This is a genomic window from Bacillus seohaeanensis (assembly GCF_042684945.1).
Lineage (GTDB): Bacteria > Bacillota > Bacilli > Bacillales > Bacillaceae_B > Rossellomorea > Rossellomorea seohaeanensis.
In genome coordinates this window covers 57672-115342 of sequence record NZ_JBHUMF010000009.1, presented here as the reverse complement: position 1 = coordinate 115342, position 57671 = coordinate 57672, and the positions used below count along the sequence as shown (strand labels likewise).

The 57671-nt window shown below is 35.7% G+C and carries 54 protein-coding genes and 1 pseudogene (1 of these 55 only partly in view); 11 read left to right on the top strand and 44 right to left on the bottom strand.

The genetic code is table 11. From position 1 onward, the window contains the following. The 6 genes from ACFSUL_RS04475 to ACFSUL_RS04450 form a co-directional block, all read right to left on the bottom strand. A protein-coding gene (locus tag ACFSUL_RS04475; protein ID WP_377933078.1) for a YqgU-like beta propeller domain-containing protein crosses the window boundary here: on the bottom strand, positions 1–752 show its 5' portion. It extends 364 nt beyond the left edge of the window; only the first 752 of its 1116 coding nucleotides appear in the window; it begins with the start codon at positions 750–752; its stop codon lies beyond the left edge, outside the window. 457 nt (positions 753–1209) lie between these two features. Continuing rightward, the gene (locus ACFSUL_RS04470; RefSeq protein WP_377933076.1) at positions 1210–2400 is read right to left on the bottom strand and encodes a M14 family metallopeptidase; all 1191 of its coding nucleotides are present in this window, start codon (positions 2398–2400) and stop codon (positions 1210–1212) included. A 199-nt stretch (positions 2401–2599) separates the two neighbouring features. Continuing rightward, positions 2600–4483: an LTA synthase family protein gene (locus tag ACFSUL_RS04465; RefSeq protein ID WP_377933074.1), complete on the bottom strand. Its 1884-nt coding sequence runs from the start codon at positions 4481–4483 to the stop codon at positions 2600–2602. Positions 4484–4832: 349 nt separating this feature from the next. Next, complete coding sequence (locus ACFSUL_RS04460; RefSeq protein ID WP_377933072.1) at positions 4833–5798, bottom strand: ROK family glucokinase; 966 nt, start codon at positions 5796–5798, stop codon at positions 4833–4835. A gap of 11 nt (positions 5799–5809) precedes the next feature. After that, on the bottom strand, positions 5810–6016 hold the full coding sequence (locus ACFSUL_RS04455) for a YqgQ family protein (protein ID WP_071411323.1): 207 nt from the start codon (positions 6014–6016) through the stop codon (positions 5810–5812). Between the two features lie 156 nt (positions 6017–6172). Beyond that, positions 6173–7633 (bottom strand): spore germination protein, encoded by a 1461-nt coding sequence (locus ACFSUL_RS04450; protein WP_377933070.1) that lies wholly within the window; start codon positions 7631–7633, stop codon positions 6173–6175. Positions 7634–7947: 314 nt separating this feature from the next. Between ACFSUL_RS04450 and ACFSUL_RS04445 the strand changes: the two genes are divergently transcribed. Then, entirely contained in the window at positions 7948–8826 is an 879-nt protein-coding gene (locus ACFSUL_RS04445) for a hypothetical protein (protein WP_377933068.1), read from the top strand. 3 nt (positions 8827–8829) lie between these two features. Here ACFSUL_RS04445 and ACFSUL_RS04440 read toward each other — a convergent pair whose 3' ends face one another. From ACFSUL_RS04440 to ACFSUL_RS04405, 8 genes are all read right to left on the bottom strand, one after another. Next, positions 8830–10356, bottom strand: a complete 1527-nt coding sequence (locus ACFSUL_RS04440) for a rhomboid family intramembrane serine protease (protein ID WP_377933066.1) — start codon at positions 10354–10356, stop codon at positions 8830–8832. 200 nt (positions 10357–10556) lie between these two features. Further along, the gene (locus ACFSUL_RS04435; RefSeq protein ID WP_071411319.1) at positions 10557–10736 is read right to left on the bottom strand and encodes a hypothetical protein; all 180 of its coding nucleotides are present in this window, start codon (positions 10734–10736) and stop codon (positions 10557–10559) included. A 136-nt stretch (positions 10737–10872) separates the two neighbouring features. Continuing rightward, on the bottom strand, positions 10873–11664 hold the full coding sequence (locus tag ACFSUL_RS04430) for a DUF92 domain-containing protein (RefSeq protein WP_377933063.1): 792 nt from the start codon (positions 11662–11664) through the stop codon (positions 10873–10875). After that, positions 11657–12220: a 5-formyltetrahydrofolate cyclo-ligase gene (locus ACFSUL_RS04425; protein WP_377933061.1), complete on the bottom strand. Its 564-nt coding sequence runs from the start codon at positions 12218–12220 to the stop codon at positions 11657–11659. Before ACFSUL_RS04425 ends, ACFSUL_RS04430 begins: the two co-directional genes overlap by 8 nt. Positions 12221–12395: 175 nt before the next feature. Continuing rightward, entirely contained in the window at positions 12396–12545 is a 150-nt protein-coding gene (gene rpmG / locus ACFSUL_RS04420; protein WP_064091498.1) for a 50S ribosomal protein L33, read from the bottom strand. A 183-nt stretch (positions 12546–12728) separates the two neighbouring features. Further along, positions 12729–13748 (bottom strand): nucleotidyltransferase family protein, encoded by a 1020-nt coding sequence (locus tag ACFSUL_RS04415; RefSeq protein WP_377933059.1) that lies wholly within the window; start codon positions 13746–13748, stop codon positions 12729–12731. Then, positions 13745–16069, bottom strand: a complete 2325-nt coding sequence (locus ACFSUL_RS04410) for a glycosyltransferase (protein WP_377933057.1) — start codon at positions 16067–16069, stop codon at positions 13745–13747. Before ACFSUL_RS04410 ends, ACFSUL_RS04415 begins: the two co-directional genes overlap by 4 nt. 1 nt (position 16070) lies before the next feature. Further along, positions 16071–16739: a DUF4912 domain-containing protein gene (locus ACFSUL_RS04405; protein WP_377933055.1), complete on the bottom strand. Its 669-nt coding sequence runs from the start codon at positions 16737–16739 to the stop codon at positions 16071–16073. A 413-nt stretch (positions 16740–17152) separates the two neighbouring features. On the opposite strand from ACFSUL_RS04405, the gene ACFSUL_RS04400 reads away from it, so the two are divergent. Further along, on the top strand, positions 17153–17497 hold the full coding sequence (locus ACFSUL_RS04400) for a helix-turn-helix domain-containing protein (RefSeq protein WP_377933053.1): 345 nt from the start codon (positions 17153–17155) through the stop codon (positions 17495–17497). A gap of 158 nt (positions 17498–17655) precedes the next feature. Continuing rightward, positions 17656–18120, top strand: coding sequence for a hypothetical protein (locus tag ACFSUL_RS04395; protein WP_377933051.1), 465 nt, complete (start codon positions 17656–17658; stop codon positions 18118–18120). A gap of 48 nt (positions 18121–18168) precedes the next feature. Here ACFSUL_RS04395 and phoU read toward each other — a convergent pair whose 3' ends face one another. The 10 genes from phoU to ACFSUL_RS04345 form a co-directional block, all read right to left on the bottom strand. After that, on the bottom strand, positions 18169–18828 hold the full coding sequence (phoU, locus tag ACFSUL_RS04390; protein WP_377933049.1) for a phosphate signaling complex protein PhoU: 660 nt from the start codon (positions 18826–18828) through the stop codon (positions 18169–18171). Positions 18829–18925: 97 nt separating this feature from the next. Continuing rightward, positions 18926–19744, bottom strand: a complete 819-nt coding sequence (pstB, locus tag ACFSUL_RS04385; protein ID WP_377933047.1) for a phosphate ABC transporter ATP-binding protein PstB — start codon at positions 19742–19744, stop codon at positions 18926–18928. Positions 19745–19779: 35 nt separating this feature from the next. After that, a complete protein-coding gene (gene pstA, locus ACFSUL_RS04380) occupies positions 19780–20658 on the bottom strand; it encodes a phosphate ABC transporter permease PstA (protein WP_377933045.1) in 879 nt (292 codons plus the stop codon). Between the two features lies 1 nt (position 20659). After that, positions 20660–21604: a phosphate ABC transporter permease subunit PstC gene (gene pstC, locus ACFSUL_RS04375; RefSeq protein ID WP_377933043.1), complete on the bottom strand. Its 945-nt coding sequence runs from the start codon at positions 21602–21604 to the stop codon at positions 20660–20662. 78 nt (positions 21605–21682) lie between these two features. After that, positions 21683–22645, bottom strand: a complete 963-nt coding sequence (locus ACFSUL_RS04370; protein WP_377933041.1) for a PstS family phosphate ABC transporter substrate-binding protein — start codon at positions 22643–22645, stop codon at positions 21683–21685. A gap of 263 nt (positions 22646–22908) precedes the next feature. Further along, a complete protein-coding gene (locus ACFSUL_RS04365) occupies positions 22909–25041 on the bottom strand; it encodes a peptidoglycan D,D-transpeptidase FtsI family protein (protein WP_377933098.1) in 2133 nt (710 codons plus the stop codon). A gap of 506 nt (positions 25042–25547) precedes the next feature. Continuing rightward, entirely contained in the window at positions 25548–26768 is a 1221-nt protein-coding gene (locus ACFSUL_RS04360; RefSeq protein WP_377933039.1) for an MFS transporter, read from the bottom strand. 104 nt (positions 26769–26872) lie between these two features. Beyond that, positions 26873–27481, bottom strand: coding sequence for a superoxide dismutase SodA (gene sodA, locus ACFSUL_RS04355; RefSeq protein ID WP_377933037.1), 609 nt, complete (start codon positions 27479–27481; stop codon positions 26873–26875). Between the two features lie 321 nt (positions 27482–27802). Continuing rightward, positions 27803–28282, bottom strand: coding sequence for a DUF456 domain-containing protein (locus ACFSUL_RS04350; RefSeq protein ID WP_377933035.1), 480 nt, complete (start codon positions 28280–28282; stop codon positions 27803–27805). Between the two features lie 140 nt (positions 28283–28422). Next, positions 28423–30054 carry a Na/Pi cotransporter family protein gene (locus tag ACFSUL_RS04345; RefSeq protein ID WP_377933033.1) on the bottom strand — a complete coding sequence of 544 codons (1632 nt, stop codon included), beginning with the start codon at positions 30052–30054 and terminating at the stop codon, positions 28423–28425. Between the two features lie 258 nt (positions 30055–30312). Here ACFSUL_RS04345 and ACFSUL_RS04340 point away from each other — a divergent pair, with 258 nt between their 5' ends. The 3 genes from ACFSUL_RS04340 (at position 30313) to ispG (ending at position 32814) form a co-directional block, all read left to right on the top strand. Next, entirely contained in the window at positions 30313–31083 is a 771-nt protein-coding gene (locus ACFSUL_RS04340) for a DUF1189 domain-containing protein (protein WP_377933031.1), read from the top strand. Between the two features lie 144 nt (positions 31084–31227). Continuing rightward, the gene (locus ACFSUL_RS04335; RefSeq protein ID WP_377933029.1) at positions 31228–31581 is read left to right on the top strand and encodes a hypothetical protein; all 354 of its coding nucleotides are present in this window, start codon (positions 31228–31230) and stop codon (positions 31579–31581) included. Between the two features lie 129 nt (positions 31582–31710). After that, complete coding sequence (gene ispG, locus ACFSUL_RS04330) at positions 31711–32814, top strand: flavodoxin-dependent (E)-4-hydroxy-3-methylbut-2-enyl-diphosphate synthase (protein ID WP_377933096.1); 1104 nt, start codon at positions 31711–31713, stop codon at positions 32812–32814. A gap of 166 nt (positions 32815–32980) precedes the next feature. Here the strand turns inward: ispG and ACFSUL_RS04325 are convergent, their stop codons facing one another. Beyond that, positions 32981–33361: a DUF4190 domain-containing protein gene (locus ACFSUL_RS04325; RefSeq protein ID WP_084778190.1), complete on the bottom strand. Its 381-nt coding sequence runs from the start codon at positions 33359–33361 to the stop codon at positions 32981–32983. Positions 33362–33640: 279 nt separating this feature from the next. Between ACFSUL_RS04325 and ACFSUL_RS04320 the strand changes: the two genes are divergently transcribed. After that, complete coding sequence (locus ACFSUL_RS04320; RefSeq protein ID WP_449237059.1) at positions 33641–34207, top strand: 5' nucleotidase, NT5C type; 567 nt, start codon at positions 33641–33643, stop codon at positions 34205–34207. 115 nt (positions 34208–34322) lie between these two features. On the opposite strand, the gene ACFSUL_RS04315 is transcribed toward ACFSUL_RS04320, so the two are convergent. The 3 genes from ACFSUL_RS04315 to ACFSUL_RS04305 all read right to left on the bottom strand — a co-directional run bounded on the left by ACFSUL_RS04315 (position 34323) and on the right by ACFSUL_RS04305 (position 36463). Beyond that, a complete protein-coding gene (locus ACFSUL_RS04315; RefSeq protein ID WP_377933026.1) occupies positions 34323–34733 on the bottom strand; it encodes a Fur family transcriptional regulator in 411 nt (136 codons plus the stop codon). After that, complete coding sequence (locus ACFSUL_RS04310) at positions 34730–35596, bottom strand: metal ABC transporter permease (protein WP_377933024.1); 867 nt, start codon at positions 35594–35596, stop codon at positions 34730–34732. Before ACFSUL_RS04310 ends, ACFSUL_RS04315 begins: the two co-directional genes overlap by 4 nt. 90 nt (positions 35597–35686) lie before the next feature. Further along, complete coding sequence (locus ACFSUL_RS04305; RefSeq protein ID WP_071411299.1) at positions 35687–36463, bottom strand: metal ABC transporter ATP-binding protein; 777 nt, start codon at positions 36461–36463, stop codon at positions 35687–35689. Between the two features lie 232 nt (positions 36464–36695). Here ACFSUL_RS04305 and ACFSUL_RS04300 point away from each other — a divergent pair, with 232 nt between their 5' ends. Next, on the top strand, positions 36696–36950 hold the full coding sequence (locus ACFSUL_RS04300) for a DUF2624 domain-containing protein (protein ID WP_071411298.1): 255 nt from the start codon (positions 36696–36698) through the stop codon (positions 36948–36950). Positions 36951–37134: 184 nt separating this feature from the next. Here the strand turns inward: ACFSUL_RS04300 and ACFSUL_RS04295 are convergent, their stop codons facing one another. After that, on the bottom strand, positions 37135–38028 hold the full coding sequence (locus ACFSUL_RS04295) for a deoxyribonuclease IV (protein WP_377933021.1): 894 nt from the start codon (positions 38026–38028) through the stop codon (positions 37135–37137). A 235-nt stretch (positions 38029–38263) separates the two neighbouring features. Beyond that, a complete protein-coding gene (locus ACFSUL_RS04290) occupies positions 38264–39571 on the bottom strand; it encodes a DEAD/DEAH box helicase (protein ID WP_377933020.1) in 1308 nt (435 codons plus the stop codon). Between the two features lie 500 nt (positions 39572–40071). On the opposite strand from ACFSUL_RS04290, the gene vrrA reads away from it, so the two are divergent. Together vrrA and ACFSUL_RS04280 are read left to right on the top strand one after the other, a co-directional pair. After that, a complete protein-coding gene (vrrA, locus tag ACFSUL_RS04285) occupies positions 40072–40677 on the top strand; it encodes a VrrA/YqfQ family protein (RefSeq protein ID WP_377933018.1) in 606 nt (201 codons plus the stop codon). Positions 40678–41207: 530 nt separating this feature from the next. After that, entirely contained in the window at positions 41208–42164 is a 957-nt protein-coding gene (locus ACFSUL_RS04280) for a 4-hydroxy-3-methylbut-2-enyl diphosphate reductase (RefSeq protein ID WP_377933016.1), read from the top strand. 133 nt (positions 42165–42297) lie between these two features. Here ACFSUL_RS04280 and ACFSUL_RS04275 read toward each other — a convergent pair whose 3' ends face one another. The 10 genes and pseudogenes from ACFSUL_RS04275 to ACFSUL_RS04230 all read right to left on the bottom strand — a co-directional run bounded on the left by ACFSUL_RS04275 (position 42298) and on the right by ACFSUL_RS04230 (position 53166). Beyond that, entirely contained in the window at positions 42298–43416 is a 1119-nt protein-coding gene (locus tag ACFSUL_RS04275) for a Nif3-like dinuclear metal center hexameric protein (protein ID WP_377933014.1), read from the bottom strand. Continuing rightward, entirely contained in the window at positions 43403–44125 is a 723-nt protein-coding gene (locus tag ACFSUL_RS04270) for a tRNA (adenine(22)-N(1))-methyltransferase (RefSeq protein WP_377933012.1), read from the bottom strand. Before ACFSUL_RS04270 ends, ACFSUL_RS04275 begins: the two co-directional genes overlap by 14 nt. Positions 44126–44354: 229 nt before the next feature. Continuing rightward, positions 44355–44735: a cytochrome c550 gene (cccA, locus tag ACFSUL_RS04265; protein ID WP_071411291.1), complete on the bottom strand. Its 381-nt coding sequence runs from the start codon at positions 44733–44735 to the stop codon at positions 44355–44357. 268 nt (positions 44736–45003) lie between these two features. Continuing rightward, positions 45004–46146, bottom strand: coding sequence for an acyl-CoA dehydrogenase family protein (locus ACFSUL_RS04260; RefSeq protein ID WP_377933009.1), 1143 nt, complete (start codon positions 46144–46146; stop codon positions 45004–45006). A gap of 147 nt (positions 46147–46293) precedes the next feature. Further along, positions 46294–46836, bottom strand: coding sequence for a hypothetical protein (locus ACFSUL_RS04255; RefSeq protein ID WP_377933007.1), 543 nt, complete (start codon positions 46834–46836; stop codon positions 46294–46296). Between the two features lie 427 nt (positions 46837–47263). Further along, positions 47264–48388 (bottom strand): RNA polymerase sigma factor RpoD, encoded by a 1125-nt coding sequence (gene rpoD / locus ACFSUL_RS04250; RefSeq protein WP_071411288.1) that lies wholly within the window; start codon positions 48386–48388, stop codon positions 47264–47266. Positions 48389–48422: 34 nt separating this feature from the next. After that, positions 48423–50240, bottom strand: coding sequence for a DNA primase (gene dnaG / locus ACFSUL_RS04245; protein WP_377933004.1), 1818 nt, complete (start codon positions 50238–50240; stop codon positions 48423–48425). A gap of 53 nt (positions 50241–50293) precedes the next feature. Then, positions 50294–50464: pseudogene (locus ACFSUL_RS04240) on the bottom strand (DUF188 domain-containing protein); the annotation flags it as partial. 1235 nt (positions 50465–51699) lie between these two features. Then, a complete protein-coding gene (locus tag ACFSUL_RS04235) occupies positions 51700–52506 on the bottom strand; it encodes a pyruvate, water dikinase regulatory protein (RefSeq protein WP_377933002.1) in 807 nt (268 codons plus the stop codon). A 24-nt stretch (positions 52507–52530) separates the two neighbouring features. After that, positions 52531–53166, bottom strand: a complete 636-nt coding sequence (locus ACFSUL_RS04230; protein WP_377933092.1) for a helix-turn-helix transcriptional regulator — start codon at positions 53164–53166, stop codon at positions 52531–52533. A gap of 637 nt (positions 53167–53803) precedes the next feature. On the opposite strand from ACFSUL_RS04230, the gene ACFSUL_RS04225 reads away from it, so the two are divergent. After that, positions 53804–55180, top strand: a complete 1377-nt coding sequence (locus ACFSUL_RS04225) for a glycine--tRNA ligase (RefSeq protein ID WP_377933090.1) — start codon at positions 53804–53806, stop codon at positions 55178–55180. A 49-nt stretch (positions 55181–55229) separates the two neighbouring features. On the opposite strand, the gene recO is transcribed toward ACFSUL_RS04225, so the two are convergent. The 4 genes from recO to ACFSUL_RS04205 form a co-directional block, all read right to left on the bottom strand. Next, positions 55230–55982 (bottom strand): DNA repair protein RecO, encoded by a 753-nt coding sequence (gene recO, locus ACFSUL_RS04220; protein ID WP_377933000.1) that lies wholly within the window; start codon positions 55980–55982, stop codon positions 55230–55232. 48 nt (positions 55983–56030) lie between these two features. Continuing rightward, positions 56031–56177, bottom strand: coding sequence for a YqzL family protein (locus tag ACFSUL_RS04215; RefSeq protein ID WP_071411282.1), 147 nt, complete (start codon positions 56175–56177; stop codon positions 56031–56033). A 124-nt stretch (positions 56178–56301) separates the two neighbouring features. Further along, positions 56302–57222 carry a GTPase Era gene (gene era / locus ACFSUL_RS04210; RefSeq protein WP_377932998.1) on the bottom strand — a complete coding sequence of 307 codons (921 nt, stop codon included), beginning with the start codon at positions 57220–57222 and terminating at the stop codon, positions 56302–56304. Continuing rightward, positions 57215–57613, bottom strand: coding sequence for a cytidine deaminase (locus tag ACFSUL_RS04205; RefSeq protein WP_377932996.1), 399 nt, complete (start codon positions 57611–57613; stop codon positions 57215–57217). The genes era and ACFSUL_RS04205 overlap by 8 nt, the downstream gene beginning before the upstream one ends. Positions 57614–57671 lie beyond the last annotated feature (58 nt).

Below are 57671 nucleotides of genomic sequence, written 5' to 3'. Positions count from 1 at the left end.
TTGTCATTTTCATTTTCAATTTCAATGGATAACAAATTACTTCTAAATTGTTTAAAATGCATACTTTCTTCTACTATTGTCTCTTTTTCACCATTAAAAATATTTTGCGCAATTAATGGCGCGGTAAAACTAATATCCATCGTACTCCAACTCTGGTAAATAACAGAATTTTCAGCCTTCCATTGAAGAAAGGGTTCTGCAACATCCATCTTATCCATTTGTTTCTTCTCTATATCTACCGTAAACACTTCAAAACTCCAATCTTCTGCAAAGCTTGCAATAACGAGAAAATTAGAATTAAAACTATTCCAGGAATAATAAAGTTCATAAGATGGTATCTCCTGTTGAAATAACTCATTTCCTTTTAAGTCAATAATGGTTATATCAGCTGAATAGGTTAATGGAGCGGTATGGATGAACACTTTTTCTTTATCTGGAGATAAAACTGCTTGTACGTACGGTGCCGTTACCTCATAAATTCGTTTTTCTTGTTGATTATGTAGATTATGAATATAAATAGCAGTATTACCGTTCTCCTCTCTAACAGTCATAATTTCAGATGTATTTACCCAGCCTATATTTTCTATAAAACCAGTTGAATCTACCGAGTTAGGCTCAATAAATTCCAGTTTCTCTTCTTTTTCTGCTGGCGCCTCGGAAGGAGGAGAAGCATGTTGTTTCTCATTTTGGCAACCAACGAGCAGGTACAAGCAAGCACAAATAAAAAATAACAATAGTTTATTTTTTTTCACATACTCTCCTCCTTTTGTCTAGTTCTAGCGGCTAGGGGATCGAGGTCATTTCCAATAAAACAACTGAGGGAAAGTTCAACCCTTTTCTGTTTTCTCGGAAATGCTTGTCGCCCCTAGGCAAACCGCTTCCACTTTTCGATTTTGTCTAGTTCCAGCGTTTTTTAAAACATTATATACTATTTGTACGTTTAACATCACTTAATGTTTCAGGTTTATTAAAAAAAGATTACAAAATAGTAAAAACGAAGGCACTTTTATTAGACTTAAAAAACAAATATTGCTTTTAACCAATAAAAAACGACTGATTCATGTACTAATCATGAATCAGTCATTGCGTCTTGTCACCACTGTTTATGAATTCTCAGAGTACGTGTCGATTACGTCAATCTCCCCTATCCTTCTTACGGTGTAGTCTTTACAACCTTATCATAAATAGAATGTTATAAATTTACTCTTATTACCATCTGTATAAGCTAACAAGAAATATTCCAAGAACATCCTGATAGATTTGATTAAATTGAGATAATGGAAGTGGATTTATTCCTTTCCCCAATTCAACTGTAAAACCAGCGTTTTGAAACTCTTGAATAAACCAATCCTTGTACCCTGCATAACTATCGACATACCTTACAGAGCGGTAACCACTTACTCGTTCAAAATCCTCAGCTAAAAGAGATGATTCTGGTGGCTCAAGTCCTTCATATCCCCAGTAAAACTCTTGTCCTTGAGTATGGAGAGCTAGCAAGCGATCAAAATTTTCCTCTCTTGCTAACTCTGCCATTACAATCGCTTCTGGCTCAGACAATGGTTTATATCCTGGGAAATCCCTTGGGGCCGGCGCTTTCTCTTCTTTCCTTTCCTTTTCTAATTCCCACTTTGCTGGGTATTGATTATTCAAGTCAACTCCATTTATATTAGCCTTCCAGCCTGTAAAATCACTACTTCCATTATTTATGCTCAATACCTTTTGTCTAACAGAAGAAGGTGGACCCTCAATAACTAAGTCAACACCATCCGGATTTACCATTGGCACAAATGATATCGTAACATCAGAATAAATTGGTAAAGTTTGTACCCCTCTGATTGCAGTTCCATTCGTTAATGATAATACAAATTCATTAAGAAATGTCATTAATATTGGGGATGTAATCCATTCATTCGCATGAAAAGATGCATCAACATGAACTTTTTTCTGCCCATTTCCTATTTTAATTTCATAAATAGGTTTCTCTAACACACTTGCACCAATATTTTTCACTCTTATAAACGGATAAATGCTTTCTAATGACGCAATATCCCTTTTCAACAGATTAGATGAATAGGCTTGCTGCCCTCGAACAATAGGAGAAGTAACTCTTCTCGGAATACGTATTACGTCACCTATTTGAAGCTGTAAAACATTTTTATCTTGATTTAACAAATAAAGAGCATCAACATTTAGGTTTCTAGCCCTAGCAAGCTCCCAAAGAGTATCACCTCTGTTTATACTATAATTTATAGCTTGAAAACCGGGAATTTTAACGGTTGCCCCAATAGATAAACTAGCAGGATTTGTAGAGGGGTTAGAATCGATAATTAACTGCAGTGGAATCATAAATAATTGACTATATTTCCATAGGGAATCTCCATTCCTCACCTTAATATCCAACACATACTCCTCCTAAAAGAAATTCTCTTATTAGATGTATGAAAACTTATTTTTTTCATGACAAAAACAGTAGGGACTATCAACATTTTTTACAAGAGGAAACAATTATTACACTACATTTTTTCTTAAGCTATCTAGAACAAAGATATAATGCCTTATAAGATTGAAAAAGCTTGCGAACACCGCAAGCTTTTTCAATCTATTCTTCTTTTCTCTCTTCATCTCGAAATTTGTTTTTTTCATAGAATCGAAGTAAATCACCGTAGATGACTTTATCAGAGTATTGAAGTTCTTTCTCAGCTCTGTCTTTATACGGCTCACAATAGTTCATATCCGTTGTCTGCTCTGTTTCTTTATCCCAGCATTTGTTATCAGTATAAACATAATCTTTTGTGATAAAACTACCGTCACGGAGAACGATGAAGTCCTCATGTTGCTCAGAGAACATATCAGAGCCAAATTGAATATTCTCCTTCGTCTCTATACCTAATAAATGCATTATTGTCGGTTTAATATCAATTTGACCAGATACTGTTGACAGTGTTTTCCCAACTTGTCCTGGTATATGAATAATCATTGGAACTCTTTGGAGCTGGGTACTAACAAATGGGGTTATTTCTTTACCTAAATACTTACTCATTGCCTTATTATGATTTTCTGAAATTCCATAGTGATCACCATACATAACAATAATGGAATCTTCATAGATGCCAGAATCTTTAAGATCCTGAATAAATTCTTTTATCGCTTCATCCATATAACGAACCGTTTGGAAATAACGATTTACTGTACCATCATTAGATGTATATGGCTCAATAAGTTCATCCTCCTCATCTAAATAGAAAGGATAGTGATTTGTTAAAGTAATTAATTTTGTCATAAAAGGCTGAGGCATTTCTTTCATATGTCGAACAGATTGTTCAAAGAAAGGTATATCTTTCATACCCCAATTAACGGAGTTCTCTTCTGTCACTTCATAGTCAGGCAATGAGTAAAAACGCTCATACCCTAACGAATCATACATAATATCACGATTCCAGAAGCTTTTATTATTCGCATGCATGGCAGCAGTATAATATCCTTTTTCCGCAAGAGTTTCTGTCATAGATTCATACTCATTACCAGCGTGAGTAAAGAAAACTGCACCTCTATTTAACGGATAAAGAGAGTTATCAAAAATAAACTCTGAATCAGACGTTTTTCCTTGCTGTGTTTGATGATAAAAGTTTTCGAAGTAATAACTCTCACCAATAAAATCATTCAAAAATGGGGTAACCTCTTCTCCATTAACGGTGTTATTTATCGGAAAGCTTTGTAATGATTCCAATGATACTACAATCAAGTTTTTACCCTTAGCAATCCCAAACATTTCTTTATTAGGCTGTACATGAGTAGCACGCACATAGTTATCAATATCGGCCAGTTCACTTCCATCCGCTAATGCACGTTGAGCTGATGACTTAGACTGAAGAAAGATATCATAAAGATGATAGTTATATGTACCAATATTCTTTACAAGAATTTCACGATCAAACGTACGTGTTAATAATTGCGGACGTTCTGTTTCAGCCAAACCTAGATTAAAAAACACGAGTGCTATAGCAACAAGAAAGTAAGCTCTTCTATTTGCTTTACTATAACTTTTAAGAGCAAATAGATTAGGTTTAAATTTAATGATTAATGCTAGAATAATTACATCTGCAAAGTAGAACAAATCTTTCCATTCAATAATTTCACCTGCACTTGTTCCTAGATCAGAGAAATTACTCGTTTGAAATAAAACTGGTAATGTTAAAAAGTCGTCAAAAAAACGATAGAACACAACATTTCCATATAAAATGAAGGAGATGATAAAACTTGAACTAAGTATAAATCGAGTTCTTGATCGATCCTTTTTCATAAATAAGCCTAAGCCAAAGATGAATAACAAGAAGCTTAGTGGGTTAATTAGTAAGATAAATTCTTGTATCGTATTATCAATCTCAATATCAAAGCTAGTTTTATAGACAATATACGTTTTAATCCAAAGAAGTATCGTAGCCATAACAATTAGCGAAACTCCTGGCCATTTATTTACTTTCATATCATCAACCTCCTTACTACATTAACTGCAACGCTTATTCATTTGGTATATTTTTCAATAATTTCACAAAATTAGGATTTTATCTTAATCCTTGAATATCTTAATACTTTTTTTACAATACGTCAAACTATAGTTAGCTTCCATTATGCAAACTAATAAACCTTATACTATTCCGACTCTTTATGTATTAGACGTATAAAACAAATAAAAGTTCCACTTGTCTTAAAATTCCATATATTAAATCTATTATTACAAAATCGATTATGGTATACAATTTTTGAACAAAAAAAAAGACAACTCCTTTCTAACAGAAGAAGTTGTACAATATCAAGAATATATAAATTTAACATTAAAGTTTATTTTTAACTAACCAAGCTGCTCCTATTACACCAGCATCATTTCCAAGAGTCGCTATACTAATTTTAGTAGAGGAAGCGACTGTTGGGAAAGCAAAACGTTCAAAATATTTTACCACTGGATCTAACAGTATAGTACCAGCCTTTGAAACTCCGCCGCCAATGACAATCTTTTCGGGGTTAATTGCATTTCCTAGGTTGGCAAGGGAAAGTCCTAAAAAATATGCAAGTTTGTCAACAACCTCAACCGCTACCTGATCTCCCTCTCTTGCACAATCAAAAATATCCTTTGCACTAAAACGATTTTCCTTTTGCAAATCTCTTAACTTTGAAGGTGTATTTACATTTTCTAGTTTTTCTGTTGCTAGTCTAACAACTCCGGTTGCCGATGCCACCGTTTCTAAACAGCCCGATTTTCCACAATTACAAGAGAATCCACCTTCTGGAACTACTGTTATGTGCCCAATTTCACCCGCAGCGCCCTTGGCACCTTGAACAATATCTCCATTAGCAATTACTCCACCTCCAACACCCGTACCTAGGGTGGCACAAACAAGATCCTTAGCACCATCTCCGGCACCTTTCCACATTTCTCCTAGTGCTGCGCAGTTTGCATCATTGTCAATAACTGTCGGTAAATTTGTTTCCATTTCCATTAAATCTTTTAACGGGGTATTTTTCCCCCAGCCTAAATTAACAGTTTCATAGATTACTCCCTTTACCATATCAACAGGACCAGGTGCCCCCATTCCAATACCTTTCAGCTTTTCCTTTGAAATTTCTAATTCTTCCAGTTTGTTATCTATTGCTTTAGCTATATTCACAATAATATTTTTTCCATTCTCTGAATTATCCGTAGGAATTTCCCACTTGTGTAAGAGCTCGCCATATTTATTTAAAAAAGCAATTTTTGTCGTTGTGCCGCCTAAGTCAACTCCAACTAACCATTGTTCTGACATTATTATCACCCTTAATCTATTTGTTTTTCCTTTTCTATTTGAATCTCATGCCTTATTATTAGCAACGCCGTTTGAAATTCCTTTGGGTCTACTAATTGCGATTGATAAAGCTCTTTCAATTCGTCTTCCATTAATTGCAAATCATACAACCGTTTACCTATATAAATGACTGTTCCATATTTTTTTAATAATTGTTGAATATCATAAATAGAATTCACTATTAGCACCACTTTCTACTTCTCTACACCACTAAAGTATAAAATAAAAACGTTTTCTTCACAACTTATCTTTTTTACACAATTCTAGTAGAAACACTATTCGCTTTTCTTTTTTAATAGAAAAAAGAGCTGACAATTTGTCAACTCTTCCATCCATTAACGATCAGGATCTTTCGGATGTAGAAATCTCGGCCGACGATTTTTTAATGGCATTGGGGATCGTAAAAACACATCCCGGAATGCACGGAAATTAAACGGAATAAACGGCCACATGTACGGAATATCAAATGATTTCATTCGTGTAAGCAAGAGAATCCATAACAATACTCCGACTACAAATCCGTAAACACCAAATAGTGCTGTAGCTACTAATAATCCAATTCTAAAGATGCGATTTGCTAAGCTCATTTCGTAGCTTGGTGTGGAAAATGTTCCTATCGCTGCAATCGCTAAATAAAGAACAACTTCGTTAACAAATAACCCTACCTCAACGGCAACCTGACCTATCATCAACGCTGCGACTAACCCTAAGGCTGTTGCCAATGAAGTTGGTGTATGAATAGCAGCCATCCTTAACATATCGATACCAACTTCGATTATCAAAAACTGTAGAAATAGAGGAACTTCTCCAGTCTCATTTGGCCCAATGTATTGTATTTGCTCAGGCAAAAGGTCGGGCTGAATGGCAAATAGATAATATAATGGTAAAAGAAAAATAGAAGCCCATACTGCAATGAACCGAACGAAACGTAAATAGGCTCCTACTGACGGTTTATTACGATATTCTTCTGCATGCTGCAAATGATGCCAAAAGGTAGTAGGCGTAATTAGAACACTTGGCGATCCATCAACGATAATACAAACATGTCCTTCATATAAGTGAGAAGCTGCTGTATCAGGTCTTTCTGTATAGCGAACTAAAGGATAAGGATTCCAATGGCGACCTGCAATAAATTCCTCCAATGTTTTTTCCCCCATCGGTAATCCATCTGTATCTATTTTAGCTAGCGAGTCTTTAATCCTATTAACTAGTTCCGGATCAGCAATATCCTCCAAATAGGTTACGACAATATCTGTTTTGGAACGCCTGCCGACTTGCATATATTCCATGCGCAGAGATCGATCTCTTATTCTCCTTCTCGTTAAAGCAGTGTTAAAGACAATTGTCTCAACATACCCATCACGTGATCCCCTTACTACCCTTTCAATATCTGGTTCTTGCGGTCCCCGAACAGGATATGTTCTTGCGTCAATAATAATAACTTTATCAATGCCATCCACTACTAGCGCAGTCGGGCCTGATAATACAAGGTCGACTACATTATTCAAGTCATCTGCTTGATCAATTTCAATATAGGGAATATGTGTCTTTAATAGCTTTTGTAATGTGTCTCCTTCTAACTGCTCTGGTTCTAAACGGGACAAGAGCTTCATTATATAATGCATAATATCATCTTTGACAAAACCGTCTACCATAAACAATGCCATTTTCCGGTCAGCATACTCTAAATCTAATTGAATGACATCAAAACTTTTATCAACAGCTAAAATATCTTTTAAATAATGCGTATTTTCCTCAATTTTTGTAGAGACAGGCTTTTTATTATTCTCACTCAAATCAGCCTTCACTCCCCTCTATACATAGCATGTTTTTCCATCTTTACCATCCTAGACAAGCTCCTAATAAAAAATACATTTAATCATAAAAAAGCTTGTTTATTCATAAAATCCAATAAACAAGAAAAGTGGAAGCGGATTAGGCAGCCCCGACAAACAAAAGACCTCGAGGGGCTAGCCGCTCGAACTGGATAAAGAGAAGGAAAGCAGTCTAAAAAAGGCCTCTAGGGACTAAGTCAAAAAGTTTAGCTAATAATCAATAATCAGTAAGTGTTTTCTATTGTAAAAATGGACGAACTATTGGAGTGAGCGTGTTGAAAAGTAAATTAAAGGCGTCTTTTCCTTTTTTGTTAATCATTTTTCTTGTTGTTATCTGTATCCAGTTTGTCTATCAACCACCCGCAGAAGAAAGTATAATCTTTTTTCCAATAAATGAAAACGTTGAATACATGTCTGCTAATACATCGCTAACATTAGAGCAAGAAAAGAAAAATAATATGTATGAAATTAACTGGATAGCATCCTCTCAACTTGAATCCTCTGCTTATCTAAGGCAGGATATTAGCTTCTTGTTTTCTAATGGAAAATTAAAAGCAAAGATGAACGAATGGAAACAAGAAACAGATACAATAAAAAAAGAAATGATGGTGAGCGGGAAAGAAAGTAGTCTTCTTCAAGCGGTATCATTTCATTACTCTGAAATTCATGAAACTGAAGACCATTTTACTAGCGCTCAAAAAATGACTAAAGATACATTGTATGTTATCGATTCTAACTTTAGCCCCTTAAGTTCCTTTCACAACCCTAGTACTTCAATGGAGAAGGAATGGAAAAACCTATTAGAAGAGGTGACTCATCAACAGATAACGTATTGGTGGAAAAAGGGTATCAAATCATCAGGTATTAACTCTAATGAATATATAAAGATCCCGCTAACAGAACTACCGAAATACGAAGACAAACCTCTGAATGGTTTTACAAATAAAGAATGGGAAAAAATATTAGGAAATCTATGGGAAGGATTATATAAGAATTATTTTAATGGCATAAAAAAAGAGGATGGCACGGTAGCCGATCCCCTTGGAAGTTCAATACCTCTTATAATGGTCAGTAAAGCGAAAAAAGAAGTATTAGTGTTACTTATTACAAAAGATGGTAATACATCGCTATTAAAACAAAGGGTAGAACCCTAAACTTCAGTTATTTAATTCATTATAAAGGGTTTTATATTTATTTTCTTTTGGCATAAGTTCGTAAGCTTTTTTTGCATGAGTTAGTGCTTCTCGTTTATTCCCTTCGTCTATAAGGATTAATGCTAAATTATAATGTGCTTCATGAAAACTAGATTGTAAATCAAGTGATTTTTGAAGATGGTCTTTTGCAGAAGCAATGTCTCCTTGTTGAATTTCTGCATAGGAAAGCAAAAAGTAGGACTGTGCGTTTGCATTTCCTCCCGTTACAACTTGGTTTAATAATTCACGAGCTTCAGACCAATTTTCATCCTTAATCTTTATCTGTGCAACGCCATTAGCAGTAGAAACATCCCATTTAGACGATTCATTATTAAATCCTGCTTGCCACAAGAAAAAGCCTACAACGATTGTAACTAATAAAATTATTGTTTGCCGAATAGGATGAAACCTTTTCGGCACACTGACAAACCCAGCTGCTAAAAATCCTCCAAGTAAACCACCAAGATGACCAGCATTATCAATACCAGGCATAGAAAAGCCAAAAACTAAATTTAAGAGTATGACAACAATAATATTGGTTCCCATTGTTCTAAAGAAAACTTTCGGATAAAGAACACCAAAATATATCAATGCTCCAAAACAACCAAAAATTGCACCACTTGCTCCGGCTGAAAGATTTGTAGTAAAAACAAAGCTAGCTAGTGAGCCAAAGAAACCAGACACAACATACACTAGTACAAATCGAAGACGACCGAATATTCTCTCTACAGCTGTTCCTAAATAAAAGAGTGCTAAAGTATTCATTAATAAATGAAGGAGGCCTATATGCAGAAAAATAGGGGTGAAAAATCGCCACCATTCTCCTTCTAAAATAAGCGGATTATATTTCGCACCATACTCGATTAATGTTTCTGGATTTTGGCTGCCTCCATTAAATTCAACGATAAAAAACATTATTACTTGAACAGCAATCAATAAGTAAGTAAAAAATGGCTTACCTCTTTGAAATAGCTGCTTTTCCTTTTCTACCTTTTTAACGTTTGACGATAAAGCGAGTTGTTTCATCCATTCTACATGTGTTTCATCTAACTCATCTGGTATCATCCAATCTTCTTCTTGAAATAAACGGGTAGCTTTTAAGTTATCTCTTCCATCCTTTTCATCAATGAGCATTGAATGTACTGTGGTTTTTTCTCCTTTTGGAAAAGCAAAATTTGATGGTAGTAGATCTCCGTATTCATCTACAGGGGGGTACGTGCTGACATATATATTTTGTACGTTAACAGTTTTCTTCTTAAATGTTTTACGTATCTTTTCCCCATTTAATGATGTTAACTCAATGTCACGCCTTACCCAATTTCCCCAATCAAGGTCTTTCCGTACAAGGCGTATAATAGGAGCCTCTTTTATGGAAAAATTCTCAAACCATAATTCTTTTTGAGTTGGAGAAATATTAATAACTCGATACCCTTTGTTCTCGATAAGAAAATGAGCTATCTTCCAAAATAAATAATCTATTTTAAAAGCCACTATACCCTCTACCTTCTATTTTTACTAAAAATCTTTTCATCCAATTGTTTAAACCTTTTATACTTTAACTATACATTTACCATTTTACCAAAGTAAAGCGAAAGCGGCTTGCCCAAAAGCTTGAGTCACTGAAGCTAGACAAATAGAAAAGGCATCACCATGACTATTAAAGGTGAATGCCTTTTATCAATTGTTGTTACTCATGCACGAAACGTGCTTTGAATAAAGCGAGAACGCAAGCTAGGTATACCCATTGCAAAGCGAACAACCAATCTACGAATGAAGAAATTCGCTAACACTAAATTTACTAAGCGGTATCGATTTTGGTAAGTGAAAAAAAGAAGCATTCCTGTAATAATCCATTTCATCCATCCGTTCATCAGCATCATCCCTCCTGATGTTAGTTTGGATAAAAAGGAAAATACTTATCCATCAATTACAGATTTAATTTTTCTTTTACTAGATTAATCGCAGACTTTAACACAATCATAGAAAGTTTAAAAGGTCGCAACAATATTATAAAAGTGTATATATTCCCCAAAGAAAGAAACCTGCAAATAGACTTGCAGAAAGATTAACGAATTCATTATTAACAATTTTGTACCCCTTAATCTTCTTTGCAGGTATTCCACAGTGCTTAGGGGCCTCTGTTTTTAAATGACATTGTTTACATTCATACTCTAGTTGAAAAAAAGCTCCTATTAAAGTATCTACAACATTTCCCAGAAAACCCGAAAGCGCGATTAACAAAACCAAATAAGTGTTTACACTTCCTGAAACAAAGAGAAAAAACATAGAGATAAACAATGCACCCATTATTGCCGCTAATGTTCCAAGTAATGATATTGCACCGGAAGTGCCCCTCGAAACACGTCTAAAAGTTTTCATAGAAATAGGCATCAATCGACTTAGAGGGCCAATTTCTGAAGCCCATGTATCCGAATTAACGGCCGCAACAGATGCACCATAAGCAAGAAACCAAACGGAATCGTTGGTTAGTATATAAAAGAAAGAAAATAAAATACCTGCCCCTCCATTTGCTAACACTTGCTGCCAGTCTCGGACAGAATTTTTAGTAAGTCTTTCTTCTATCGATTGTTTTTCTCTCTTTTTAAAGGTAGACCAACCGCTAGATGATACGAAGAATACTATTAAAATAAATAGTCCTTCCCACCCAAATGAATAACTTATAGTCAAACCAGTAATAATTGCCGCAATAGCACCTGATAAACTTAATAGCCTCTTTTTCCATCCTGCCCACGCACCAAAAATGATAAGAATAATGAGGAAAAAAATTTCATTACTCACAGTTAATAACACCATTCTCTACAATAATTTGTTGAACAGGAATATCAAACGATTCAGCAGGCAAATTATCAACAATTTGTTCCTTGTAAGCTAGTGAAAGCGTTGCTCCTTCATAATCCATTAAAAATCTATCATAGTAGCCTCCTCCAAAACCGAGTCGGAAACCACTTCTATTAAACGCCAGTCCCGGTACGATGACAAGATCTATTTCCTTTTTATGTACAGGCTTACATATAAAAGGGTTGGGTTCATACAAATCATAATAAACCTTTTCAAGCTCTTCGAAATCACCTAACTCATAAAAAATAAGCTCTTTTGTTTTTGGCGTACATTTGGGTACCACCATTTTTTTGCCTTCTAACCACCCTTTTTTAATGATGTCCCATGTATTGATCTCGGGATGCTTTGAAACAGTAATGGCAACCGTTTCACTCCCCCTCCACTGAGGATGCTGAAACAAATAAGTAGAAATTTGATAGCTTTTCTGCTCATGCTGCAGCTTATTCATATCAGTTAATTTTTTCAGTTGCTCATTTCTTAACTGTTTTTTACTCACTTTATTCCCCTCCTTATATAGAAAAGTCGAAGCGGCTTGGGCAGCCTCAGACATAGTATAAGACCGAGCATCCCGGAAAGGTGTTTTCTGTCTGTTTAGGATGCTCGGCTTATGACCTTGAGGGTCTAACCGCTAAAATTTGGACAAAAAAAAGCAGTGGATAAAATCCATCTGCTTACTTAGTTTCACGGTGTAGAGTTACACGTTTTAATTTAGGGCAATACTTTTTCAATTCCAGGCGATCTGGATTGTTACGTTTATTTTTTGTAGTAATATAGTTACGCTCACCAGTTTCAGTGCAAGCTAAAGTAATATTTACACGCATTATGATTTCCCTCCAAACTATCAATGTTCTTCATACGACTTTTCTATAATATCACTTTTCTTAAAAGAATGCTAGTCCGTTTTTCATTGTATCATTTAATTTTAATACTTCCCCTTTGTAACATGCATAAAAACGATGTAGCTGGTTGCTATTTTGAAAACACTATTTTAGTTTGCATGCCCTCTACACCTTTTGCCATTTTTTTATTTTCTTACCATAATACTGCGCCAACTCTTTGGAGAGATTTCTTCTTTCCGCCCTTGAATAAATGATAAACCCATGCTCTGGGTCATTTATAATTTTTGTCCAACCTCCGTTATAGTGATTGATTCGTACTTCTTCTAAAGGCGTAGGAGATTGGTTTCCTTCTGCTTCATTTAATTTAGCAAGAATATGAGGTTTCAATTGATGTGGGCATGCTACCTGCAATCTCGTAATAAATTTGTTGAGTAACTCCTTTTCTAACTCATACCTTTTTGTAAATTGCTTATTTACGGAATCATATCGCCCTTTTAGAAGGTCTTCCCGTGCCTTTTTATACTGATCAGGATTTCCTATATCTCGCCAGTAGGCATCCGTTTTAAAAACATACACATTTTCGTTATTTTCAATAAGTTGTGGGAACAAGTCTTTACTAAAATCAACAACTCCCTCAGAAGGGTATTTATGAAATAGAAGTGGATCGACTATATAAATACCTGTATTTATTTCGTTCCCAATCCACCTCTCTGGTTTCTCGACGAAATCAATTAACTTCCGATTATAATCAGTAAAACATACACCAAATTGCTTGGGATTTTCAACTTCTTTTGAAACCAATGTTAGTAATGATTGACGCTTCAAATGAAATTTGATCACTTTATCAATATCAATATTTGTAAATGTATCTCCACTCAATACAATAAAAGGTTCATTTAAGAGACCCTTCGCTAAAAAAATTCCACCAGCTGTTCCAAGTGGTTCTTTTTCGTCAAGATACGTAATGTTTACCCCAAAATTATTTCCATTTCGGAAATATTTTTTGATAGATTCTCTTTTGTAACAAGTTGTGACAAAGATATCTTTAATGCCATAGGACTTCAATAAATTAATGCTATACTCCATAATTGGCTTGTTCAAAATCGGAACCATTGGTTTAGCAATCGATAGCGTATAGGGTCTTAACCGTTTCCCTTCCCCTCCAGCTAAAATGACTGCTTTCATCCCCTCATTCCTCCAACCTTTTTATTTAATAAAAGATCATCATAAACATGTATCGTTTGTTCCGCTATCCTATCCCAGCCAAACATGGATTTCGCAAGGTGAAATCCCTTTTCACCTAAACGTTTTGAAAGCTCCTCATCTTCTAATAATTGAAGCACTTGCTCTTCTAAACTTCTAGGTTGATTTGGTTTAAATAATAAGCCGGTATATCCATGCTTCACTACAGATTTTAGTCCTCCCGTTTCTGAGGCAACTACCGCTTTTTGAAATGCCATCGCTTCAAGAGCAACGATTCCGAATGGTTCATAAAGACTTGGGAAAATAGCTGCTCTACATTGATTCATATATTCATTTCGCTCTTCATCCGAAATGTAACCAATAAAAGAGACACTGTCATCGAGTTCTTTTTCTTTTACCATTTGGCGATAATACTCTAACATTGGACCCTTTCCAGCAATAATAAATTGAACATCACATAGCTCCTCTCTTAGATTGGCCGCAGCATTAATAATTGTTTCAAACCCTTTCTCATGTACCATTCTTCCAATTGAAAAGAAATAGGGTTTGTTTACATGTTCTATTTCGATTGTTCTAGACTTATGTTCAAGCAGTTTCTCAATCTCCACTCCATTCGGTATTACAATAATAGGAGCACTCGAAATAAAAAGCCGCTCTACTTCTTCTTTCATATGCTCACTGCATACGATTATTTGATCTGAAGCTAATATTAATGATTGTTCTTCATCATGAATCCTTTGTTGAAGTTCTGTATAAATCCCTTGATTCCTTCCATGCTCTGTTGCATGAATAGTAGTAACTAGCGGTACTTGGTAGAAATCCTTCAATGTCTTTGCGGAAATAGAAACAATCCAATCGTGAGCGTGTATTAATGAAATATTTTCATCTTTCATCATTTTATGTACTTTTTGTATATATGCCTGATTCAAATCTAATACCCATTGAAAGAAGTCTTCTTCGTAAGGGTGTAGTGGGTTTACACGGTGCACATGTACACCTTCTAACTTCTCATAAGCCATTGTTTCATTCGTTCTTGTTGTTAATATATGAACTCTTTTTCCTTTTTTCACAAGGGTATTAGCTAGATCATACACATGTCTAGAAAGACCGCCGACAATATTAGGTGGGTACTCCCAAGAAAGAATTAATACACCTTCTTCCCTTTCTTCCACTGTATTGTTTTCATCACTTGGAAAGAAAAGCTTATCTAAAAGGGTATTTTTCGGAAAGGAGGCTTGTTGGCTTCTATGAGAAATATAGTGAGAATCGGACTTCTGTTTCTGTTGTAAATTATTTAAAAACGCAAATGAGTCAAGATATGATGAACCTTCTTCTGGGTCCTGGATAAAATAAATCCATTCTCTTAGTAATTGATAAAATAGATAATTGTCATCTATTCCATCATTCATTATTTTCTCCAGTTTCTCTTCCGTATCATGAATGGTTTTTATTTTCTTAAGAATTGAATCGGGTACAATCGGCTGATGCTCTTCCATACCTAAATATCCGAACCCTACCCTCGATAATGCTGACGATGATTCAATCCATTGTGCTAAATCGTTGTAAGGAACGTTTTTCAAAGATGCAATCTCTTCTAAATTCAGATCTTTTAACACCAATACACAGTTTTCTTTCTCTTGCTCCCATTGATTCCAGCTTGTTTCTTTAACAGGAAGTAGCTTTACACCACGTGGACTCCTAATCGTCGGACAGTCTCCTTCTTCCTTTTCACTATATAAAAATGAAGAGTAGGAAATAAAGGTAAACTGTATTCCTTGTTGTTTTAAAAAGAGATCAATACCAGGAAGATAAGCTGCCTGGGGTAACCAAAATCCAGTCGGTTTTTCATTAAAATAGTGATAAAATAAGTTTACTGATAATCTAATTTGACTCTCTATACCTGTCGAAGTTTTATAATGTGTTAAAGGAAAATCATTTACGGTTGTTGGAATAAATTCCACTTTCTTTTCTTTGAGGTAATGATTAAAAGCATTTAAAAGATTTCCTTCCCATTTTAACCAAAGTGTAAATAGTTTTTGCCATTTCTCTTGTTCGCTATTACTATTTAACTTTCCTTTCATTAAAGTTTCTACTTTCTTTTTAAATTCTTCATCCCTAACGATTTCTAACCACATCGGGTTTAAAACAATCAAAACCCGTGACTTTTGATTAGATTCCACTAGGGACAATAAACTTAGCTGTTCATAAATAATTCCTTCTAGGTAGTCACCTGAATGTGCTAATTGTAATTGACCGTAACTGACCCTATTAAAATGCGGATGGAGAAGCATTGTTTGCTTCATATCATTTCCCCTCCTCTTTTGTTACATAATAAGAATATGTACTAACATGTTCTACCCATTTTGGTTCCTTGATGTCCCCTCGCTCGTAGTCTCTTAATTCCCGCAAACTGTGACACTCTTGGCTAAAAGAAGTTCTCGGAGTATGGATAACATTAGAACGTGAAAGAGCAATAAACTTTCCCGAAGGAAGTTTGATACCGAGGTCAACACAATACGCTCTATTTTCCCTTAAACCTGATAAAAACCATTCTTGTACTGTCTCTGGAATATAACTGTCAAAATAGTGATGCTGATTATGGCCATTGAATGAAATAGAGGTAATATCATATAATCGAAGCACTTTTGGAAGGTTACTTTCCTGATGTAAATCAAAACTTTTCAAAAGCCTTGCATACCAACTTTTATCTATTTCCCAATAACAAAAAACACGTGTTGGACTTGAATAGATTAAAAAAACCTCATTTTTTTGTATCTCTATAGGCGTTTTTGATACTATACTTTTCCCCACCCGTTTCTTCCTCTTTTTCCTTTTTTCTGTCTGCTGTCTATCTAATTCTTTTTGGTATTTCACCCATTGGTATTGAACTTTTCCTACAGTAGTTCCGAGCTGTTTGGCTATTTTTCGAAAAGATAGTCCTTTTTCTCTTAAATCCATGATTTCAGAAATCATCGCTACTCCTCCATGTCTTAAATAGTAAATATATGAATGGAACTATTAGTTTATGACAAATAACCGTTTAATTTATCGTAACATCGCTCCATGAATCCTACAATAAACGCATTTTGTCGGTTATTGTATAACTTCATAAAACCTATAATCATCATAGAAAAAAACTTCCCAAAAAACTTTCCAATCAGATTTATAAAGATAAATCGACCCCCTTCCCCTTATAAAACACCTGCGCTTTCGACAAAGGAACAGGAATAACTACAAAAAATGCTTTTTTCATCATGATGATGTAGAGAATCTAATTTAGGTGTGCTATAAATAAAAATACGGCATTTCTTTAAAAGGTGAGGGAACTTCTAGTTATTATCGTGGAAAATGAAGGAATGAAGTAACGTTAAGAGGTGAACATGTAAATGAATTATATAATTATCGGATTACTTTCTCTCTCTATCTTCCTATTTATCGTTTCTTTCTTCTTGAAGGATAGATATAAATATTTAGAAAAAGAAATTGAGGATGTATCGATGAATTACCTTCAAGAAAATTACCAGTTAAAAAAGAGAATGAAGGTACTCGAAGAAGAATTAATGCTAAATGGGCAACAACCATTTCCTAAAGTGAAGCAAACGGCAAAAATTCATGAAGTAGTGAAAAATCAAGTGATTGCACTTTATAACCAAGGAATTGCAGTCGAACAAATTGCCAAACAATCTGCTCTTTCAAAAAGTGAAGTATTGCAAATCATCTCAAATCTATAAGGTGAAACTTCCATCCGTGGCGACTTCCCCACTGATAGTTAGTTTAACCAATCGGGCTCTTACTGACGGTGTCCGCAAAATGAGGACTTACCGTCAGTAAGGGCGGGATAAAGTGAAACTTCCATAATCCAGAGAGTTACAAAAAGGAGCAGTCGTTCATGAATAAACAAACAATAAGAGCCTTCTCAGCAGGAATTTTGTTTAGTGTGATTGTCACCTTGATTTTTATTATTTTATTTCAAGAAAACGTGAAATTGACGGAAATAGTAAAAGAAGACTTTATCATTATTCAAAAAGATGAGCTGAAGCAGAAGGAAGAGAAAATCAACTCGTTAGAAAAGGAAATAACTCGGCAAAGTAATGCTAAGAATAATGCAGTAAAAAAGAAGACTAAACAACAAGAGGCAAAAGCAACTCTGGAAATAACTCTAGAAGTCGAACCAGGAATGAAGTCACAAGATATTTCCGAAAAACTCACCAACACAAATATTATTAAAAACAAAAATGAATTTGAAAACTTTTTAATGCAAGAGGGATATGCAGATAAAATTCAAGTTGGTCAATATGTAATCAATTCTACAATGAATTTCAAAGAAATAGCAGATATTATTACAGAAAAATAAATGAAAGGCCCCGAGTTCGGGCCTTTCATTTTATATAGACTAATAAAGTTACGTATTTAAATCGTACCGTCGGCCTTTTACTAGATAGAAAATACCTTCAGCAACATTCGTTGTGTGATCAGCTGCTCTTTCTAAATAACGACAAATAAAAGATAACTGCGTAATTTGAGATGTGAATTCTGGCTTTTCTTTATTTAACTCTAACAATTCTACAATTGTTTCTCCATAAAGATCGTCAACCTGATCATCAATAGCAGCTATTTGTTTAGCTTTTACAATATCTTCTTCTACATAGGACTCCAATGTAATCTTAATCATTTCAGCGGTTAGGCCGTACATTTTTTTAATGTGGTGAATGGGTTTTATAAGTGGTTCATCACCGATTCGAATTGTGGATTTTGCTACATTCACAGCAAAATCAGCTATTCGTTCTAGATCAGATGCTACTTTTATTGCAACAATTATTCTTCTTAGATCGGTCGCAACTGGTTGTTGTTTAGCAATAAGAAGGATTGCGAGATCATTAATTTCTTCTTCTAAGATATCCGCCTGTTGATCATCTTCCATTATTTCTAAACATGTATCAATATCTTTCTCTTCCAAGGCCTTAATACTCATCTCAAGTGCATTTACAGCAAAATTACCAAGGTCCATTAATTTAGCTTGTAACTCATTTAAATTTGTATCAAATTGACCTCTTACTGACATACAAATACCCCTTTCTGCGATTACGCAAATTATCAATTCGTATCTAAAAAGGAGGATTCAGCACACCAAACAACCGAACCCTCACTTACAGTGATATTTATCCAAACCGGCCAGAAATATAATCTTCCGTACGCTTGTCTTCTGGTGTTGAGAAGATCCTATTTGTCTCATCAAATTCGATTACTTCCCCATTTAGAAAGAATGCAGTACGATCAGAAATACGAGCTGCTTGCTGCATGTTGTGCGTTACAATAATGATGCTATAATCAGACTTCAATTCTTGAACAAGCTCTTCTACTTTAAGGGTTGAAATAGGATCTAATGCAGATGTTGGTTCATCCATAAGGATTACATCCGGTTCAATTGCAAGACAACGTGCAATACAAATACGTTGTTGCTGCCCTCCAGACAGTCCATAAGCATTTTCATTTAAACGATCCTTTACCTCATCCCAAATTGCAGCACCACGCAAACTTTTTTCTACAATTTCATCAAGGATTTTCTTATTTTTAATTCCGTGGATTCTTGGACCATACGCAATATTGTCGTAAATTGATTTAGGAAAAGGATTCGGTTTTTGGAACACCATTCCTACTTTTGTACGCAATTCTTCAACACGATAATTTTTATTGAAAATGTTTCGGTCACGGTAAATGATTTCACCAGAAGTTTTTACACTCGGAACTAATTCAATCATTCTATTGAGCGTCTTAATGTAAGTGGATTTTCCACATCCTGAAGGACCAATAATCGCCGTAACCTCGTTTTCCATAATGTTCAGGTCAATATTTTTTAATGCATGGTTTGTTCCATACCATAAATTTAATTGTTTGGTTTGATAAACAGGTTGTTTATTAACAATCTTCTTGTTAGCCTGCTGTTTCAATTCTGCTTCTTTTATAAGTGTTGTTTGCATTTTAAAATCCTCCTTCATCTAGTAAAAGATGATGACTAATAACGTTTTGAAAATTTATTACGAATTAGCACTGCAATAGAGTTCATCACTAGTAGAAATACTAATAAAACAAGTATTCCAGAGGCTGCAATATCATGGAATGCCTCTTGAGGACGTTTTGTCCAATCATATATTTGCATTGGTAGGGCTGTAAATGTATCCATGAACGATTGCGGCGTAAACAATAGTATAGTAGGAACCCCGACTACTACAAGCGGAGCTGTTTCTCCAATAGCTCTAGAAAAAGCTAAAATACTACCTGTGATGATCCCAGGTATAGCCGCAGGAAGGACAACACGCACAATTGTCTGCCATTTTGTTGCCCCCATTCCATAAGAAGCGTCGCGAAGCTCTTTTGGAACAGAACGAATTGCTTCCTGTGCTGCAACAATGATGACTGGTAGGATTAATAAGCTCATCGTTAAACCTGCCGCCAACACACTTGTACCAAGGGCAAAAACACGAACGAATATCGTCAAACCTAAAAGACCAAAAACAACAGATGGAACCCCTGCAAGGTTTGAAATATTAATTTTAATAAAGGTATTAATTTTATTTTGACTGGCATACTCTTCTAAATAAATTGCAGTTCCAACTGCAAGAATAAAGGAAACGGGAATAACAACAAGCATTAACCAAATGGAACCGATAAAGGCTGCATTAATTCCAGCCTTTTCGGGGAACCTTGACCCCATGTTTTGTAGAAACTGCCAATCGAGATAGCCAATTCCTTGAGTGATTATCCGATAAAGAAGTACCGCTAACACTACTAGACCAAATAAGGTGGCTGCAAAAAAGATTCCTTTAAAAATACTATTTTTAACTAGTCTAGCTCCCATTTTCTTTTTCACCTGATCATGATTTACATAGTGCATCTTAATACTCCTCTCTAAAGCGTTTGGAGATAAATTGTGCAAGGAGATTCATCGTTAAAGTAAATAAAAACAGTGTAAACCCTACCGCATATATACTATAGTAGATTGGTGTTCCGAAACCTGCATCTCCAGTAGTTACTTGCACAATGTACGCTGTCATTGTTTGGATTGACTCAGTGACATTCCACCCTAAATTAGGTGTTGCACCTGCTGCCACTGTAACAATCATTGTTTCACCAATGGCACGCGATACAGCCAATACAACGGATGCTACAATGCCGGACACTGCTGCAGGAAGTACTACCTTCATAGATACTTCAAACTTAGTAGCTCCCATTGCAAGTGCCCCTTCACGGATAGAGTTTGGGACCGAGACAAGAGCGTCTTCAGATAAAGAAGCAATCATAGGAATAATCATGATACCAACTACAATACCTGGGCTAAGTGCATTAAATATTTGCAGTGAAGGAATAAACTCCCTCAGTACAGGTGTCACAAATGTTATGGCAAAGAATCCATAAACGATTGTAGGAATACCTGCTAATACTTCTAATATCGGCTTAATAATTCTTCTTGAGCGGTCTGTCGCATACTCACTCAAATAAATGGCTGCTGCGATACCAAGAGGAACAGAGACAACTATAGCTATCCCGGTAATTTTTAATGTTCCAGATATTAAAGGCAGTATCCCAAAGGTCGGATTATTACTTGAGAATGGAAACCATTCAGTACCTGTAAGGAACTTCCACAATGAAACTTCTGAGAAAAATGTAAATGTTTCAAATATCAGTGTAAATACAATTCCAAGTGTTGTCAGAACTGAAACCCCTGCAATACCAAATAGAATCCTTGGCATTACCTTTTCAATCGAATGAGATAACCCTTTTTTTGACCTATGTTCAATCATTTCCTGAACAGAATAGGACTTTGTTGAACTTGAAGCCATAAAATAAACCCCCTTCATCAGCATAACAGTTGAGACGCACTCAGCTTCTCAACTGTTATGTTTTCAAAGACTCACAACTTACTTAAGTTCTTCTAATGTTTTCATTTGTTCTTCATATTTTTCTTCTGGAAGACTTACATACCCCACAGCCTCAGCCATTTCTCCAGCATTTTCAAGCGTGAATTTCATGTAGTCATATACTGCTTCGTCTTCTTTTAATGCTGAATTTTTTGCATATACGTATAGCGGACGAGATAATGGAGTATATTCTCCGCTCTCAATCGTTTCATTAGTTGGCTCTACACCACCAATTTTCACTACTTTTAACTCATCTTTATTAGCAAGGTAATAAGCATAACCAAAGAATCCAATAGCATTTTTATCTCCTGTAACACCTTGAACAAGAACATTGTCATCCTCAGACATCGTGATGTTTTCTTTTACAATATCCGCTTCTTCAAGAATAACTTCATTAAAATAATCGTACGTACCAGAATCCGTACCTGGAGAATAAAATTTCACTTCTTCCTCTGGCCATTCTGGGTTAATATCAGACCATTTTTTAACGGAGCCATTTTCCACCCATAATTTCTTAAGGTCTTCAACTGTCATATCTTCTGCCCAGTCGTTTTCTTTGTTAACAACAATGGAAAGACCGTCTTTAGCTACTTCAAACTCAGTAAAATCAATATCCGCATCTTCTAAAGCAGTTATTTCTTCTTCTTTAATTGGACGAGATGCATTGGAAAGATCTGTTTCTCCTGCGATGAATTTTTCAAATCCTCCGCCCGATCCAGATACACCTATTGAAACTTGTACATCACGCTGAGTTGCAGCATATTCTTCGTTAATAGCTTCAGCAATTGGTGCTACAGTCGAAGAACCATCAATTTTTACATCGCCTTCTAATTGTGCAGCTTCTTCTGCATTACCACCGTTATTATTTTCTGCTGATTCGTTTGCACTATCAGAACCACACGCACCTAACATAAGTGCTGATCCAATCATTGCTGACATTGCTAAAAACTTAAAGCTTTTCATTCCTGAACTCCCCCTAAGAAATTTGGTTGTTTTGTCCTACGAGTAATAGATTAAGGGGTAAGTGTTAATATGGTATTAACTAGGTGTTAATTGTTTGTAAATAGTTTGTAAATTCGACATATTTTTTGTAGAAATGGTTACTGCCGCCGGAGCTAATAGACATAGTCTTTTTTCATAAAGATGCTTCCTAGACGCAAGTATTTTATAAATTGCTAAGCCAATAAAAAAACGCCTATTCTTCTCGAAATAGGCGTTTTTGCATACTATTGATTCTCTTGTCTGACTTCCTCTTGCTGCGCTTGTGCATCTTCAGCGTTTTCAACTTTTTTCGTTACATCTGACTTATCTAATCCTTCTTTAGCACGCTTCTTCTTCAATTCAAAGTACATGTCCATCGCTCGTCTCGAAATAGATTCGTTTAAGGCAGGATCAATCGTTTGATGTGACCATGGTACGACAGTAGAAAATGCGACTTCTGGATTATTGTATGGCGCATACCCTATTAACGTAGTGTTATATGTTTCCGCTGCTTTTTCCATGTTAGGACCTTTATAAAATGCCTCCGCCGTTCCTGATTTACCTGCAGCATTATACGGTGCGTTTGCAAATGCATCTGCAGCAGTTCCATCACTGCCATGGAAGACGCGGTAAAATCCCTCTTGAACATGCTCAATTTGCTCAGGAGTAGCATTAATTCTGTTTAAGACATTTGTTCTTTTTTCATAAATAATCGGTCCAAGATTCTCATTATCATTAACAGGATCTCTTATTTCTTTCATAATATGCGGCTGTACTCTATAGCCACCATTCGCTACTGTTGATACGTACTGCACTAACTGTAAAGGCGTATACGTATCATATTGTCCAATTGCTAAGTCAAGCAATAAACCCGGACGAACATCTTTACCTTGGTATCCAGAAAATTCACCCGGTAAGTCGATTCCCGTTTTAACCCCTAACCCAAATTGTGCAAAATGATTTCTAAAGGTTGTGAATGCTTCTGGATCATAGCTTATTGACTCATGCGGAACATAATGGCTATTTGCTATCCTTAAAGCAACCTTCCACATATAAGAGTTAGAAGACTTTTCAAGTGCAAATTGGTCTGTTATTGGCATGGCGCCACCTTTATTAAACCATGAGCTCTTCCTTGGTGTTCCTTTAATATATAAAGGCTCGTCCACTAGTACTTCTCCAGGTGACAAGTTTCCCGTCATATATCCTGTTAAGATAGTCGCACCCTTTGCTGCAGATCCCACTTCATAAGAGGTAGTAAAAGTTCCTAAAGCATAATCTTGAATTTCATACTTCCCTGTCTCACTATTTTTACCATATTTCTTCCCGACTAGTGCTTTAATCTCTCCAGTGTGTGGATCCATCATAATGAAGAAAGCACGGTCTAGGTAAGGGGATTCTGATTTAACTATTTGTTTAGCAAGTTCTTCTTCTACAATTTTTTCTACTGCTTTTTGTAATTCCATATCGATGGTCAAGACAACATCTTTTCCGCGCTGACCTTCTTGAATTAATTGAGACTCAAGAACACTACCATTTTTTGTAATGTTTTTTATTTTCTCTTTATGTCCTTGCAAAATATCTTCATATTGATATTCAACATAACTTGTCCCTACACGATCATTACGACTATAGTCCTTTGCAAGGTATTCATCTACCATTCCTTTAGGAAGTCCTTCTCGTGAGGAAGAAACACTTCCTAAAATAGTTCGTAATGTATCATCAAACACATAGGCTCTTTCCCAATCTGTTGTTGTATTGACACCTGGAAGTTCATCTAAATGCTCACTTACAACCGCAAATTCTTTTGCAGTTACTCCTTCATTCTTTACTATTTGAGGTGTTAATGCATAGCCACTTGAAAATTCACGATAAATCGCTAATACTTCAAGTTGTTGCTTAGTTAACGAATTTAGTTCTTCTTTCGTAATTCGCTCCAGTTGTAATTTATAAATTTCAGCATTCGCTTCATCTTCGGAAAGCTCTTCGTTACTTTGAATTTTCTTTGCTTCTTTTTCCGAAACTTTTTCTTTCGCCTTTTCTGGATTTTTCAAAATCCAGAAGTCCTTTTTATCCCGTTCCGTAACCGACTTTGTATCTTTTTCAATAAGTTTCGCAAGCTTTGTAGCTACATCAATCATTTCTTCTGTTTTTGTTGACTGTGTCCTTGTATAAGTAATCGCGTTTAACGGAACATTATCTACAATCACGTTTCCGTAACGATCATAAATCTTTCCTCTTGGAACACCTGTATCGACCACAACATCTTCCGTTCTTTCTACCTCTTTCTGATAACTTTGCCCATTAACAATTTGGACAACTCCTAACCTTAAAACAAGTAGAGAAAACAATAGGAAGACGGCAAAAAACAACAAGTTCATTCGAATGGGCACATGCGTTTTTTTCTTTTTCTTTTTTTTATTCAATTACTACAACCCTTCCTAGTGTATAATCATCTAAGCTTATAGTCTTTAGCCACTATCCTTTATTTTATCGAAATTTCTCTTCTTTTTCTACAATGACAAAGGGCATTTTCTTGAAGGAATATATTACTATTTTATCTCCCATTAACGGGCAGTACACCACCGCCTTAAGACTTAGAGAAATTGAAAAAGTGTAGGTGGAGGGATAACTGCCCGTAAACGCCCGATTGAGGAGATAAAGTAAAACTTACCAATGCGTTAGCAAAGATTTAGTTGAACTAATCGAGTTCGTGCTGTCGGTTAAGCACCCACTGACAAAGTAGGGCTTTACCTACAATAGAACAGGACTAACAATCAATAGGAGAAGAACCTTCCATTGATTAAAGTTTCACTTTATAGACTAAAAAGGGCTAGTTTATTTTTTACAATAAACTAGCCCTACGAATTGAAGAACATCTATCCTTTCAAGAAAGCGGTAGTTCGACCTTTCTAATAAAAAAGTAGATTAACGTATGACCCGCACCTATAATTAACAAAAGTATCGGTATACTGTTTTCCTCATTAAATAAAGTGATGCTTGCAATAAAAAGTAGAATTGATACGATTCTTCCAAAGTTCAAAAATAATTCTTTTACAACAATATACTCAATCCTCATTTCAGCAGCTTTCCACCCTTTACCAATCACATCGTATGTCATAGAACTGTAGGGGACCAACATTAGAGGGTATGCCACTGCAATCGTCGCAGCATAAATTAACAACTTCGTGTAAGTTACATCAAACACGAGTAACAAAATAGCTGCATATAGTAGTAACCCACCTATAAGAATAGCTCTTTTTCGATATTTCTTTTTAATTACTCTTGAGGCAAGAGTATACCCTATAAACGCTATACCAGAGTTAACCAAACCAAATGTACCAATGGCAAGTTCACTACCTTCAGTACTGATAAAAACAAGGACGGAGATAACAAATACAAATGTACCTTCACGCAGCCCTTGAAAGAAATGAGCATCTGTTATATACCGCCAATTAGCATTATTCTTTCTCTCTTTAACTATTCTTATAAACCAGTACCGCCCTGAAGCAGGTCGCCTTTTCAAAAAAAAGCTCATCACAACAGCTAGTGAAAAAAGTGTTAAGGAAATACCAAATACAATTGAATAACCTTTGAAAGAGGTAAACCTAGAGATAATAAAACCTGCTAAAATTGGACCAATCATTCCACCGGCTGATGTTAACGTTCCTAAAAATCCATTAAAAAAATCTCTTGTTTCAGGTTCGGTTATTTCAAATGTAAGAACGTTGAATGCTAGCCAATAAAATCCATAACCAATTCCCAACAATGCTCCTAGTACAATTAGGAAACTTTCCGCAGATTCCCCAAAGCTTAAGACAGAAATATAAAATAAGGCCAAAAAAATAACACCGATTCGGAGTACAATTACTCGGTCCACTTTTTTTGCCCATCTGCCCGCTAAAATAAATGTGAGTGGCTGAAAAACAACTACTGTCAAATTGTAAATCGCTAAATCTAAAAACTCTCCTGATTGCTTCCACAAATAGATATTAACAAATGTATTGGACAGTGCGACACTTAATGAATATAAGCCGCCAATTAGAAGCAGAAATGTTAAATCTCTCGTTAGATCAATATCTCCTAAAATCTTTTTAAAGGTGCTCATATATAACTCCCCTTTTACCGTACTCCTATTTTTTGAAAAGAGTAGGGAAGTTATACAGAAAAGAGAGGTCTTTTTAAAAAAGACCTCTCTTTAGAGAAACAAAATTATTTTGCAGCAGAAAAACGTTTTGAAACTTCATCCCAGTTTACAACATTCCAGAATGCGTTGATGTAGTCTGGACGACGATTTTGATAGTTTAAGTAGTATGCATGTTCCCAAACATCTAATCCTAGAACTGGAGTTTTGCCTTCCATTAATGGATTGTCTTGGTTTGGTGTGCTTGTTACTTCAAGCTCTCCATTGTTCACAACTAGCCAAGCCCAACCTGAACCGAAACGACCTGCTGCAGCTGCTGCAAACTCTTCTTTGAACTTATCAAGACTTCCAAACTTGCTGTTAATTGCTTCAGCTAGCTCACCAGTTGGCTCACCGCCACCGTTTGGAGAAAGGATTGTCCAGAATAAGGAGTGGTTAGCATGTCCGCCACCATTATTGCGTACTGCAGTACGTGCAGCTTCTGGAACTGCGTCTAGATTAGAAACTAAATCTTCAATTGATTTTGATAGTAAATCATTGTTTCCTTCAAGTGCTGCGTTTAATTTTGTTACATACGTATTATGATGTTTTGTGTGATGGATATTCATTGTTTCTTTGTCAATATGTGGTGCTAATGCATCATACTCGTAAGGTAATTTTGGTAATTCGTAAGCCATTAAAAATTCCTCCCTATGTAAAATAAATTTGAATCGTTTTACCGACTCATGTTCAGTTTAAGAATACCAAAACTGCAATAATCGTTCAAATATTTTGCCTATTAGGTACCCGTTTTTTTCTACTTTATTTAGAATACCCACTTTTATCGTAGGTAATCAATAGCTAGACTATTTTCCCTTTACAGAGGTTTACACTGAAAAGAAAACTTTTCACAGTTTCCTTTTCAGACACATGTATTGTATCATCTACTTTTCATTTATGTCGATTATTCCCTCTCTTGCATTTACACTAGCTTCACTCCACCTATCGAAAGTTTCATTTTAAATAACAAGGAAAAAGTAAACAATCATTACCAGCTGAATAATTCCTTTCGTAAACACACTCGAAATAAACCCAATAACGGAACCTAGGCCAACTTTCAGAGTGCTTTTAAAATCTTTCTTATGGACAATCCACTCTCCGGCTACAGCTCCTAAAAAGGGGCCGATTAAAATCCCAAAAATCGGTATAATAAATGGACCTACTAGTAAACCAATTGTACTTCCCCAGATGCCCGCCTTCGTTCCTCCGTATTTCTTTACACCGATTAAGTTCGTTATATAATCAGCTCCAAAAAGTAGTAGTACGAACAACCCTTGAATCGTCCAAAACAACCACCCGAAAGGAGCAAAGCTGAAAAATACTCCATATAAAATAAATGCTGCGAGCAAAAATAATACACTAGGTATAATTGGATAGATTAGTCCAATAAAAGCAATGACCATAAGGGCGATGACTATTGTCCAATAAACAATTTCCATTTTCATTCCTCCATACATACAATAAGGGCATTCAATGACCTAGTTTTCATTCTTCTCTTTTCCTATTTTTCGCAAAAAAAATAGGAATAGAATTCCTCTATTCCTATTTTATATGAAATTATCAGGAAAAGGAAAGTGTTTTACCCTTCTACATCTAATACTGCTTCAGCGATATTAACAGCATGATCCCCAATTCTCTCAAGATTACTAATAATATCAACAAATACAATTCCTGCTTGTCCTGAACATCTTCCTTCGTTTATACGAAGAATATGTTTTTTACGGAACTGTCTTTCCATTTTATCAATTAAATCTTCTTTTTCTGCTACTTCTCTTGCAAGGTCTTTATCATTATTATCTAATGATTGAACAGCTTTCTCTACTGTTTCAATTGTTAACAAAAACATTTCTTGCAAGTCTTGCATTGCATCTTCTGTTATTTTTACTTTGTTTGCTTGTTGGTACTCGACTAATTCGAGAATATTTTCAAAATGATCTCCAACTCTTTCAATATCACGAACGGTATCCATGAGGACAGAATGTCGTTCTGATTCAAATTCCGAAAGTGATGTTGCAGAGATATCCACTAAATAACCGGTAATTTTTTTATCCAAATTATTTATGGCGTCTTCTATTTGATAAGCAGTCTCCGCGTTCTTTGAGCTTTTTGTTTGTAAAAACTCATTTGTTTCTTGCAGCCCTTTAACCGCAAACTGTCCCATCCGCAAAACTTCTTCTTTTGCCTGTCCTAATGCAATGGATGGTGATTGCTCAATAAACATAGGATCTAGATTTTTCGTTTTATAGTCTACAATCGCGTCTTCACCAGGAATAAGCTTTGTCACGACTACAGCAAGTAGTGCTATAAATGGAAATTGAATAATTGTATTCGTTAAGTTAAAGGTTCCATGTGCAAAAGCAATCGTCATTTCTGGATTCAAATCCAAAGAATCCTTTAAAAATAAAACAAACTTTTCATATAAAGGTAAAATAATTAAGAATATTGTTGTTCCAATTAAATTGAATAAGACGTGAGTTGCAGCCGCTCTTCTTGCAGCAACAGAAGCCCCAATAGCTGCTAAAACTGCAGTAATCGTCGTTCCGATATTATCACCGAAAAGAACAGGCAATGCAGCATTTATATCCATCAAACCGTCAGCATAAAGACTTTGAAGAATACCAATTGTCGCAGACGAACTTTGAACAATTACTGTAAGAACCGTTCCGATAACGACTCCTAAAATTGGATTCTCACTCATATTTGCTGTTAAATCATAAAAAGCCTGTAATTCACGAAGGGGTTTCATCCCACTACTCATTAGTTCTAACCCAAAGAATAAAGTCCCCAAACCAAATGCAATTTGTCCAAAATTTTGAAGCTTTTTGTTTTTAAAAAAGAAAATAAGTACCGCACCAATAAAGATAACTGGTAATGCATACTCACCAATATCAATACCAATGATGAATGCTGTAATCGTAGTACCGATATTAGCCCCCATAATAATTCCAATAGCTTGACGCAGATTCATAAACCCTGCACTTACTAGTCCTACAGTCAACACAGTAGTACCACTACTAGATTGAATTAACACTGTGACAATAATACCGGCGAGTACACCCATAAATGGATTGGTAGTAAATTTATCTAAGATTTCCCGCAAGCGGTCTCCGGCAGACTTTTGAAGGCCATCACCCATATACTTTATTCCAAAAAGAAATATTCCAAGGCCTCCAAAAAACTCAAATAACATCGTTTGCCAATTTAATTCCATTCTTTCAACCCCTAATACATTTTTTCGACATGTATCAACAAAACCCTCTACAATTAAAATATAACTTTCAGATTAAGTAAACAGCTTTTCTTCAAAATTTACATTTGGTTAATAAAAGTGCATTAATGTTACAATATTATTACAAATTATCATTATTATAATTTGTTTTCACTTGAAAACCATATGATTAGAAGCATAAAATGATAGAGTAGATAAGACACTCAAAATAATTTTCACGAAAACAAAAGGAGATAGCATATGAATATCTTTCAACAACTTTTTAAAAGTATGTATTCACCCAAAGACATTTCAAGATTTCGCTTTCAGGGAATTGGCAAGACAATTTTATTTTTATTCTTTTTAGCGCTTATTTCTATTATACCCGCATCGTATTATTTAACTTCCTTTACTAATAATGCAATAGAGGGTGTAACAAAATCACTGAAAGAAGACTTACCTTCTTTCACTATTCAAAACGGCGAGTTATCCTCTGATAACAAAGAACCGATTGAAATTGAAAAAGATCAATATACATTCCTATTTGATAGTACTGGTACTGTGACAGAAGGAGATCTTGATAGTAACGAAAACATGATTGCCCTCTTAAAGGACAGATTTGTAATTGTAAATGCGGGAAGCGTACAATCCTCCCCTTACTCTATGGTTTCCGGTCTTAACGTAACGAATGAAGATATTTTGGACTTTGTTAACTCAGCAGAATCCTTAAAATATATCTTCATTCCTGTAATGATTGTCGTGCTTTACCTTACCACATCCGCTTCACTGTTCCTAAAAGTAACGATATTCGCATTAATCGGCCTTCTATTAGCCAATATGCTAAATCGAAAACTACCATATCGACAAAGCTGGAGAATTACTGCGTATAGCATTACATTATCCACCATTTTCTTGATGCTAATGGGACTATTTCAAATTGGTATTCCAGGCTCATTTCTATTAGACTGGTTTGTGATTTGCATTATGTTGTATTTATCAATTAAAGAAATACCAAAAAGAAAAGCAGCGTAAATTAAAAAACGGACTGATCTCCTTTGAAGATTGGTCCGTTTTTTGTTTAGTAGCATTTAAAAGTATTTTAAAAATTGTAGGAAAAAAAGAATAAATGCCGAATAGAGTAAATAACCTAGTTCCATAATCATAGAGGAGGAAACGATGAAAAGGTTGGTAATATTTATCTCTATTATTATTCTTCTTTATAGTGTCTATTATGATTTAAGTACAGGAACATTGGAGATGATTACTCCAAAACAATCGGTAACAGCGGCAAGTGAAACGGTTGCCGAAGTCGATTCCACCCCAGAAAAGCAAGAGGATACTCAAATTCCTTATAAAGTGATGGAGGTAAAGCCGGGTGATACGGTACTTAGTATGGTAGAAGATTTAACGGATGGAACACTGCCTGTCACAATAGAACAAGTTATTTCAGATTTTGAAACCCTCAATAAAAAGCGTTCACCTCACGAGATACAAATTGGGCAACGTTACAAAATCCCTTTATATAAGTAGTTTTACAAATGGAAACAATCTATTTCTTGTCAATCTAATCCAAACACTGTTACAATAATTTCGGAGCAATAAAAAAACATTATAAAAAAAGAACAACCTTTTTAAAGGAGCGAATTACACTTGAGTGAAATTATACATCGTTCTAAAACACGTCCTGTTAAAGTCGGTAACTTAACAATCGGTGGTAGCAATGAACTTTTTATTCAAAGTATGACAACAACGAAAACACATGACGTTGAAGCTACTGTAAAAGAAATTCACCGTTTAGAAGAGGCAGGATGCCAAATTGTTCGTGTTGCTTGTCCAGACGAAAGAGCGGCCGATGCAATTGCAGATATAAAAAAACAAATTAACATTCCACTTGTCGTGGATATCCATTTTGACTATAAGTTAGCTCTTAAAGCCATTGAAGGTGGAGCGGATAAAATTCGTATTAACCCAGGTAACATTGGGCGACGCGAAAAGGTAGAAGCTGTTGTAAAAGCGGCAAAAGAACGTGGAATTCCAATTCGAATTGGTGTTAATGCAGGAAGTCTTGAACGTAAAATTTTAGAAAAATATGGTTATCCTACCGCTGATGGTATGGTCGAAAGTGCACTACATCATATTAAAATTCTTGAGGATTTAGATTTCCATGACATAATTGTTTCCATGAAAGCTTCTGATGTCAACCTAGCAATCGAAGCTTATACAAAAGCTTCAAAAGCCTTTGACTATCCACTTCACTTAGGTATTACAGAATCAGGTACACTTTTCGCAGGTACTGTAAAAAGTGCTGCTGGACTAGGGGCTATATTAAGTCTCGGTATTGGAAACACCTTGCGTATTTCTTTAAGCGCTGATCCTGTAGAGGAAGTAAAAGTTGCACGCGAGCTTCTAAAATCTTTTGGCCTATCTTCCAATGCTGCAACACTTATTTCCTGCCCTACATGTGGACGTATTGAAATTGACTTGATAAGCATTGCCAATGAAGTCGAAGAATATATCCAAACGATTAAAGCACCTATTAAAGTCGCTGTACTTGGTTGTGCTGTTAACGGGCCTGGTGAAGCACGTGAAGCTGATATCGGAATCGCGGGAGCACGCGGTGAAGGATTATTATTCCGTAAAGGAAAAACAGTAAGAAAAGTGCCTGAAGAAACAATGGTAGACGAGTTAAAAAAAGAAATCGATTTAATCGCAGAAGAGTATTATAAAAAGCAAGAGGAAGAAAAAGTAAATCAAAATGCATAATTTAAGTAAATTTCTAAAAGGTCACCATCATTTCTGGAAAACACGGAAGATGAACTGACTCTGACCTTTAGTCATTACTATGAGAAAAAGGACTGACCGAGTAAAACGTGTCAGTCCTTTTCATTACTCTCTTAAAATGCTCCCAATTTTAAGAAAGGTTATTTATTTAAAAGAACGGCAAGACAAACATGCCGATAATAATTGATACTGCCCCGATTCCAATTGCCCATGCTCCTAACATTTCAGCTCCACGTCGCCTTGCCACAAAACCAAGTACGATTCCTGCGGCCCCCATAATAACTGGCAAGAAAAATAGTGAAATTATAGACAATGCAAGTGAAGCGTACCCCAAAAAGCTACCAGAGGTTGTTGTTTCTTCCCTTGCATCTTTTTCATAATCTCCAGTTAAGTTCATGGGAGCAGCAATTTCTGCGGCTGTTTCTTCATTATATTTTTCTCGAACCACATCCGTATCTGGATTGTCGTAATATACATCAACATTTTGAAGATCATCCATATTTGTACCTTTGCGACTTTCTTCATTCATACAGCAATCCCTCACTTTCTGTGTTCGGGAGCATTCTTATTGTTTGCCGCTTTTAAAAAAATACCCTATCTAATCTTTGTCATTTTTGACACAACTTTTATGAAGGAAAATAAATATGTTAAAATTGAAGAAGTTTTTTTAAAAACATCCTTCCCAAGTAATCTTAATTAGCGGAATTGATTGATTTCACAACGGGTAGGAAAATCCTACTGATTGAAGTTTCACTCTATAACGAATATAGCAACCTAAAAACTAACGATGAAAAGGAGCACGATAATAATGAAGCGGTTTGGTATAGATATTGACGGAACTGTTACATCACCTGATTCACTAGTCCCTTACATAAATGAATTTTTTAATTTAGAGTTAACGCTTAACGATATAACTCGTTATGAATTAACGGAAGTACTTAATATTACCCCGAAGGAATTTGCGGATTGGTTTAATAAGGCTGAACCAACCATCTATAAAAAGTCTCCCCTTGCAAAAGGGGCAAAGCCAGTATTAGATCAATGGAAAGAAATACATGAATTATATTTTATTTCAGCTAGAAAAAAGGATTTAATCGAAGTAACAAAAGAATGGTTTAATACTCAAGAACTTATGTATCACCATATAGAATTAATTGGGTCCCATGACAAAGTTTCAACAGCTAAAAAATATAATGTAGACATCTTCTTTGAAGATAAGCATGATAATGCTGTTGCAATTCATGAACAATTAAACATACCTGTTATCTTATTCAATACCCCTTATAACCAAGATCCAATTCCGAAGGGAGTAATAAGAGTTAACAACTGGAAAGAAGCAAACCAGTGGGTTTCAGACTGGCTAAAAGAGAGCTAAAGCTGAACTTTAACATACAGCAACCACTTTGAAGGTTAGACAAGTACTTATATATTATAATATGCTACATATCAAAAAAGCTGAAGATGGTCAAAAACCACCCTCAGCTTTTTAATTATTGACACTCAGGGCATTTCCCGTAAATTTCAAACTTATGTCCTGAAACATCATATCCAGCCAAATTTTCTTCCAACTCTATCATTGGGCAAGTATGAATTGCTTTTGTTTTTCCACAATCCATACAGATAAAATGATGATGGTGATGATGCCTAGCACAAGTAAACCGAAAGTGCTTTTCACCAGAAAGTTCCGTTTCTTCTAGTATTTCTAACGTAACAAAAAGAGAAAGATTTCGATAAATGGTATCAAAGCTTAACCCAGGATAATCAGGTTTCATAGCTTTTAAAACATCTCTAGCTGTTAAATATTTGTTAGAGTCGGAAAAAAGCTCCAACAACTGTTCCCTCTTTCTTGTTTGCTTATATCCTTTCGTCTTTAATAATTCTATTGCCTCTGTAATATTCATGATTCTTCCACCTCACTTCGTTGAACCTTCCCTGATGAGCTTATTTTCTTAAACAAAATAGTAAACAATAAAATAAGAATGGCCGTAACTACAATGGTACCTCCTGGTGCTAAATCCAAATAAAAAGCACTTACAAGCCCTACCAAAACAGAAATTTCTCCAAATAATACTGAAAATCCAACTGTTTGTTTAAACCCATTGGCGATGCGGATACTTGCCGCTACAGGCAATGTCATTAAAGAAGATACGAGTAGTATACCGACAATTCGCATGGAAGCAGCAATAACAAGAGCAATCATGATCATAAAAATAAAATGTATCGCTTTCGAGGGCAGACCGGAGGCTTTTGCATGTTCTTCATCAAATGACAATAAGAAAAGTTCCTTATACAGAGTAAAGATAACTCCTATTACTAATACACTGATAAAGGCAATCAAATATAAATCCGCTCTGCTAACAGCACTAACGCTGCCAAATAAATAGCTAAATAAATCAGTATTAAATCCTTCCGCTAAAGAAATAAAAATAACACCTATTCCGATTCCACCTGAAAGAATAATCGGAATTGCCAACTCCTGATAATGCTTATATAGCGTTCTTAACCTTTCAATAAACAATGAGCCAGTTACAGAAAAAGCCATTCCTAAATAGAGAGGGCTTAAATTTGCAAAAACAGGCATGGTTTTACTTAAATACAAACTTGCTGCAATCCCAGAAAGGGTTACGTGACTTAATGCATCCGCAATTAAAGACAGTCTTCGAACAACAATAAACGCTCCTAATAAAGGTGCAATAATACCGATAAGTATTCCAGTTATAAAAGCGTTTTGTAAAAACTCATAATGTAATAATGCTTGAATCATCTTTTTTCCTCATTTCATAAACTTCCATCAGTAGTAAGTTTCCCACTGATCATTATTTGAACAAATTGGGCAATTATGGACAATGCCTGATTAATGGTGATGATGTTCGTGCTCATGACTTAGTAAATGAACATCGTGACCATAAATAGCTGACATATCATGTTCCTTTAAGTGTTCAAACTCTTCCGTATTACCATGAAAATGAAGATTCTTATTTAAACAAGCTACATGTGTAACTTTATTAGAAATAGTGCCAATATCATGTGTAACGAGGAGTAGTGTAATTCCCAATTCCTTATTTAAGTAGTCCAGCATTTCATAAAATGTTTGAACATTTTTACTATCCACACCAACAGTAGGTTCATCTAAAATTAACACATCGGGTTTACTTACTAAAGCCCTTGCAATAAAGACCCTTTGCTGTTGTCCCCCAGAAAGCTCCCCAATATTCCGCTTCGCAAATTCACCCATTCCCACTGAATCAATTGCTTTAATTATTTCTTGACGGTGCTGAACACCGATTCTTCTGAATAGCCCTATTTTAGAAGTAAGACCACTTGCAACTACTTCACTAACAGTTGCCGGAAACCCTGTATTAAAAGAGTTTGCTTTTTGAGAAACATATCCAATCCTATCCCATTCTTTAAACTTAGTGACAGGAACACCAAATAATTCTATGTTTCCCTGCTTTAGTTTAAGTAGTCCAAGTACCAATTTTAACAACGTTGACTTTCCAGAACCATTTGGTCCAACGATTCCTAAAAAAGAACCTTTTGGAATACTGATATTGATATTTTCAAGCACATCGTCTCGATCATACCGATACCCCACATTTTTTATATTGATAACAGGTAGCTGTTCTGTCATATTCATTGCTCCTTTTAAGAATCATTACGATTTAAAACATACAGGAAAGTATACATCATCATTATTTCTTTGTAAACTTTTTAATTTCTTCCTCAAAATAAAGTCTTGCTACTGAAAAATAAAAACGAGAATAACATATCAATTCAACCTCATATGTTTCAGCTAAAAAAAGAAGTTTTTTAGTCACAATTTGCATTTAATTAACATATGTATCTTTTGAGGAGTGATTTAGATGAAGTTGTTGCAAAACGTAATAAACCATAAAATTAACAACGCTACAACAGATGAGCTGCTAAAATATGCAGGTCAGTATGGGATTTCTCTAACAAGAGAGCAGGCCGACAAAATCGTAGCAAACGTTAAAGGGAAAAACATCAATATTTTTGATGATAAACAGCGTAGTAAAGTCGTAAAGGATTTAGCTAAAATTATTGGTGCTCAACCGGCAAAAGAATTAAATGAACTATTTGTACAGCTAATCAAATAGTGTTACAAACAAAAATGAAAGCTTGTCATCTCTAGCCGCCGGTGCTAGACGTAAACTGTTCCGGTAGAACTGTTACCTATATACGAATATTTTTATTGTTCGCTGCCGATGAACATAGATCAAGCAACGATGAATGAAGGCAGTTAATCCTAGGGATAACTGCCTTCATTCATCGCTCTTAACCTTAAGCATTAACGATTTTTGTTAAAACATCTTCATCAAATTTCTGTTGTCTTAACATGTCAATTTCAAAACGGTATGGCGGCTTTTTATTCTTTTTATCTTCACCGACAAAAGGTGTTTCAAGAATTTTTGGTACATCCTTCAACTGGGGGTGATGAATGACATGATTTAATGCTTTAAAACCGATATGGCCAAAGCCAATATTTTCATGACGGTCTTTTCTCGCACCTCGTTCATTTTTGCTATCGTTGATATGAAGTACTTTAATTCGATCAACGCCAACGATTCTATCAAATTCATTTAATACCCCATCAAAATCATTAACTATATCATATCCGGCATCATGCGTGTGACAAGTATCAAAACAAACAGATAGGCGATCATTATGGGTAACACCAGCAATAATTTCAGCTAATTCCTCGAAAGATCTTCCACACTCTGACCCTTTTCCAGCCATCGTTTCTAGCGCAATCTGTACTTTTTGATCTTTTTCTAATACCTCATTTAAGCCCTCAATGATCTTTGCAATTCCTTTATCCGCCCCTGCTCCAACATGTGCACCAGGGTGGAGAACTATTTGATTTGCTCCAATTGCTTCTGTCCTTTCTATCTCAGAACGAAGAAAGTTGACTCCTAGCTCAAAAGTAGAAGGATTCGTTGTATTACCTATATTAATAATATATGGAGCATGCACAACAATATCTTCAATTCCATTTTCTTTCATATGTTGCAGACCAGCTTCTATGTTTAAATCCTCAATTTTTTTACGTCTCGTATTTTGAGGAGCACCCGTGTAGATCATGAAAGTATTAGCACCGTAAGAGACAGCTTCCTCACTAGAAGCTAACAACATTTTTTTCCCACTCATGGAAACATGCGAACCTAACTTTAACATCTTATTCATCTCCCTAACAAAATTCTGTTTTTATTGTAAAATAAAAACTTTAAGTAGTAGGGAACCTCCCTCTCCCTACTGCTTATTAGTTGAACCAATTCAGGTATGTACGGGCAGGTTTGTCCCTCCCTACGCTTCCAATATTTCTTCAAATCCTAAGGTGAGATTCTACTGCCCGTTAATGCGGAGTACATTATTGATTGAAATTACATTGAACGTCCTACTCCCAACAATCTTACTTTGAATTACGGCTTTTCCTTCTTCTTTCCTTTTTCTTAATTTGATCCATTTTATATTTCATTTTCTTTTTATAACCAGGTTTCACTTTTTTCGGCTTTCTTACCATCGTTTTTGCTTTTGCATCAATGTCATTCTCTGATTTTTGACGATTTTTACGCTTATTCCTCTCAGGAAGCTCAATCCATTCACCCTTGCGTATATCCCTATGACTAAAGGAAATACCGATTTTCTCCAATTTATTTAGTGCATCCTCGTCAGAAGGTTCATAAATAGTAAAAGCTATACCTGAGTTTCCTGCTCTTGCTGTCCGACCTGACCGGTGGATATAAAAGTCCAAATCCTGTGGTATTTCAAAGTTAATAATATGAGAAATTCCTTCTATATCAATCCCTCTTGCCGCTAGATCTGTCGCCACAATGTATTGATACTCAAGACCACGAATCTGTTTCATCATTTTCTTGCGTTCTCTCGGAGACAGATCCCCATGTATTCTTCCAACTTTTAATCCTTTTTCAAGAAGACGGTCTGCAACCTCATCTGCTTTTGATTTAGTATTTGTAAAGACAATTGCTAGATAAGGATTTAAGTTAGTAAGAACCTCATATAGTACATTTACTTTTTCACGGCTTTTTCTAGGAATAATAATATGTTCAATATTTCTTGCAGAGATTTGCTGAGGTTCTACATGTGCATATTGAGGGTTTTCCATATATTTTTTTAAGAATGGTTTTAGTTTTTCAGGAATCGTAGCAGAAAACACAAGAATCTGAAGTTTTTCAGGCATCTTTGCTGCAATTTGGTCAACATCTTCAATAAAACCCATATCAAGCATTAAATCTGCTTCATCAACTACAAGCATAGCTGCAGTATGAACAAATAACGCCTGCTCCTTCACTAAATCATTTATTCTTCCTGGTGTTCCTACTACAATATGCGGTTGGACCTTAAGCTTATCTATCGTTCTTTGCTTATCAGTCCCCCCGATAAAAACGCGAGAAGTAATAGCTGTTTTTTCTGTTAACTTTCCGATCTCTTGATATATTTGTTGAGCAAGCTCACGAGTAGGTGCTGTAATGACAGCTTGTACCTGTTCTACTGAAGGATCAACCTTTTCGATAATGGGCAAAAGATAGGCATGCGTTTTCCCTGTCCCAGTCTGGGATTGCCCTATTGCACTCTGCCCTTTCAATATAATTGGAATCATTTTTTTCTGGATTTCAGTTGGCTCATGAAATCCTAAGTCCTTCACAGCCTCCTGTAAAAAAGGTTGTAAATTAAAGTTTTCAAACAAGTTATTCTTCATACTTTTACATCTCCTGTTCTCATGCGGATATAATTTCTCAACTATTCCACTGTTTTTATTCTATTTATCCCACATTAACGGACAGCAATCCCCCTACCTCAAGACTTAGAGAAACCAAAGAAGTTATGTAGGTGGAGATTACTGCTCGTACCTAGCTCCGGCTCCTGGCACCGACAAGCATAAGCTGGACAGTCGTCTCCATTCGTCTCTACTTTTAGATGCAAACGCCTGATTGGTTCAACTAACAATCAGCGGAAGTCCCATCACTGATTGAAGTTTCACTCTATCTCTAAAGACCTCTAAAACGAGCCTCTACCTATTCGGTAATATTAAATTAGTAGCGAATCACATAAGACCATCTCATTATTATAATAAACTTTTACTGAAACTTCTAGTTACTCCTTGCTACTACCTACAGGATTTTCAAAATTGACAGACCTTTTCCTTAATACCTGCATATCCTATTTATGAGAAGACTAGCGCAAGAAAGGAGGTTAATTATGCCGCCAAGAGGAAGAAATCCATTCCAGCAACCATTCGGAATAGGGCAACAAAACCATCCTTCTCCCTTTCAATTTGCCCCTCCAAACAGAGGCGGAGGTTTCCAGCAACACAGAGGACTCGGTCACCAAGGGCAACGGGGCGGTGGTGGAATCCTATCCAAACTGCTCCAAGGGCAGAAAGCCACTCAAGCTTCTAGGGGAATACAAGGATTTGAAAGAGTTGCTCAAGGAGGAACAGGTACCGGATCAATGTTGCAAAATGTACTCAATCCTGGTTCCATAAATTCCTTTTTGAATAATACCCAGCAAGTATTAAAAACTGCTCAGCAGGTGGGACCAATGGTTCAACAATACGGTCCCATGGTAAAAAACCTTCCAGCAATGTGGAAATTATATCGAGGCTTTAAAGACGCCACTGCTGATGATAATACAAATGAACCTAAAAAAGAATCTAATGAAGAATCTTCTGATAGTGATACCCTATTATCTGAAGAACCCCCAAAAAACAAAAAACGTAAAAAGATAAAGAAAACGACTGTTTCCTCTTCACCAAAATCGACAACTGAACACTATGGCTCTTCAAAACCGAAGCTCTATATTTAATGCTATTCTCTAATAGGTGAACTTTTATAAAGGCTGTGTTCGTAAAGATTGTTGCTTTTCAGCTGAAAACTAAGTTGTATCCACTGATTTGATTGGAGCGGAGGGCACTTGACTCCTGCGGGAAGAGAGGAAAGCGGGAAGACCCCACAGGTGAAGCCGATGTCTAGCTCCAACGGCTAGCTCGCGGTGAAAAAGATAAAATTCCCAAAAGGCAAAAAAACGCCTTTAGGGAATTTTTCTATTTTCTTCACGAGCAGGGCAAGCCGCTTCCGCTTGCCCTGGAGTCTCCCATTCCTCCCCGAGGGGTCTAGTGTCCGTAGCGGAAATCAACGGGCAAAATTTATAAGTAAAAACAACAATCGATGAGAAAAGACCCTTCATAGCTTACGGCTCTATATAAGGTAAGGTTAGCCTAATTTAATTTAACAAATACCACCAGTACTATACGACAGTTTCTTTTTGTCAATAACCTCATTCTCCTTTATAATGAGGTTGTATAAACCTTTACTTATGTGGGAGGACTATCTTTAATGGATGTTAAAAAAATTACTCCGAGAGGTTATTGTTACGGTGTAGTTGATGCAATGGTTATTGCGCGAAATGCTGCACTGGATAAATCACTTCCTCGTCCTATTTATATTTTAGGCATGATTGTGCACAACAAACATGTCACCGATGCTTTTGAAGAAGAAGGGATTATTACCCTTGATGGCAATAACCGAAAAGAAATTTTAGAGCAAGTGAACGAAGGAACAGTCATTTTTACTGCTCATGGCGTATCACCTGAAGTAAAACAATTGGCAAAAGAAAAGGGATTAGTAACACTTGACGCTACATGCCCTGATGTTACCAGGACACATGATCTTATTAGGCAAAAAAAAGCAGAGGGCTTTGATGTCATTTATATAGGAAAAAAAGGGCATCCTGAACCAGAAGGTGCTCTCGGAGTTGCTCCTGATATTGTCCATTTAGTTGGAAATGTTAAAGATGTAGAAGCATTGGATGTACAAAACAGCAAAGTTATTGTGACAAATCAGACAACAATGAGCCAATGGGATGTTGCTGACGTAATGGAAAAAGTAAAAGAAAAGTATCCGCATGTCGAGGTTCATAAGGAAATTTGTTTAGCGACGCAAGTTCGTCAAGAGGCAGTTGCGGAACAAGCAGGAGATACAGATGTTCTAATTGTCGTTGGCGACCCAAAAAGTAATAATTCAAACCGTCTTGCCCAAGTTTCTGAGCAAATCGCCGGAACACGAGCTTATCGTATTTCCGATATTTCCGAATTAAAACTTGAATGGATCAAAGATGCTAATGTTGTAGGTGTTACTGCAGGAGCCTCCACACCAACACCAATAGTTAAAGAGGTTATTAAATTTCTTAATGACTATAATCCCCAAGACGAATCAACTTGGAATCTAGAAAAAACTGTTCCATTAAATAAAATTCTTCCAAAGGTGAAGAAGCCAAAAATACCATCAAAATAAACCGGAAAGTTAAGTCACCAAATTTTATAAATTTAAAACCAAAAGCTCCCCAAGATGTTTAACATCTTGGGGAGCTTTTGTGTTTAGTTTTAGCGACTAAGAGCTTGGGCCGCTCCCATTTTCAACTCTCTACTCATAAAAAGGTGAATGGATTTGTCTTCGCTTTAGATGTGAATATATTTACAATATATCCCTTCTCCGAGCATCTTTTTTCAAGATATGAGGCCACCCCTTCTTTCATGACCCCTTCAATAGTGTGACCTGCGTCAACGATTGGAAGCCCCATCATCATCGCATCATGTGCTGTATGATAATAAATATCGCCTGTTACAAGCACATCTGCACCGTTTCTTTTTGCTTTTGAAATGAATTTGTTACCATCTCCCCCTAAAACGGCGACTTTCCTTACAGTGGAGTTCTCCTCACCTATCATTCTTACTCCATCCAATTTTAATTTCTCTTTTACATAAATCGATAAGTCTTTTAAGCTCATTTCTTTTTCTAAATAACCTATTCTCCCCAATCCAAGAGACTCTCCCTTGTTTTGTAGAGAGTAAACATCGTAAGCAACTTCTTCATATGGATGAGAAGCGAACATCGCTTTTAATACTTTACTTTCAATAGAGACAGGAAATATTGTCTCTATTTTTACTTCTTCCACTTCTTCTAGCTTGCCTTTTTCACCAATATGGGGGTTACTCTCTTCACCTGGTAGGAATCTACCTGTTCCTTGACTAGTAAATGAACAGTGACTGTATTCTCCTATCGCACCACTACCAGCGTTACCTAAAGCACTTTGGACCTTCTCTGCATCCTTTACAGGTACAAATACCGCCAATTTCCTTAACTCTTCTGAAAAGGTAGGAATAAGCACCTCTGTATTGTGCAGTTGAAGCTTTTCTGCTAAGAGATCATTAACTCCGCCCTGTGCTACATCAAGGTTTGTATGGGCAGCATAGACTGCTATATCATGCTTAATTAGCTTTTCAATCATTCTTCCTTGAGCGTTATCAGTTTGAATCGATTTTAATGGCCTAAAGAGAGGTGGATGATGTGCAATAATGAGGTTTACATTATTTTCTATTGCCTCATCTACCACATTTTCTAAAACATCCAATGTTATCATTACATTTTCTATCTTTTGATTTAATTTCCCTAACTGAAGACCAATAGGATCACCTGATTCTGCAAGATACTTAGGTGAAAATTCTTCAAAAAGCTGAATGATTTCATGTCCGTTAATGGTTTTCATCCCCAATTACCTCCTCTACTATGTTAACTTTCCGATTAATCTGTTCTTTTCTTTCCACCAGCTCTGTTGTAGCCTCTGCCTTGTTCATATTCTCCAAAATTTTATTCCATTGGTTAAGCTCTTGCTTCCATTTCTTTATAAATGCAGTATTTCTTTCTTTTATTAAAAAAGGGCCTAACAGTAATTCCTTTTCCTTTCCCTGTTCACTATATGGAGATATAGGGTTTCCTCTCTCTGCAACAAGAATCTCATATATTTTCCCATCTTCTTCTACTATCTCTTCACTTATAAGCTCCCAGTTATTTTCCAACAACCAGCATCTAATAGTCTTCGCACTAACATTCGGCTGAAGAATAAGTCGCTTTACACCTTCGAGTTTCTCGTTTCCTTCTTCAAGAATGGAAGCAATAAGCGTCCCACCCATTCCAGCAATTGTTATACAATCTACTTCATTAGGAGTTAAAATTGCAAGGCCGTTCCCCATTCGTACTTCTACACTGTCTTCCAAACTAGCTTCTTTCACTTGTTGCTTCGCGGATAAATATGGTCCCTTAACTACTTCCCCTGCAATTGCAGAGCTAGCAATTCCCTTTCCTATTGCATAGCATGGCAAATAAGCATGATCTGAACCAATATCTGCTATTTTTGAATCCTTTGGTATGTAGGACACAACTGTTTCCAATCTTTTTGAAAGTTGATCAATATTCATTTTTTCACCTAAATCGTATAAGTATTTTCTTGCATGTCTAGTTATAATACTTCGCCTATTATCCATTTTAAACAACATTGTTTCATAAGAAAAGTGGAAGCGGCTCGATTAGCCCGAACTAGATAATATCACTCTAATAATATAATTATCCGCATATAGATATTTTATAAATTCCTTAACAACGAAAAAAGCCCCTTGCCATAAAGACAAAGGAACCTTTTTATCACTATTATTTTAAACTCTTAATCCAGTCTGCCATTGCATCAAGATTTTCTTCTGCAACAAGACCAGGTGGCATCATGCCTTTACCATTTGCAATGGTTTCTTTAATTTCATCTTTTGACAGAGCAGTACCTTTTAAAGCAGGACCTGCACCACCCTCGTAGTTTCCACCATGACAAGAAACACAAGATTCTTGGTATTTTGCTTCTGGATCAAAGGCACCACCTTCAGCAGCTTCTCCACCGCCTTCTCCACCAGCACCTTCTTCTTGCTTATGCTCTTCCGCCTTTTCATCAGCATTGTTAAGCCCTTCCATAGATAAGAAGAAAACGAGACCGATACCAAACGCAAAAATTAAGATGAATGGAATAATTGGATTACGATTCATGATTAAACCTCCCTTATGTATATCATCCATATATTGTGCTTTAAACATCTTATATTTTACTGTAAAAAGCGACAAAGGAAAAGTACTAACCATTAACTTTTCCATCTTTGTCGCAAATTAGACACAAAAAGGGAAATCTTTCTTACTATTATCAAATAAAATAAAGGAAAAAGTGAAAATCAATACTTTTTCCTTTTACTATTAAAAGACATATGATTTTTTCATAATCGACAATATCTTTTATTATTACTCCAAAATTCCTCTAGCGTCATTGACAGCCTATTAACCTAGAAATAACCATTCGTTGAACTTCCGATGTACCTTCTCCAATTTCTAGCAGTTTGGCGTCGCGTAAGTACCTTTCAACATGGTACTCTTTCATATAACCGTATCCACCATGAATTTGAATTGCTTCATCTGCAACTTCCATCGCAATTTCTGAAGCATATAGCTTGCACATGGACGCTTCTTTAGAAAATGGTCTTCCTTGATCTTTCAGCCATGCTGCTTTCCATACCATATTTCTTGCTAGCTCAATTTTCATGGCCATATCGGCTAACTTAAATTGTGTTACCTGAAACTGAGACAATGTCTTTCCAAACTGTTTTCTTTCTTTAGAATACTGTAAAGCTTTCTCAAACGCAGCTTGTGCAATACCAACTGCCATAGCTCCAATACCAATTCTTCCCCCATCCAGTGTTACTAAAAACTGTTTAAATCCATTTCCTCTTTTACCAAGCAGGTTTTCCTTTGGTACCTCAACACCTTCTAATACAAGTTCAGTCGTATTAGATGCATGCAGCCCCATTTTTTCGTAGTTATCAATTACGGTAAATCCTTTTACATCAGTCGGTACAATGATAGCACTGATTTCCTTCTTTCCACCACTTTTACCGGTAATTGCTGTAAGAGCAAGATGGTTGGCATAACTTGCATTTGTTATGTAACATTTATTGCCGTTAATTACCCAACTGTCATCTGTTTCTACCGCTGTTGTTTGAGTACCGCCAGCATCAGAACCTGCATTCGGCTCTGTTAATCCGAACGCACCGAATGATTCACCAGTACAAATCGGAGTTAAATATTTTTGTTTCTGCTCCTCTGTACCAAATAAATAAAGCGGTGCTCCACCTAATGATATATGGGCAGAATAAGTAATTCCTGTCGAAGCACATGCTTTACTAAGTTCTTCCGTAACGATAGCAAAACTTATTGTATCTGCACCGGCACCACCATATTCCTCAGAAAATGGAATTCCCATCATTCCTAATCCAGCTAGCTTTTTGAAAACTTCTAAAGGAAACTCCTTCGTTCGATCTCTTTCCAATGCACCAGGTTCAACTTCTTCACGAGCAAACTCCCTAATTGTTTTACGTATCATTTCCTGCTCTTGTGTTAAGTCAAAATTCATCCCGCATCCCCCTTTTATTTAAATGTATCCCTTCCTGCTAATTATGTTTTTAAACATAATTATTCTAGCTGAATACGCTTTCATATACCATTATAAAAGGAGGAGTGTAGTTTTCTCAACTTTTAAAAAGTTTTAAAAATTAAGTAATTATAGTAATATAAAGATAAAAATAGTTATCAACCCAAGAATCCCGGAAATAGTAAAATAAACCTTTTTCAATTTCCTTCCAGCAAATATCCATAGAAAACAGTTTAAAACGATTGATAAATAAATATAAAGTGCTTGTCCTTCAAAAATAAATTCAGCAATTTCAATTGATAGTATTAACAAAATAAAAGCTGAAACAAGATAAATAATGACAGGTGATATTTGTTTTTTAGAATAATAAAATCCTGCCAAAAGTAAAAAAACGACAAAACTTGCCAAAATCGCCGTTTGCAAAACGATTGACAATTCAGTAAAATAAATGACAAATAATGAAATTAAGCTTAGTAATAAAATAAAAATATAGACAATCGGATGAATAGTGGTATTTTTAGACTTTTTACTTTTGTCAGCAGAATCACTAGCTATATTATCTCCTTCGGTATAAAGAGCAAGTAGATAGTCACAGTAATGTTCTGGAAGCATGTTGTTTTGCTTCCAAAACTGAATTTCTTGAATGATTGTAGATTTGCGATTTTGGTTCATATTCTATACACTTCCTGTAGTTAATCACTATTGATATAGGTTCGCTAAAAAATAGACAAAATCCTCTATTTTTTATAATTGAATGCATTAATTAATAAACAAACACATGAACACTTTGATCGATTCTAAATAACAAGTATCAGTCTCAAAAGAATAGTTGCTATTTAAGCTCCTTGAAAAGTGAAGACGGCTTGCCCAGAGACGACAAGTTTTTTGAGAATATAAAGATGGGCTGTCTTTACCCTCAGCTATTTTTTGAAGAAACCTTTAAACGCTGAGGTTAGATATATTTTGACAGTTGCTTTCAAAAGAGCTAGTTGTAAACGGTATCTGTAAATAATATCCATATGTGAATAGTTTATAAATTCCTAGACAGTAAAAAAGGTTACCCCCACGTAGGAAGTAACCGATTAAAAAAACAGTTATTTTATTCCAAGAAATCTTTTAAACGTTTGCTTCTGCTTGGGTGACGCAGTTTTCTAAGGGCTTTAGCTTCGATTTGGCGAATACGCTCTCTTGTAACACCAAAAACTTTTCCTACTTCTTCAAGTGTACGTGTTCTGCCATCATCCAAACCAAAACGCAAGCGCAATACATTTTCTTCTCTATCTGTTAGCGTATCAAGGACATCTTCAAGTTGCTCTTTTAAAAGCTCATAAGCTGCATGTTCTGACGGAGATTGTGCTTCTGAATCTTCAATAAAGTCACCTAGGTGAGAATCATCTTCTTCACCAATCGGTGTTTCTAATGAAACTGGTTCTTGGGCAATCTTCAATATTTCCCTTACTTTCTCTGGAGTAAGATCCATTTCTTCAGCAATCTCTTCTGGGCTCGGTTCACGCCCTAAATCTTGAAGCAATTGCCTTTGGACACGAATAAGCTTATTTATCGTTTCTACCATATGAACAGGTATACGGATAGTTCTAGCTTGGTCTGCGATTGCACGTGTTATCGCTTGACGAATCCACCATGTTGCATATGTGCTGAACTTGAACCCTTTACGATAATCGAATTTCTCAACTGCTTTTATTAGACCCATGTTACCTTCTTGAATTAAATCAAGGAAAAGCATTCCACGTCCGACATAGCGTTTTGCAATACTTACAACTAATCGAAGGTTTGCTTCAGCCAGACGACGTTTAGCTTCTTCATCGCCATCTTCAATCTTATTCGCTAAAGCAATTTCTTCCTTAGCTGAAAGTAGATCGACTCTACCTATTTCTTTTAAGTACATGCGAACTGGATCATTTATTTTAACTCCAGGAGGAACACTTAGGTCGTTTAAATCAAATTCCTCATTCTCTTCTTTGTTAAGATCTCTATCATTAGGATCTTGCTCATTTTCATGAACTAGTTCAACGCCTTGCTCACCAAGATGTTCATAGAACTCATCCATTTGTTCTGAATCCAATTCAAATGAAGATAACTTTTCAGCAATGTCTTCATATGTTAAAACAGTTCTTTTTTTACCTAACTCCACCAATTGTTCTTTTACTTGATCAACTGTTAGTTCTGATTCTACTTCTTTGGAACGTGCTGACTTTTCAGCCATTTGTTCCCCTCCTTCCAACTTGCTTACAAAACTGTTATAGAGACTTACGCAGTTGTAAGATTTCCATTGCAATTAAAGCAGCTTTCTTATAATCATTTTGTCTTTCTGCTTCTTTTTCTTCTACCTCTTTTTCTTTTATCTTCAACATCTTTTGATGTTTTAACACTTGATTAACGTAATCCAATAGCTCTTGTTCACTATATTCTACGTTCACTGACATCATTTCTATTTCTGTTGTTATTCTTTGAAGTTTTGAATCAGGAAGAAATTGAATAAACGCACTAGTGTTAGGGGAAAAACCTTCTTCATAATAACCTAATAAATAAGTTATGATTGCTTGGTGTTCATCAATATTTAACGAAGTACCTGATAACCAACCTTGTACTTTGTAAGCTATATCTGCATCCCTTAGCATATGTGCAATTAATAGTTTTTCTGCTTTCTGATATGCAGGAACTAAACGGTTAGAAGTTCCTTGGATAACAGGTGTTTGTTCTTTGAAACCTGTATTTAGAGGCTTCTTTTTCTTACGCTGATCCTTTGCTTCTAACTGTTTTTGTTGCTGTTGCAAAGCTTCTAAAGATAGTTCAAACTCATCTGCAAGTTGCCTCAAGTAGTAATCTTTTTCTACTGCTTTTTCTAAACTTGTTATTTCTTTCAGTATTTCTTCGATATATTGGAGGCGATCTCCTTCATTTTGAAGGTTTTTTCCTTGCCTATAGTATCGAAGCTTAAAAGCCATTTGCGTTAAGCTTGCCCCTATTACATCATTTAAAAACTTCTCTGATCCATATTTTTTAATGTAGTCATCAGGGTCAAGCCTTTCTGGAATTAGTGCTACCTTTATATTTAATTGGTGATTTGCAAGCATTTCTCCTGCTTTAAATGCAGCTTCAACCCCTGCTTTATCACCGTCAAAGCAAATAACAACAGAATCTGTAAGACGCTTTATCATCGAAATATGCTTTTCTGTTAAAGAGGTACCCATGGTAGCAACACCATTTTCTACTTGTGCACCATCAGCAGAAATCACGTCTGCAAACCCTTCAAAGAGAATGAGTTGAGATTTTCGTCTTACTAACGCTCTTGCTCTTTGGTAATTGTAAAGAATAGAACTTTTATTAAATACTTTTGTTTCTGGACTGTTTAAGTACTTTGGTTCATTATCAGAGGTTAATGCTCTCCCCGAAAAGGCTACTGTCTTTCCTTTACCATTTTCAATAGGGAACATAATCCTTCCTCTGAACCGGTCAAGAAATGAACCATCCTTTTCTCTCCGTACGAGCAATCCACCTTGCTCCATAACCTGTAAATCGAATCCTCTTTTTTGCAGAAACTTAACAGTAAAATCCCAACTTGGTAGTGACCAGCCAATTTGGAACTTCTTAATTTGCTCTGTTGTAAATCCCCTGCCTAAAAGATATTCTAACGCCTCTTGACCTTCCTTTGTATTTAGAAGAAGATGATGATAAAATTTACGTAAGAGCTCATGAGCAGAAATCATTTGCTCTTCATCTTTCTTTGGACCACTTGCTTCAATTTCATCTGGGATTTCGACTGCTACTTCTATTCCAGCTTTTTCACCTAACAATTTCACGGCTTCCTGAAAGGATATACCGTCAATATCCATAAGAAATGTAAAGCTATTACCTCCAGCTCCGCAGCCAAAACAATGAAATATTTGTTTATCTGGTGCTACTGAGAATGAAGGAGTATTTTCTCCGTGAAAAGGACAGAGACCAAAGTAATTTCTCCCATGCTTTTTCAGTTGAACATATTCACTAATTACATCAACTATGTCAATGGCTTCTCTTATTTCATTTACCTTTTCTTCAGGAATTCTTTCAGACACGCTGACATCACCTATTTTTTTGATTGCTTCTCCTTATATCCATTCGTTAATAATCAAGAAAATCCTGCAACCTTCGACAAAGTTTCTTTAAAATTACGAATAAAAGCTTCGCAACCTTCATTGGTATAAGGTTTTGGCCCTTTTCCACATTTATCTTTCCGTCTTTCCACAGCAGCTACATATCGGAATTCTAATGCTGTTACAATAATTTCTTCTCTAAATACTTTTCCCCTAGGTCAAATGACATAAACCCTTTTCACAATGCTAAACCTATATCTTGATTCACTAGAATATTTTTTTATATGTGATTCATGATATATAAACCTGCCGAATCTTTTGATTAGTTTACATAAACCTATTGAACTTTTTATGGGCATTTTTTCGATGCACAATGTGAAGGCTCAAATACTACCTCAACATTATATCCTTCGGCAATATGTGTAATCTCTTTTTACCAGGCGTGTATCTAAATCAATAAAAACCATAGGGTTGTGATCGTTAATATTAACTATTCTACATCACTCCGTATTATCCTTCTCCTAGCGACAACTTTCAGCAAATAATATAGGTGAAAAATACCACTTTGAAAGATTTGTTTTTATAACCACCTAGAATTTGTACAAACCTTTAAAAAAAGCACTCATTTGTTCAACGAAATTATTTTCTTTTAGGTAGGTTAAGGTATTTGTCGAAAATTTATTGCACCTAGACTTGACATATCACAATAATTAGTTTATTCCTTAAGGGTTGAGTCTAAACCTATTTTGAATATTTTTATCACAATTTTTTATTATAGTATAATCGGACGAGCTTGACTACTATAAAAGCTTAATTTTTTTGTCATCATTATATTTGTAGTAATACTTCACTTTTTTCATAATTAATATGCTTTTTATCGCACCTTGACGGGCAGTAAAATCCCGATCCCAAGAATTGGAGAGAATTAAAGACGAATGGGTGAAGATGAAAGCTCTCACTAATTGAGAATTCACTTTATAATTTTTTGAAAATAAATAACGGGGTTGGGACATAACTAAAATACTATCCCCTAAAGAAGAATAATATCAGATTAAATTATTTCGTAATCGCTGTTACACACCGCTGTTGATTTCCGTGTCAAGATTTCGCTTTCCGCGGGCGGTCGGTGAGCCGGAAAAGCGGAAGCGGCTTGACCAGCTCGTGAAGAAAATAGGGAAATACCCAAAAGGCGCTTTTTGCCTTTAGGGGATTTCATCTTTTTCACAGCGAGCTAGCCGCTGGAGCTAGACATACGCTGCGCTCTTACGGGGTCTCACCTGTTCCGCTTTTTCCGTAGGAGTCTTCGTCTTGCACTCCAATCAACAGCTAGAACAAGTTTTATAAAGACTTATAAAAAAATCCGAACTAATTTACCTTCAAATGAAAGGATTAGTCCGGATTTTTATTTACCTAGAATACATTTGTCCCAGCCTCGAATTAATTATTGATATTTTTGATAAATATTCGTAATAATATTTGCTGTTTCTTCCACTGCTTTGTTAGTAACATCAACAACATGGCAACCAATTTTCTCTGCAACTTTCTCAAAATACGCTAATTCTTCTTCGATTCTTTTAAGATTTGCATAGCTTGCCTGATCGTTTAACCCTAAAGACTTTAAACGTTCTCGTCGGATGCTGTTCAATTTTTCCGAACCTATCTTTAACCCAAAACATTTTTGTGGTGACACCGTAAATAATTCCTCCGGTGGATCAACCTCTGGAACAAGCGGGACGTTCGCAACCTTCAAACGTTTAAGTGCAAGATATTGCGACAATGGCGTTTTCGAAGTTCTTGAAACACCCACAAGAATAATATCTGCTTTTAATAGACCTCTCGGATCTCGACCATCGTCGTATTTCACAGCAAACTCAATTGCTTCTACCTTTTTAAAATAGTCATCATCAAGTTTTCTAACTACTCCTGGTTCAAAGAGTGGCTTCTTTTCATAAAAACTTTCAAATTTATCAATTAAAGGGCCGATCACATCAAATGCATATAACTCTTCTTTCATTGCTTGCTCTTTTATATACGCTCTCATTTCTGGTTTCACTAATGTGTAAACAATCAAGCCTTGATTCAACTTCGCCAAAGATATTACTTCATCAATATTTGAAAAATCCTCAATATAAGGAAACCTTTTCATGACTGTGTTAGAACCATTAAATTGACTAATGGCAGCCTTTGTCACTAATTCTGCTGTTTCTCCTACTGAATCGGAAACGACATAGATGATTGGTTCACTCACGATAGGTCACCGCCTTTATAAAACTCAATTATTTTCTGCTAATGATACAAATGCTTTCGTAATATTTGTTTTAGTAATTCTTCCTAATACTTCTAAATCTCCATTTTCAGTTGGCTTCACAACTGGTACTGCATCAATTTGCTTGTCGATTAAATCTTTTGCTACATTGATTAAAAGATCCTCTTTTTCGCAAGTAGTTATATTCGGCATTCTTGTCATAATAATATTCACAGGAAGCGTACTTAGTTCTTGTTTTCCAATACTTGCACGAAGCAAGTCTTTTCTTGATAATACACCAACAAGGCAAGATTTGCTATCCACAACAAAAAGAGTTCCTACATCTTCTAAAAACATTGTAACAATCGCATCATAAACTGAAACATTCTCACTCACCACAACTGGAATGGATTGATACTCCTTAACATAAATCTTATTTAGATTTTCTGTCAATAGCTGGGTGCCTGTTTTTCCTGTGTAGAAATAACCGACTCTCGGTCTGGCATCTAAAAATCCCGCCATTGTTAATATTGCTAAATCCGGACGTAGCGTTGCCCTTGTCAAATGAAGGCGATCTGCAATTTGTTCCCCAGTTATCGGCCCATTATCTTTTACAATTTCCAATATATGCTCTTGACGTTTATTAAGTTCGATTGTCCTCACCACCTAACGAACAACTATTAATGTTATACTTTATAATAAATATTATATACTAATTACCAAAAATGAAAAGGTTGTATTCCATTTCCTTCTTCAATAACAAAAGTGGAAATCCTCGGTCAGCCTTGACAAGTATAAGACGAGCGTACTAGAAAAGCTTTTTTCTCTTTTGGGAATACTTAACCTATGACCCTAAAGGGCTAGGCATTGGAGCTAGACAAAGATAATCCAATAATGTCGTTATCTAAATACGAATTTTTTATAACTTCTTAAACAACGAAAAACATTATTTCCATTAGAATAGATTATCCCTTTTTACATAAAACATCAATTAATACGCATGTTATAGAAACGTAGTTGTTATTTTTATTATTGCATGATAAAATTATTTTCATCATTGTAACTAATTACATATTTTATAGCTATGAAGGATAAATAAGTACTTGTAGACAAAGCGACCAGGGATGGTGAAAGCCTGGAGACAAGGAAAAGGCGATCTGGAGCTTTTTTGTATGAAAGTGGATATACAAATTCGTATATCAACTAGGGTGGAACCGCGAGTAAAGCTCGTCCCTAGGCATGTCGCCTAGGGACGAGCTTTTTTTGTTCTATTAATCGCTAAAAATGAAGAGGAGTGTTTATTATGTCAATGGAGCAAATTGTTAACCTTGCAAAACATCGTGGATTTGTTTTTCCTGGATCTGAGATTTACGGTGGTTTAGCAAACACTTGGGACTATGGTCCTCTAGGAGTAGAACTAAAAAATAATATTAAAAAAGCTTGGTGGAAAAAGTTTATTCAAGAGTCCCCTTATAATGTTGGGTTAGATGCTAGTATTCTAATGAATCCACAAACATGGGTAGCATCTGGTCATGTCGGAAACTTTAATGATCCTATGATTGATTGCAAAAAGTGTAAGACACGTCATCGTGCAGATAAATTAATTGAAGAAGCACTAGGTAAAAAAGGTATGGAAATCATTGTAGATGGACTTCCGTTTGAAAAAATGGAAGAAATTATGAAAGAACATGAAATCGCTTGTCCTGATTGCGGAAGTACAGATTTTACAGAAATTCGCCAGTTCAACCTAATGTTTAAAACACATCAAGGTGTAACGGAATCCTCTACTAACGAAATCTTTTTGCGACCTGAAACAGCTCAAGGTATATTTGTTAATTTCAAAAATGTTCAACGTTCTATGAGAAAGAAAATGCCATTTGGAATTGGACAAATCGGTAAAAGCTTCCGTAACGAAATTACACCTGGAAACTTTACTTTCCGTACGAGAGAATTTGAACAAATGGAAGTAGAATTTTTCTGCAAACCAGGTGAAGACCTTGAATGGTTTTCTTATTGGAGAGAATTCTGTAAAAATTGGCTTCTATCCCTTGGCATGGGAGAAGACAATATGCGTTTACGCGACCATGATGATGAAGAACTTTCTCATTATAGTAATGCAACTACAGATATTGAATATAAATTTCCATTTGGTTGGGGAGAACTTTGGGGAATCGCTGATCGTACAGACTTTGACTTAAAACGCCATATGGAACATTCTAAAGAAGATTTCCATTACATGGATCCTCAAACGAATGAAAAATATGTTCCTTACTGCATCGAGCCATCACTAGGTGCAGATCGCGTAACACTTGCATTCCTTTGTGACGCGTATGAAGAAGAAGAGCTAGAAAATGATTCTCGTACAGTTTTACGCTTTCACCCTGCTCTAGCACCTTTTAAAGCAGCAGTATTGCCACTATCTAAAAAATTATCAGATGAAGCTTTTAAAGTCTACGAAGAACTGTCAAATGATTTTATGATTGATTTTGACGAAACAGCTTCCATCGGAAAACGTTACCGCCGTCAAGATGAAATTGGTACGCCGTTTTGTATCACTTTTGATTTTGACTCAACCGAAGACGGACAAGTAACAGTTCGCGACCGAGACACAATGGATCAAGTTCGCATGCCTATTGATAAGGTAAAAGATTTCCTTGCTGAAAAAATCAGTTTCTAATAAATAATATAAAGGACCGAGCATTAATGCTCGGTCCTTTACTACTTCATTAAAAAAGATCCTTCATATTCTCCATTTGATCTAAAAACCTTCTAGATTTCAATATTAGTCCGGAATTTTCATCATAGTATATACGGATGACTTGTTTTAACTGATTTTTCGTTTCTTCCTTAACGGAAATGTTTCCAAGTCGATTAATATCAAAGTAGTAAAACAACCTTAATAACTTTATGGTACTTTGTGAGGCAGGGAAATGATGAGGGTCTTTATCAATACATCTATGGCAGATAAGTCCATTTTCACGGAACGAAAAAGCAAACCGCCCATCAGTCTCACCACAAACAGCACAATTATTTAATATCGGATGTAGCCCTAACACCGGAAGCATTTTCATTTCAAATATGTGCATAATGATATCGGAGTCATACCCCTCATTAAGATACTCTAAAGATTTATAGAGAAGTTCAAAAAGAAAAGGGTTTGACTTACGTTCCTCTGTACCTTTATCTAAGAGATCAACAATATACGCTGCATAGGCTGTTTGAAATAAGTCTTCCCGTATATGCCTTAAAGATTGCACTATTTCACCTTGCTGCAACGTCCCAAGCCCATTACCTTTAATAAAAAGAAAATGACCATATGTAAATAACTGTGAAATAGAAGAAAGACGGCTATTGGGTTTTTTAGCCCCTCTAGCCATCAATCCTATCTTACCGAATTCTCGAGTAAATACCGTTATTATTTTATTTGATTCACCATAGTCATTTGTTCTGATAACTATTCCTTCACACTTTTGCAGCATAGAGCCACCTCCCGTATCAACTAAAACTACGGATGATGACAGAATTCATTACGTAATAGGAAAATCTAATTCATTCACTTCTTCTTCATAAAGAAAGGAATCGTCTTGTTTATTATCCTGTTCAAGCTCTTTAAATAGCAGGTATGTGTCAATACATCCAGTTTGAGAAAACACTTTCCAGGTTAAGTCTAACATTAGAAACCCCACCTTTCTGGAATTTAACTACCAAAACTTAAAAGCTTTCTTAAGATTAGATTGACCTTCTTATAAAAAAACATGTGATATAAAATTTGTTAATCAAAGAAATTTTTTGATTAACTTAATATTCATCTTCTCTAAAACCGAAATCACGCAAATTTGAGAGCTTATTACGCCAATCTTTCTGTACTTTCACCCATAACTCCAGGTAAACCTTTGAACCAAGTAAATTCTCAATATCCTGTCTTGCTCTCTGTCCTATTTCCTTTAACATTTTTCCTTGTTTACCGATGATAATGCCTTTTTGTGAAGTCCGCTCAACAATAATAGTTGCCATAACATCAATTAACTCTTTGTCTGATTTACGTTCCATTTTTTCCATCACAACTGCAATGGAATGAGGTATCTCTTCTCTTGTTAAATGAAGAACTTTTTCCCGTATTAACTCTGTAACGATAAAACGTTCTGGATGATCTGTTACTTGGTCTGCCGGGTAGAACTGCGGACCTTCAGGAAGCTTATCTTTTATTAAATCAAGTAGGTTTTCCACATTGTTTCCTTCAAGAGCTGAAATAGGAACAGTAGCATCGAAGTCACATAAAGAGTTATATTCTTCGATAATCGGTAATAACTCATCTGGTTGAACTTGATCAATTTTATTAAGAATTAAAAATACAGGAGTTTTAATGTTTTTTAACTTTTCAATGATAAATTGATCACCTTTCCCAATTCCCTCTTCCACATTAACCATGAAAAGAATTAGATCTACTTCCTTTAAAGTATTTTGGGCGATCTTCATCATAAAATTACCAAGCTGATGTTTTGGTTTATGGATTCCAGGTGTATCAATAAAAATCATTTGAGAATCGTTTTGGGTATACACTCCTTGAATTTTATTACGAGTCGTTTGTGGCTTATCGCTCATTATCGCAATTTTTTGTCCAATGACACGGTTTAGAAAAGTTGATTTACCTACATTGGGACGTCCAATAATAGAGATAAAACCTGATTTATATTCTTGATTTGTATTAATATTATTCATTTAAATCCTCCGGTGAAAATGCTCCAGGTAGCAGTTCATTTACTGTTAATTCTTGTATATCCCCATTAAGATTGGTTAAAACCACTTTCATATCTTGATCACATAGCTCTGAGATTACTTGGCGGCAAGCACCACAAGGAGACACAGGCCGACTTGTATCAGCGACTACTGCTAACATCTTAAACTGCTTATCACCTTCTGATATAGCTTTAAATAAAGCGGTTCTTTCTGCACAATTTGTCATGCTGTAACCAGCGTTTTCAATATTACATCCATGATAGACCTTTCCATCTACCGTTAAAAGGGCTGCTCCAACTGGAAATTTTGAATAAGGTACATATGCTCTATCTCTTGCTACCCTTGCTTCTTGAATTAATTGTTCAACATTCATTTAGCCTAAACTCTCCTTTATATCCTTACATATTTATTTTACTACACTTTACACAAAA

Bases quoted from the DNA above. Each gene is read 5' to 3' on its own strand.
- ACFSUL_RS04465 (WP_377933074.1), bottom strand. From the start codon at position 4,483: ATGAAAGTAAATAAATGGCCAGGAGTTTCGCTAATTGTTATGGCTACG.
- ACFSUL_RS04460 (WP_377933072.1), bottom strand. From the start codon at position 5,798: ATGTCAGAACAATGGTTAGTTGGAGTTGACTTAGGCGGCACAACGACA.
- ACFSUL_RS04435 (WP_071411319.1), bottom strand. From the start codon at position 10,736: ATGAACGGATGGATGAAATGGATTATTACAGGAATGCTTCTTTTTTTC.
- rpmG (WP_064091498.1), bottom strand. From the start codon at position 12,545: ATGCGTGTAAATATTACTTTAGCTTGCACTGAAACTGGTGAGCGTAAC.
- ACFSUL_RS04415 (WP_377933059.1), bottom strand. From the start codon at position 13,748: ATGAAAGCAGTCATTTTAGCTGGAGGGGAAGGGAAACGGTTAAGACCC.
- ACFSUL_RS04410 (WP_377933057.1), bottom strand. From the start codon at position 16,069: ATGAAGCAAACAATGCTTCTCCATCCGCATTTTAATAGGGTCAGTTAC.
- ACFSUL_RS04405 (WP_377933055.1), bottom strand. From the start codon at position 16,739: ATGATTTCTGAAATCATGGATTTAAGAGAAAAAGGACTATCTTTTCGA.
- ACFSUL_RS04400 (WP_377933053.1), top strand. From the start codon at position 17,153: ATGAATTATATAATTATCGGATTACTTTCTCTCTCTATCTTCCTATTT.
- ACFSUL_RS04395 (WP_377933051.1), top strand. From the start codon at position 17,656: ATGAATAAACAAACAATAAGAGCCTTCTCAGCAGGAATTTTGTTTAGT.
- phoU (WP_377933049.1), bottom strand. From the start codon at position 18,828: ATGTCAGTAAGAGGTCAATTTGATACAAATTTAAATGAGTTACAAGCT.
- pstB (WP_377933047.1), bottom strand. From the start codon at position 19,744: ATGCAAACAACACTTATAAAAGAAGCAGAATTGAAACAGCAGGCTAAC.
- pstA (WP_377933045.1), bottom strand. From the start codon at position 20,658: ATGCACTATGTAAATCATGATCAGGTGAAAAAGAAAATGGGAGCTAGA.
- pstC (WP_377933043.1), bottom strand. From the start codon at position 21,604: ATGGCTTCAAGTTCAACAAAGTCCTATTCTGTTCAGGAAATGATTGAA.
- ACFSUL_RS04370 (WP_377933041.1), bottom strand. From the start codon at position 22,645: ATGAAAAGCTTTAAGTTTTTAGCAATGTCAGCAATGATTGGATCAGCA.
- ACFSUL_RS04365 (WP_377933098.1), bottom strand. From the start codon at position 25,041: ATGAACTTGTTGTTTTTTGCCGTCTTCCTATTGTTTTCTCTACTTGTT.
- ACFSUL_RS04360 (WP_377933039.1), bottom strand. From the start codon at position 26,768: ATGAGCACCTTTAAAAAGATTTTAGGAGATATTGATCTAACGAGAGAT.
- sodA (WP_377933037.1), bottom strand. From the start codon at position 27,481: ATGGCTTACGAATTACCAAAATTACCTTACGAGTATGATGCATTAGCA.
- ACFSUL_RS04350 (WP_377933035.1), bottom strand. From the start codon at position 28,282: ATGGAAATTGTTTATTGGACAATAGTCATCGCCCTTATGGTCATTGCT.
- ACFSUL_RS04345 (WP_377933033.1), bottom strand. From the start codon at position 30,054: ATGGAATTAAATTGGCAAACGATGTTATTTGAGTTTTTTGGAGGCCTT.
- ACFSUL_RS04340 (WP_377933031.1), top strand. From the start codon at position 30,313: ATGAATATCTTTCAACAACTTTTTAAAAGTATGTATTCACCCAAAGAC.
- ACFSUL_RS04335 (WP_377933029.1), top strand. From the start codon at position 31,228: ATGAAAAGGTTGGTAATATTTATCTCTATTATTATTCTTCTTTATAGT.
- ACFSUL_RS04325 (WP_084778190.1), bottom strand. From the start codon at position 33,361: ATGAATGAAGAAAGTCGCAAAGGTACAAATATGGATGATCTTCAAAAT.
- ACFSUL_RS04320 (WP_449237059.1), top strand. From the start codon at position 33,641: ATGAAGCGGTTTGGTATAGATATTGACGGAACTGTTACATCACCTGAT.
- ACFSUL_RS04315 (WP_377933026.1), bottom strand. From the start codon at position 34,733: ATGAATATTACAGAGGCAATAGAATTATTAAAGACGAAAGGATATAAG.
- ACFSUL_RS04310 (WP_377933024.1), bottom strand. From the start codon at position 35,596: ATGATTCAAGCATTATTACATTATGAGTTTTTACAAAACGCTTTTATA.
- ACFSUL_RS04305 (WP_071411299.1), bottom strand. From the start codon at position 36,463: ATGACAGAACAGCTACCTGTTATCAATATAAAAAATGTGGGGTATCGG.
- ACFSUL_RS04300 (WP_071411298.1), top strand. From the start codon at position 36,696: ATGAAGTTGTTGCAAAACGTAATAAACCATAAAATTAACAACGCTACA.
- ACFSUL_RS04295 (WP_377933021.1), bottom strand. From the start codon at position 38,028: ATGTTAAAGTTAGGTTCGCATGTTTCCATGAGTGGGAAAAAAATGTTG.
- ACFSUL_RS04290 (WP_377933020.1), bottom strand. From the start codon at position 39,571: ATGAAGAATAACTTGTTTGAAAACTTTAATTTACAACCTTTTTTACAG.
- vrrA (WP_377933018.1), top strand. From the start codon at position 40,072: ATGCCGCCAAGAGGAAGAAATCCATTCCAGCAACCATTCGGAATAGGG.
- ACFSUL_RS04280 (WP_377933016.1), top strand. From the start codon at position 41,208: ATGGATGTTAAAAAAATTACTCCGAGAGGTTATTGTTACGGTGTAGTT.
- ACFSUL_RS04275 (WP_377933014.1), bottom strand. From the start codon at position 43,416: ATGAAAACCATTAACGGACATGAAATCATTCAGCTTTTTGAAGAATTT.
- ACFSUL_RS04270 (WP_377933012.1), bottom strand. From the start codon at position 44,125: ATGAATATTGATCAACTTTCAAAAAGATTGGAAACAGTTGTGTCCTAC.
- cccA (WP_071411291.1), bottom strand. From the start codon at position 44,735: ATGAATCGTAATCCAATTATTCCATTCATCTTAATTTTTGCGTTTGGT.
- ACFSUL_RS04260 (WP_377933009.1), bottom strand. From the start codon at position 46,146: ATGAATTTTGACTTAACACAAGAGCAGGAAATGATACGTAAAACAATT.
- ACFSUL_RS04255 (WP_377933007.1), bottom strand. From the start codon at position 46,836: ATGAACCAAAATCGCAAATCTACAATCATTCAAGAAATTCAGTTTTGG.
- rpoD (WP_071411288.1), bottom strand. From the start codon at position 48,388: ATGGCTGAAAAGTCAGCACGTTCCAAAGAAGTAGAATCAGAACTAACA.
- recO (WP_377933000.1), bottom strand. From the start codon at position 55,982: ATGCTGCAAAAGTGTGAAGGAATAGTTATCAGAACAAATGACTATGGT.
- ACFSUL_RS04215 (WP_071411282.1), bottom strand. From the start codon at position 56,177: ATGTTAGACTTAACCTGGAAAGTGTTTTCTCAAACTGGATGTATTGAC.
- era (WP_377932998.1), bottom strand. From the start codon at position 57,222: ATGAATAATATTAATACAAATCAAGAATATAAATCAGGTTTTATCTCT.
- ACFSUL_RS04205 (WP_377932996.1), bottom strand. From the start codon at position 57,613: ATGAATGTTGAACAATTAATTCAAGAAGCAAGGGTAGCAAGAGATAGA.